We start from the raw sequence: 57,671 nt of genomic DNA on the forward strand, positions 1-57,671 counted from the left end.
TCTGGAATAAGATCACTTTTCTTATAACGAATAGCTCCCAAAACAGAATACTCCAAAATATAACATTATTGTGTTGCAAGTTTATGTACTTGTTTTAAAGGAACATTTCTCAGTGTGCGCTTGAGTCTATTTCATAAGATTGCTTGTGAAATGGTATAAAGTATCTCTTATGAATGGTATAAAATCTACACTACCGTTATTAATAAAGGTATAAGTATTTACTAAAGCTATAAGCCGGCATTATCATTCTATTTTCCAGCTTTTCATGTTGCTGACAATCTTTTCACTTGAAAGTGTAAAGGTATTTTTATTGCTTATCTTAAGAGTTTTTATGCATATACCAATATCTCTTATGACGTACAACAAGCGCTTTTAATTGATTCATCATAAATATAAAGAAAATTTGCAATAAGCAAATTACATCTTATCTTTTGTATTCAACAAAATAGCGAGTAAAGTTTTCATCTAAATCCAAGAATTTTATTTTCAATAAACCATAAATTCTTTACCACTTCTTGATTGAAGTAATGCTTTTTCTTGATAACAAGTCTTTTTTTATAAATGGAGCATTACCTTCTATCCATTTTTTATTTCAAATCTTATTTAAGGATCTAGAAATTAGGGGGTATGTTTTTTGAACTGGATATTATGAAGTTTTTTATAAAACCCATGTTCTTTTGCTAGCAATTCTTTTTGAGTACCTTGTTCAATCAGTTGTCCATTTTGTATGACCACAATTTTGTGAGCACGAGCAATCGTTGAAAGGCGATGAGCAATAATGATCGTTGTGCGTCCTTTAGTAAGGTGGTGAATGGCTTCATTAATTTGTGCTTCGGTGTGTGAATCGAGCGCACTTGTTGCTTCATCAAGAATCAGAATTTCACTATCGTGAATCATTGCTCTAGCGATAGCGAGTCGTTGTTTTTGCCCCCCTGAAAGATTACAGCCATTATCACCTATCTGTGTATCATAACCATTTGGCAAACTCATAATAAAGTCATGAGCATTTGCTGCTTTTGCTGCTTCGATAATTTCGTCATCACTAGCCCCTTCTTTTCCAAGCCCGATATTATATTTAACAGTTCCTTGAAAGAGAAAAGTATCCTGTCCTACATAGGCCATCAGGTTTCTCAGAGAGCGAAATGTTGTGTAGCGAATGTCTTGATCATTAATCAATATGCGTCCTTTTGTGGGGTCATAGAGGCGCATAATAAGGTTGATAAGGGTTGATTTTCCCGAACCGGATGGTCCCACCAATGCTGTCATTTTTCCGGCTTCTATTTCTAGGTTGATGTCTTTCAATATCATTTTGTTATTAGTGTATGCAAAAGAAACATGTTCGAAACGAATAGTTCCTTGCGTTTTATTCAGATCTTTAGCTTCTTTATGTTCTACAACTGTAAGGGGACAATCGAGTATTTCAAACATCGTACGGATATTGACCAAGCCAGATTCAATTTTAACACGTACATTTGCTAGTCTTTTTGCGGGTTCATAAGCTAAAAGTAAAGCAACAATAAAGGACATAAATTCACCTTGAACACCTGCGCGTTGGGTTGCAAGATAACCGGAAAAACAAATAATACCTGCAATGGCAACACCCGTGAGTGTTTCCATAATTGGATTGGTAATAGCTTCGAGTGTTGCAATACTGTTTGTTTGTTTTTCAACATCACAAATGGCTTTGTCCATCCGTTTTTTCATGATTTCTTCTAGTGAAAAGGCCTTGATGATTCGAATACCAACAGCCGTTTCCTGTACGATTTTGATAATTTCACCAAGTGAAAGGAGTTCTTTTTCCATCAAGCTGCGAACGCGTTTTAAAGCCATTCGAACGCCTAAAAAAGCTAGTGGTCCTACGATTAAAGTAATGGAGATTAACACAAAGTTTTGAATGAACATGACAAGCAACAGACCACTAACGGAAAGCAAATCACGTACAAAAGTTGTGATAATAGTATCAATTATATTACGTACGGCTGTCGCGTTATGAGTTACACGAACAAGAAGATCAGATGAAGTGTTATTATGATAAAAAGAGACACCTTGTTCCATAAGTCGTGCAAAAATTTTACGCTGTTGTTCAGCAATGATACTATTGCCTGCTTTGTTTAGAAAGTAAGTTTGGAAAAAAGTTGCAACTCCTTTGAGAATAAAGATAAAAGCAATGAAGCTAGAAATCAAAACAATCATAGGAAAATTTTGTGCATCAATAATCTGATTAACAACATCCCGCATAATCCATGCACTGGTTGCTGTGGTACAAGAAATGATGATCATTGAGAAGATAGCCGCACTGTACCAACGCATATGTTTACGAAAATTTTCTCGCAAAAGGCGGATAATAAGATGTTTGTCAAAAGAGGAAATTTGTTTTTTAGCCATGAAGAGTTTCTATATTCTCTCATTATTTTATGCAAGATTGAAACACTCTTAATTAAAAAGCCCCTTAATCTTTTTTACAAAAATAGCTTTTTCTTTCAAGGTTCATTACATCAATTTCACGACGGTGAGAGTGAAGAATGTAGTGCAAAGTTTCTGTAAAAGGTATAACGAAAATTCGTTGTTCATCATTATTTTTAGTTTTCAATAAAAGATACCGGTGAGTTTCACTATTGTATTTACCAATTTCCATATTGTGATAGCCTTTGGCACTTGAAATGGCTCACAAAAAACATTTCTGCTTTTTTAATAATTTTTATGTATCATCTCCATTTGTGATGTGTAAGCAAACAATTTTGCCGCATTGCATGATAAAAGAGCTTGAAATAAGAAGACCTTACAATGTTTGAGCTTTCTCATTAATATGCAAAATAACGAATTCTTCTTATAAATCGGTCAAGCATTATTAAACTTTTAAAAGGATTTATACACATTTATAAAACCTTAAAAGCACCACAAAAATTCTATGTGGTGCTTCTAAATAATACTATACACATCATTTTGATGCGTTGCATGCGAATATTATTCCAATGCAAAACTATTTAGGTGCTATCACCATCATCATTTGCCGGCCTTCAAGCTTTGGCTCCAATTCGATTTTGGCAATTTCACTTGTATCTTCTTTCACACGCTGAAGAAGCTTTAATCCAAGATCTTGGTGAGCCATCTCACGACCACGAAAACGCAAAGTAATCTTTACTTTATCACCATGATCAATAAAGCGATGAACAGCCTTGAGTTTGACTCCATAATCATGGACATCAACATTTGGGCGCATCTTAATCTCTTTGATTTCGATGACTTTTTGCTTCTTACGTGTTTCAGCAGCTTTTTTTTGGGTTTGATATTTTAATTTTCCCAAATCGATGATTTTACATACAGGTGGCTCCGCATTTGGTACAATTTCAACCAAATCAAGTCCCGCATCTGCAGCCATAGCAAGAGCTTCTTGTATCGCAACAACTCCCTGATGTTGTCCCTCATCATTGATAAGCTGAACATGAGGTACCCGAATATCCTGATTTGAACGTGGTCCGTCTTTTTGGGTAGGTGTCATTTTAAACGGTTTACGAATGGTTTATGCTCCTTAAATTTTGATTCAACTACAGTTAATTTAATATACAATTATGTACCTAAAAACAACTATAATTCGTGTTATTTTCATTATTTGATTTATTACTTTTTGGAATGATTTAGATTATAAAAGTTTTTCTCTTAATTTAAAGAAATTGTTTTATAGAGGATAAAAAATCATGGATCAAAATATTTCTTGTCAGTTTTTTTCATTTGAGAACACCGCACTTGCAGTACGCTATCGCAAGGGGCGCCAATCTCCAGGTTTGGTTTGGCTTCCTGGCTATCAATCCGATATGTTAGGAAGTAAGGCAACGTTAGTTGATCAGTTTGCTCAGAAGAATGATTTGTCTTGTTTACGTTTTGATTATTCTGGACATGGAGAATCTGAAGGTGATTTTTTTCAAGGAACAATTTCGCGTTGGGTTAAGGAAAGTTTAGCGACTTTTGAAACCTATTGTGAGGGTCCACAAATTTTGATTGGTTCCTCTATGGGGGGGTGGATTGCGCTAAGGCTTGCAATGATGCTAGCACAGAAAAATAAGAAGCTTGCTGGCATGATATTGATTGCTCCAGCACCTGATTTTACACAAACATTGGTGGAACCAAAATTAGGCCCAGAAGAATGGAAGATTTTGGAGGAGAAAGGCTATATTGAACGACCTGCAGTTGATGATACAGAGCCAATGCCCTTTACAAAAACATTGATTGAAGATGGGCGCGAAAATTGTGTTATGAAAGGATGCATTGATGTTGGATGTCCAGTCCATATTCTACAAGGGATGGAAGATGAAGATATCCCCTATCAGCATACATTGACTTTACTTGATCATTTACCTCTCCATGATGTAACATTGACACTTGTTCGTGATGCGGATCATCGCTTTTCTCGTCCACAAGATTTAGATTGCCTTGAAACAGTATTGAGATCTTTTATTAATCAGATTAATGCAAAGTAAGGGGTACATTTATTGATGAAGATAAAAATATATGAGCATTTCTAAACAGCATTTTATTTTTTCTGAGCGCTCTGTACCTGTACGGGTGCGGGAAAATAAGTATGCGCGCCGTCTTACCTTACGTATTGATGCCAGAAGTCAGGAGATTTGTGTAACAACACCACCAGCAATAAATCTCTATGCGGTTGAAAATTTTATTGAAAAGCATCGATCTTGGATTGAGGCACGTCTTGCTCATGTACAAATCTCTCATAAAAATGCTTATCTCAAAGAGGGGGCGACAATTCCCTTATTGGGTGTTTCTCATACCATAAAGCATAGAGAGGGACGTGGGGTAACAGAAATCATTACAGCAGATGCGGAGCAAGGGCCTGAAATTATTGTTTATGGTCAATTAGAATATCTCCCAAGACGCATTGCTGACGTTTTGAAAAAACAAGCGGCGCTTATTATAACGCCTTTGGTGGCACATTATGCTCATCAGGTAGAGCGTAAAGTCAAATCCATTTGTTATAAAGATACGAGAAGTCGTTGGGGCTCTTGTTCAATCGATAAGCGTCTTTCTTTTTCTTGGCGCCTTATTATGGCACCAAAAGAAGTTGTTGAGTATGTTGTTGCCCATGAAGTTGCTCATCTTGTTGAAATGAATCATGGGCCAAGATTTTGGGCTCTTTGTGAAGAGCTATGTCCTGATAGTAAAACATATCGTGCTTGGTTGAAAGAAAATGCTCCTAGACTGCATGCAATTAATTTTGATTCATATAATTTAGAGGCGTAAAAAACTTTCAAATGAAGGCAATATTTAACGGAACTTTTTGTTGAGTGTTTTGTTGAGTGTGTGCTTGCTCATGTATAATGAGGAAGCCATTGAAGCTCTCAGCACGATTGTTCTCCCCTGCTTGGTTTGCTGAGTGTCTTCAATGTTTTGCTTTATCTTTTTTGTAATTCAGCGTAATAACCCTAAGTTCCGATGACTTATAAAAAATGGGAAGGTTTTTTATGTCTGTTCTTACAGATCCACTTCAGCTATTACAGGCACTTATTCGTTGTCCTTCTGTTACACCTCATGAAGCAGGGGCTTTATCAACTTTGGAACAATTTTTGAAAAAAATGGGATTTCACGTCGATCGCCCTGTTTTTACGGATAAAAATACAGATAATGTTGAAAATCTTTATGCAAAAATGGGGAGTGAAGGACCCCATCTTATGTTTGCGGGTCATACGGATGTCGTACCGCCAGGTGCATTGGAAGATTGGACTTACCCACCTTTTGAAGCTGTTATAGATCAGGGGAAATTATATGGGCGGGGTGCTGTTGATATGAAGGGTGGTATCGCTTGTTTTATTGCGGCTCTAGCGCGAGTTCTTGAGAAACGACCCATTAAAGGAAGGGTAAGCCTTTTAATTACTGGTGACGAAGAGGGGCCTGCTGTTAATGGTACGGTAAAACTTCTCAAATGGGCAGAAAAAAAAGGCGAAAAATGGACTGCGGCTCTTGTGGGAGAACCAACAAGCGTAAAGACTGTTGGTGATATTATCAAAATTGGTCGCCGCGGATCGATTTCTGGTGTCATTACCGTGAAGGGTCGTCAAGGTCATGTTGCTTTTCCAGAGAGGGCTGCCAATCCCTTGCCTTTGGCAAGTAAGCTTATTCAAGCATTGACACAAATCGTCTTAGATAAAGGGACAGAAAATTTTCAACCCAGTAATTTAGAGCTAACAAGCATCGATACCGGTAATTTAGCGGTCAATGTTATCCCAGCGCAGACAACAGTTCATTTTAATATACGCTACAATGATCTTTGGACAAAAGAAACACTGATGAAGGAAATTGAAAAGCGTCTTGCTTTGGTGCAATCAAAAAACAATGGTGATCAATATCCCTCTTATCAGCTTGAATGGATTCCAAGTTTAGGAGATGTTTTTTTGACCAAAAATGATAAACTCATTCAAACTTTATCCAATGCTATTAAAAGTGTAACAGGGAATATACCAGAATGTTCCACTTCTGGTGGTACTTCAGATGCGCGATTTATTAAGGATTATTGCCCAGTGGTTGAATTTGGCTTACCAGGGCAAACGATGCATATGGTAGATGAGTGTGTAGCCCTTGATGCAATGGAAACACTTACTACTATTTATGAGCGTTTTATTATTGAATTTTTTGCATAAAGAAAAGGTTGCTGGTTCAAAAATACCTTTATCTTGTTGTGCCATAAGATATTGCCATTTATGGTGTGGTGATACGAGACTCGTAAAACTTAATATATTAAGTAGTCTTAGAGTAAGTAATGAATATTCTTAAGTTGGGATTCTTGCCTGTAGAGTCTTTAAGTTAAGTGAATTACATAATTGAAAAGCCAAAAGAGACCTGCTTGAAGAAGCAGAACTGTTTAGACCATATTGGATTGAAAATATTCGTTCTTTAAGGTGTAGAAAGGCGGTGCAATCATATATGGAAAACAATGAATATTATATCATCATTGTGTAGTGACAGGTTGAAGCCATGAAGACACACAAAAACATGCTGCTATTGTAAAAAGTTCGTACAACATAAATGCGCTCATTCACAGCTCATGTTTTAATATGGTTTCTGAGCTCTCACAAAAGGCACTTCTTGTTCCAATTAGACTCTCTTAGAATAAAGACTATAGGAAAAGCGCTTTAAGTTTATTTTATTTCATATATTTTGCTCTGCTTTTTTTGTCCCCAAGAACTTCCGTTGCAATATCATTACGAGATAGAAGGTGAGGTTATTTAATCAGCTTTAATATTGGTTATGATAAAGGTACACAGAAATTCTTTTGTAGCATCACGTTGACTTCTTTAGCCAAGGATTGTCCTAGTATTATTCTCAATTTTTTAATTAAATAACTTTAAAGGACGCGTATAGACACTTATAAGCATATACGCATACAAGTAAGATCATATGAGATTAACATCGTTTCACTCGCTAACAAAGCAATACCGATTCATATTTAGTATATTTGTCATTTGAGTGCATTATTTGTTTAGTAAAACTCATGATGTTGCTGTTACCTATAAATTAATACCGATCATACGGCTGCGTATCTCAAATAAATATTGGTTCAGTATTTTTTGCGATAACAGCTTTTACATGCCAGAATAGGATAAAAGCATTGTGTATATCTATTTTTTATAATCTCTGAAACAGACATACAAACATAACCTCATTGAGGGGAAATATAAAGGTATAAAGGTGAAAATCAGCGTTCTTTTTTACTTTCTCTTTTATTCAGCTTTACGGTTTTCAAAATTATCTAGAGTAATATCTTTTTAAATAATCAGAAATTGATGCATGGCTTCATGTTTATTTCTCTGGTTCTTTTAATGGTGGCACGATTTCATAAAGAAAAAATACATTATCGTATTATGCATTCACGTACTTGTTTTAAAGAAATTTTCTCAATGTTTGTCACATTTGTGCTACTACGGTGCTTATGAATGTTGTAATATAAAATCTATAATGCCTCCCCATCTTTATGTTTATGAAAAATAAAGTTAGAGCACCATACACTTTCTAGCTCAAAATATTGCAATAGCTTTTAGCACTTAAGAGTGTTCATAAGAGGCCTTTTTACTCCTTTTTTATGGTTTTTATCCACATGCTTCTCTATTTTTAAGGTGTAAGCAAATGGCGATAACTAACTTGCTATAAATAGTTTTGAAATGAGAGAATCTCACGATATTCTAATCTCACCTTTGCTGTGAAAAATGATAATTATGATTAAAATAAGTATGTTGTTATAAAAACTTTAGTTTGCGAGTTGGCTGATGATGTGATCAAGAACAATACGTCCTTTGGTTGTTGCTTTTAAGCGTTGGTTATCCACCATTTCTATCAATTCTTGGTGTTGTAAATCGATCAGTTTTTCCATTGGGATACGTTTAGGGCTTAAGGTTTCATAGCGTATAAGTTCTAAGCCTTCGCAAAGGCGTAATCCCATAAGGAGCATTTCATTTGCCTGTTGTTCAGTGGTTAAATGTTCCGTTTCAATACAGCCATGTCCTGTTGTTTCTACCAAATTAAGCCACTGTTCGGGATGCTTTTCATTTATTGTGACATAACGTTCGCGGTTTTCAAGGTGTGATGACAATGTTTTTGAACAGAAAGAGGAATGATTCGATGCGTGCTCAATGAAACGTCCATGTGCTCCTGGACCAAAGCCTGCATATTGGTGATAACGCCAATAAAGAAGATTGTGTGCTGATTCGGCACCGGGCATTGCATGGTTTGAGATTTCATAGGCAGGAAGTCCATGTAGTGCCGTTATTTCTTGAGTAAGATGATACAGATCTGCTGCTAGCTCTGATGGGGGAAGGATAAGTCTTCCTGCATCATGAAGCCGTTTAAAGGCGGTTCCTTCTTCGATCGTCAATTGATAAAGAGAAAGATGGTCCGCTGCTAAATCAATTGCTTGTACAAGTTCAGATTTCCATTGTTCAAGGGTTTGTTCGGGGCGGGCATAAATGAGATCAAAGGATAAACGTGGAAAAATTTGCCGTGCTAAAGCAATGGCACAAAGAGCTTGTTCCACATTATGGAGTCGGCCAAGTTTGCGCAATGCTTTATCATTGAGCGCTTGTATCCCTAGAGATAAGCGATTAACACCTGCCGCACGGTATCCACGAAAGCGCTCTGCTTCCACACTGGATGGATTAGCTTCTAATGTAATTTCAACTTTATCATCGACTACCCATTTTTTTGCAAGTGCTTGCAATAGGGCATCGACAGTTTGCGGCTCCATAAGGGAAGGGGTTCCTCCACCAATAAAAATACTTGTAATATGGCGTGGGCCTATTTTGTGGTATTGCGTTTCTATTTCGCGCTTAAAGGCGGTGACAAAACGTGGTTGATCAACACCATGGATGCGAACATGCGAATTAAAGTCACAATAAGGACATTTAGCTACACAAAAGGGCCAATGAATGTAAATGCCAAAAGGTTCATTCATGAGAATGCTAAAAGGTTTTCTGCCAAAAGTTTGAAAGCACGTGCGCGATGTGAAAGAGGGGGAAGATCATTACGTTTCCAGTTGTGTTTTTGCTCTGTTGACATTTCTCCAAAGGTATTTTCATATCCATCGGGTAAAAAAATAGGATCAAAACCAAAGCCTTTATCTCCCCGTGGAGGCCAAATGAACGTTCCTTCAACGCATCCACGGAAGTAATCTGCATGAGCATCAGGCCATGCAATGCAAATGACGGATATAAAACGGCATTTCCGTTGACTTTTTTCTCGTGCTCCGACTTTTTGGAGTTCATTTTCTATTTTTTTCATAGCTTTTGGAAAATTACGTGTACCATCGGTTTGAATTGCCCAATCAGCGGTATAAACGCCTGGCGCACCTTCCAATGCATCTACCTCTAAGCCTGAATCATCAGAGAGCGCAGGAAGTCCTGTTTTTTTTGCTGCTGAAAAAGCTTTAATATAAGCATTTTCTTCAAATGTTTTTCCCGTTTCTTTTGGTTCTGGCAAGCCTAGTTCTTTTGCCGATTGTATTATTAAACCGAAAGGCGTAATTAAAGTAGTGATTTCATGCAATTTTCCGGTGTTATGTGTAGCAATGACAAGTTTTTTATCTGCTATGCTTCTCATATAGATTTCTCCAAAAATGAAAGGGGAATTATTTTTGTGCTAAAAAACGGTTTAAATGCTCATACACACACATTCTGCTTGCTCTAAAGGGTGAAATTTTCTATTTACAGCGGTTTTTAATCAAGCTAGATTTTCTTGACAAGTCCCTACAGCAGACCACTTTACAGATCAATTCTTAATCTTAAATATTTCTCACACACTCTAACAAAAATATTTCCTGCGTAATTTATCAAGCATTACTCTGAAAGGTAGCATTTTACAGCTCAATAGGATAATATGTTTTTATACTACTTTAGACTATTTGACCAAACCTTGGCAAAACTTATATAAGAGATGAGGATTTTAAAAGTAGTGAAACAATTGTGATGAAGCACAAAACTATTGATAATGAACTAAAATATCTTGATGAACGTTCGCGTGATATTTTTCGCCATATTGTTGAAGCTTATCTTAATGATGGTGAACCTGTAGGATCACGTAATCTTTCGCGGCTTTTACAACAGACATTATCGCCTGCGACGATTCGCAATGTGATGAGTGATCTTGAACATCTCGGTTTGATTTATGCACCACATGTTTCTGCGGGTCGAATGCCAACACAATCAGGTTTACGCTTTTTTGTTGATGCATTTATGGAAGCGGGTGATTTGCCAAACGAAGAGCGAGAAAATATTGAAATGCAAGTCAAAGAGGCTGGTCATGCACAATCGATTGAACATTTTCTTGTTCAAGCAAGCCGAGTTCTTTCAGATCTTTCACGTGGGGCAGGGCTTGTTTTAGCAACAAAACAAGAAGGAACATTGAAACATATTGAATTTGTGCGCCTTGATAGGGAGCACGCTCTTGCCGTTTTGGTGACTCAACAAGGTGAAGTTGAAAATCGTATTGTTCATTTACCAGAAGGGGTTACCCATGCACAATTGACGGAAGCAACGAATTTTCTCAATGCCCATATTCAAGGGCGTACATTGAGTGAAGCTAAAGGGGAAATTGCCCGCTTATGCGCAGAAACAAGGGCCGCACTTGATGATTTATCACATCATCTTGTTGAAACGGGATTAGCTCTTTGGGGAGGAGAAGATGCTGATCATAAAATACACCTCATTGTTCGCGGGCGTAGCAATTTACTTGAAGATGTGAAAGCAGAAGAAGATTTAGAACGATTACGCCATTTGTTTGATGATCTTGAAACGCGTGAAAGTATGGCACAACTTCTCGATTTAACGGATGAAGGTTCTGGGGTTAGAATTTTTATTGGTTCAGAAAATAAGTTATTTTCTCTTTCTGGTTCTTCTTTAGTTGTAGCACCTTATCGTGATTCACAACAAAGAGTCATTGGTGCTTTAGGTGTTATTGGTCCTACACGGCTTAATTATGCAAGGATCGTGCCCATGGTTGATTATACAGCTCAACTTGTGTCACAGTTATTGCGTTAAAACGATGCAAGTAAGTATTTGTACTATAAAAGCTCATTGTATTATATACATCGATACCCCTTGATTTTTGTCTGTAGAATTTCGATATCGAGAATAACGAATCTTATGAAGGAATAAAATTTTTATGTCTGATGAAAAAAACAAATTTACTGACGCTTCATTTGAAAATTGTGATTTAAAAAATCCAGCTGATCGTAATACACTTAAACAGGCAGCCGATGAATTTTTAAAAACACATAAAACAGAGGAACACGAAGTCGTTGAAACAGAAAGCAATGAGGTTAGTGATCTTTTAGCGTCTTTGCAGGATGAAAATAAAGAACTGAAAGATCAGCTTTTACGTCTTGTTGCAGATATGGAAAATCTTCGACGCCGTACTATGCGAGATGTGGCGGATGCAAGAGCTTATTCCATTGCTAATTTTGCACGGGATATGTTATCGGTTTCTGACAATCTCAATCGTGCTTTGGAAGCTATTCCAGAAGGTGCACGGGAGAGTGATGCTGGTTTGAAATCATTGGCAGAAGGCGTTGAAATGACTGAACGTGCCATGATGGCAGCATTAGAACGTCATGGGGTGCAAAAAATTCATCCAGAGGGGCAAAAATTTGATCCTCACTTTCATCAAGCGATGTTTGAAATTCCCAATGCTGATGTTCCAGATAATACTGTTCAACAAGTGGTTCAGGCAGGTTATATTATCGGGGAAAGGGTACTACGTCCAGCTATAGTGGGTGTAGCTAAAGGAGGAGCAAAAGAAGCTTCTGTTGAAGCTGATTCGGCTTAAAACACATCAATAATAAATCTCCAACATAAAATGCAGTATTCCCTGCAATTACACATATATGAAGTCTTTTCTTAAAGGGTTTTTAAAGGGTGTTATAAACACCCTTTTATCTTTGAAGCGCCCAACTTCCTTTTACAATATAGGGAGCCTTATTTAAGGGAGAGGCCGATAACAATAAAACAAAATGATCAACTTCAAAAGGAGGGACAAAAAAATCATCTTGAAAAGATAGATAAGAAGAAAGATCTTTAAGATTAATATCAAATATTCGTGCAAGAGTGATATGCGGAATAAACAGTCTTTCATCAGGCTTTAACTCTAATTTATTCCGAATATATTGCATCTTTTCATGTAAAAGAGTAAGCTTTTCACAAGGTTCAATGCGAACCACAAGAGAATGAGGAGCATTTTCTGAACCAAAAACTTCAAAACCTTTTATCTGTAGCGTAAAAGAAGGAAGTTCTATAGTGTTAAAGGTATGCATAATTTCATCTGCTAAGGAGCTTTCAACTTCGCCAAAAAAAGATAAGGTGACATGAAAATTTTGCGGGTTGATCCATTGCGCTTTTGGTAAGCCATTTTGCAATGATACGAGGGCTTTTGTTGTTTGTTGAGGAATCTGAAGAGCACTAAATAGACGACCCATGATATTATCTCCTTATAATGAAAGATGCTATCCCAAGCGCAATATAGATAATAAGGGCGGGGCACGTACCACAGAAAACAAGGCAATAGTATAGAAAAAGAATGTCTAAAAAATGCTTACTATAATTATGGTCGTACAAAGCTTATTCGTTTTAAGAAAATGGTTATGATATTGATAAGAATTGCGTTTTCAGGATCTGTATCACAATGATGTGCAATGGAAGATTACTTGTGTATTATAAAGGCTACAAAGTTAGCAGAAAATAAGAAAAGTTGATAGATTTTTGATGTGCGAAATTATTTTGACATTTATCTTTAGCCTAAAATAAAGCATACTTTAATACAAGGTGAAGAGTTCTCTTTTCTGTAAAAATTTAATTATATGATTAAGTCGGGGAATAGCCATAATACGCAAAACTATTCAAATTGGTCAAATAATGTTAGGAAAGGAAGAAAAAAATCGAGCATAACAAAATTACTATAAGCTTTTACATTTATGATAATTATGCCAATCTATAATGGATATGAATATTGGTATAAAAGCGGGAAGAGAAATTAAAATTCAAAATAATGACGGAAAGTTCCTATTTTCTAAGAATTATCATCTTTGTTTATGATGAAAAAGCACTAGTTTTCCTCTCCAAAGTTGTTATTGATGAGCTTTTCAAGAGCATTAAGAGCATCTGTTGCTTCTGGTCCTGAAACACGAATGGTGAGGTTGCAACCGGATGAAGCCGCTAGCATCATAAGTCCCATAATTGATGATCCGCCAACAATTTTCCCGTCCTTTTCAACTTCAACAGTAACATTAAAATTGTCAACAGTTTGTACAAATTTTGCAGAAGCACGTGCATGCAACCCACGTTTATTACAGATATTGAAATGACGACTTATACATGGGAGGGTATCTTTGGAAAACATTGGTATTTTATTATCCGCTATAAAATCATACTTGGTACATTAATATATTTACGCCCTGCTTCTTGTGCTATTCTTAACGCGTCTGATAATGAAATATCAGGACATTTGCGAATAGAAATCAGTTTAATAAGCATGGGCAAATTAACACCCGCAATCATTTCAACGCGTCCTTTTTCAATAGCAGGAATAGCTATATTTGATGGTGTTCCACCGAACACATCTGTTAATATGATGACGCCATGATCCGTATCTGTATCGGTTACTGCGGCTATAATATCACCTCGGCGCTGATCTATATCGTCATCGGGATAAACGCATATTGTTGCGAACTTTTCTTGTACTCCAACAACATGTTCCACGGCATGTAAAAATTCGACAGCCAGCTCACCGTGCGTTACAAGCACGAGTCCAATCATTTACGCAAACTCCTGTTAACTAATAAGACCCAACCATAGTTGGTGGGAAAGACATTGTACAAGGCTTTATCTTGCTGCCAAGAAAAATTTGCAAAAAAAAGGCAAAAATTGTGATTTTTTTATCTTTAGAAAAAAATTAGACAGATTTTTGCCATATTTTTCTAAACAAAAATGCTTCAATAGCTTGACAAATGGCTGTACAATCGGCTTCACGAAGAGAGGGAAGTTTTAAAAGAGGAATGTGCAAATTTTCAAATTGAAAAGTTTTATTTGTGGAAAAACGTTCATATTCCGGACCGAGAAAAATAACACAATCGATAGTTGTGTGCTTTTCAAATTCTATCATATAAAGACCAACGCCACGAATCTCGATGCCGCCCTCTAAATTATCAGGAGTGTATCCGTGAAGCTTTCCATTTTCCGCACGCAACATTGTATAATCATCACTGATAAGCTTCGCTTCACGTTTTGACCACTCAGCGCGGTCAAGCAAAGAAAGGGTGATGGTTGATTTTCCTGATCCGGATGGACCTATAATTAACAGCCCCTTGCCGCCTAGTTGAAGGCAATTTGCGTGGAGTATTTCACATTTTGTTTTCATGTTTTTTACTTTGGATAAAAGATTTATTTAGCAAGCGGAAGCATAATAGTAAAACGTGCACCAGTTTTACACTTCCCAAGTGTAGGATCGATAATATTTTCGGCTGTAATTGTCCCATTATGAGCCTCGATGATTTGCCGACTAATAGAAAGGCCAAGTCCAGAGTTTTGTCCAAAAGCATCTTCATTTGGTCGATCTGTATAAAAACGTTCAAAAATGCGTTCAATATTTTCTGAACGAATACCTGGGCCATTATCTTCAATGGTTAAAATAAGGGTTGAAGCATGACTTTTCATAGTAATGCAAATTTTGCCACGATTCCGAGGAATAAAAGAACGCGCATTTTCAAGAAGATTTGAAATCACTTGTCCTAAACGAAGTTCATGTCCCAATACAAGATAAGCTTTTCCATGAGGACGTGGGACAATATTAAGGCTTATATCAATAGTTTGCGTATTACGATACACTTCCTGAACAGCATGAACAAGACTTTCCAAAAGCGGTGTCATATCAACAATCTCTGCGGTTTCTCGTGCAAGCTCTGCATCGAGTCGCGATGCATCAGAAATATCTGTAATCAACCGATCAAGGCGGCGCACATCATGTTGAATAATTTCCAGCAATTTTTCTTGTGCTTCTTCATTTTTAGCCAGAGGGAGCGTTTCAACAGCACTGCGTAGAGAGGTGAGAGGATTTTTTAATTCGTGGCTTACATCAGCAGCAAAGCGTTCAATGGCTTCAATACGCATATAAAGGGCATTGGTCATATCACGAATAGAAGTTGAAAGGTGACCAATTTCATCTTCACGCATTGAAAAATCAGGAATTTCTACACGCTGATTATTACCATTACGCACTCGATTAGCCGAGGCAGATAATTTACTTAATGGATGGGCAATCGTATGGGCCAAAAAGAGAGAAAGAACCAAAAGTACGCTACCTACAACGGCAAAAACTTTAAAGATAACCAGTCTTTCGCCTTTTACAATGTTATCAATATCGGAACCAGTGGTTGAAAGAAGAAGAGCTCCAACCACTGCGCGATAGCGTTGAACAGGAACGGCAACAGAAACAATTAATTGCCCTTGTCTGTTGCGTCTTTTAGCCGTAGCAAGAGATCCGTTTAATGCGCGGTACACTTCTGGATAAGCAATACCACTGGTTTTTGTTTGTTCTCTGTCAAGAGCAATACCTTTGCCATAAAATGCGCTTGAATACCATGAAGTAAGGCGATCCCACATGTTTTGTTCTGTTTTAAGTGGGGGTAAATCATAACTAAAAACTTCTCCACTAGAATAAAGAACGCGCGAATCAAGAAGGAGAGTAGCATCACGATCATAGATACGTGCTCTTGTCGTTTTAGGTGTAATAAGACGCCGTAAAAGAGGGGCAACTTGCTCAGGGTTAATAGGAAAATCCCAAGAATCGGTTGATTGAGGAGCGGGTGTAACGCTTTCACCAGTCTGTAACTCTAAGAGTTTTTGAGGGTCAATGAGGATAGAATTTGTATCTACTGTTGCAGAAGCAGCAATAGCCCCAGCAATAATTTTTCCTTGGGTACATAAACTTTTGATTTTTGCTTCAATTAAACCATCGCGAAATTGGTTAAGGTATAAAATGCCTGTAACTAAAACGGCAAGAGCAGCAATGTTTAATATAACAATGCGACGTGTGAGGCTGGAAAAAAGCAATTGTCTAAAGAGACGTTGTGTTCGAAGATGCAAACGAGCGAACATAAGAAATGGCGTTGAGGATGTACCATTAACGGTTGTTTTTTGTAAAGTTTCCAGTTGAGAATTGTCTGTCATCGATTTGATTGCCATTCAAATTTTTGCGACAAAGTAGTTTTATACCTCGTGGAAACGATAACCTACACCATAAAGTGTTTCAATCATTGCAAAATCATCATCCACTTGTTTAAACTTTTTACGCAGACGTTTAATGTGACTATCAATGGTGCGATCATCTACGTAGACTTGATCACTATAAGCAGCATCCATTAAAGCATCACGACTTTTTACAACTCCTGGTCTTTGTGCTAAGGTTTGCAGAATCAAAAATTCCGTAACGGTTAAAATAACAGGTTTATCTTTCCATGTACAGGTGTGGCGTTCTTGATCCATCACAAGATCTCCACGTTTGAGAGAAGAGGTGGAAGAAGTTCCTGTAGAAAGCGGTTGGTTACGTGCATTAGAACGGCGTAAAATAGCTTTCACGCGTTCAATAAGAAGACGTTGGGAGAAAGGTTTAGTAATAAAATCATCAGCTCCCATTTTGAGACCAAATAATTCATCAATTTCATCATCTTTAGAGGTAAGAAAAATAACTGGAAGATCAGATTTTTGACGCAAACGACGCAAAAGTTCCATCCCATCCATTCGGGGCATTTTAATATCAAAAATAGCTAAGTGTGGAGGGTGAAGTGTGAGACCCTTGAGTGCAGATGCTCCATCTGTATAGCTTTCAACCCGATATCCTTCTGTCTCAAGCGCAAAAGATAAAGATGTCAAAATATTGCGATCATCATCAACAAGTACAATCGTTTGTGTGATTGTTGGTGTATCTTTCATGGTTTCTTAGACCTTTCTATTGCTGTGGTAGCAAATTACCCACACTTATTTATATGGGAGTTCATATTTTTTTTGCAAAACAAATATGATACAAATTGTAGCAAAGTAAAAAACCTTTTGTCATTACTGTAAAATCTTGTTTTGCTTTCATAATTTATAATGTTTCTACGTCTATTAAGATCCCTTCATTTGAGAGAAAATTTTTATAAAGGCTTTTTTTATCAAGGTTTATTACAAAGTTTATTATTGTATTTGTCTCATAATTGAACAGATGTAGTTTTGATTGTTGAAGTTTAGAAAATCTGCCTATGTGTTTTAAGAGCAAAGAAAAGAATGTGGCAATATATGCACAAAAATTTGTTTCTGCTACACGAAAGGAGGTCGTAATGGGATTTTTTAATTTTATTAAAACTGTAGGGGAAAAGTTAGGTATTGGGGACCATGAACCAAAAGAAAAGGATTTTAAGAGAGCATTTGATCATTTTCAACTCGGTACAGAAAAAGTCAATATTCAAGTTGAAGACGGTAAAGCTATTTTAAGCGGTGAAGTTCCAGATAGGGAAACACTTGAAAAAGCACTGCTGGTTGTTGGCAATTCACAAGGTATCTCTTCTGTAGATGTTAATCAATTAAAGGTTATAGATACAACGCCTAGAAAAACTTCTCGCTTTTATGAGGTTAAATCTGGTGATAATCTTTGGAAAATTGCTGAAGAGGTTTATGGAAAAGGGCAAGGTAATAAAAACACATTTATTTTTGAAGCCAATAAGCCAATGCTAAAATCTCCCGATAAAATTTATCCTGGACAAGTTTTACGTATTCCTGAAATTGACCATAGTTAATTCATCAAAGGGGATAATTTTTTACTGATGGCATTAAACAAAAAATAAAGAAGCGTAAAAAATTTCACGCTTCTTCATTTTATAAAGTGTGTATTTATAATAAAAGGAGCTTAGTGAACAGGAGAGGATTTAGAAGGTGATGGTACTTTCATAGCGTTTACAGAGAAATCAACATCAATGGTTCCTGCTTTCTCAAATGTTAATTTTGCGCTAATTTTATCACCTAACTTAAATGGTTGTGAAAGCCCCATGAACATAATATGATCACCGCCAGGCTTAAGCGTGATTTCGCCATTTCCCGGAATTTCAATGCCATTGTGCATTTTTTCCATTTTCATAATATCATTAACGACAGCCATAGAGTGTATCTCTGTTGTTTTTACTCCGTTTGTGGAAATAGAAACCAAACGGTCTGGGGTATTACTGTGATTGATAATGTAGAGATAACCGCTACCAACTCTTATACCTCTAGGTGTTTCGCGTGTCCAAGGATTGAGAATTTCTATGTCGCCAAGTTTATATTGCTGAGCACCTGCTGGCAGGGTTATACCAGCAAAGAGAAGAGCACACACGATATTTATGATAACCTTTTTGTATGGATATTGTGTATGTATTATATTCTTAAAGATGAGATTTGTTATTTTCTTAATAATAGATGTCATCATTGATTTACCCTCCTTCATAAGATTCACACTTTGAATATTTTTATTTTAGCAGAGCTTTTATTTAAAATAAAAGAAAGAAATGCTAAAATGAAATTGATTTGAATATAAAAATCATAGAATTCTTGAAATTTAAAAGAAGACAGTAAGATTTACAATGACAACACACCTCTTAACGCTTCCGTGTTCATCTCATAAATAGTATTTGCAAATGGTATAAAATCTATGATGCACTACTGTTTTACTTAATGAAGATATAATACAGAACAATCATCAACCACTTTACCAATTTTTAATATTATGACAGCTCTTGGCATTTTAAAGCGTTTATACAGAGGTATTTTTATATATTTTCAAAGTTCAAAATTATACAGTTAAGAAAAAACGCTTTAGGTGAATTTAAAGCACAGATTTCAAATAGCCGCAAACAATGAGACCGTTAGAAGGAGACTTTTTGAAAGGAGATCTATAGATAATACCTTTACTGATATGAGCATTAGATATGATGACTATTTTAGTCCAAGGAAAATTTATAATATTTGTGATATAAATTATTCGCCTTTTAAAAAGCTTTTACGTGAGTATGATTTTATCAATGATGAGAAGATCAAGAGCGAGAGTGCAATCATTCTTTTATTTTTTAATTTTTATAGAAAGATATATTTTTTGAGAATTGCAAGAAAAATATTATCCTCTCAAGTCTCTCATAAATATGGTATTTATGGGTCATTAGAGTGCCTATTTTAAAATAAATTTTTTATTTTGGAGATGTTTCTCTCATTATTCTCTTGTAGCAATAAAAGCCTGTTCTTATATACGAGGCAGCAAGGCTTGTTGCGACTTGCAGTTTATCATTATTTATATTGCTTGAAGCAATATACGGGCTTTAGGTGTTATGAGGAGCTATCTTAAAAAGATGCTTTATGAAGGTTGAGGTAGCTTGCTGAATGGAGATTATAATATGGCAAAAGTAATTGGTATTGATTTGGGGACAACGAACTCTTGTGTGGCTGTTATGGATGGCAAAAACGCAAAAGTTATTGAAAACTCAGAAGGAGCGCGAACAACACCTTCCGTTGTTGCCTTTACTGATGGGGGGGAGCGGCTTGTTGGGCAGCCTGCTAAACGGCAGGCGGTGACAAATCCTGAAGGGACAGTTTTTGCAGTTAAACGTTTGATAGGGCGCCGTTTTGATGACCCTATGGTTGAAAAAGATAAAGCGCTTGTTCCTTATAAAATTGTTAAAGGTGACAATGGTGATGCATGGGTTGAAGAGGCGGGAAAGAAATATTCTCCGTCACAAATTTCAGCTATGATTTTGCAAAAGATGAAGGAAACAGCAGAATCTTATCTTGGTGAAAAAGTTGAACAAGCCGTTATTACGGTTCCTGCTTATTTTAATGATGCGCAACGTCAAGCCACGAAAGATGCAGGTAAAATTGCTGGACTTGAAGTTTTACGGATTATTAATGAGCCAACTGCTGCTGCTTTAGCTTATGGTTTGGACAAAAAAGACGGAAAGACAATAGCTGTTTACGACCTTGGTGGTGGTACATTTGATATTTCAGTCCTTGAAATTGGAGATGGCGTTTTTGAAGTTAAATCAACCAATGGGGATACGTTTTTAGGGGGTGAAGACTTTGATATGCGCTTGGTCGGTTATTTTGCAGATGAATTCAAAAAAGAGCAAGGAATTGATCTGAAAAATGATAAACTCGCTTTACAGCGCTTAAAAGAAGCGGCAGAAAAAGCAAAAATTGAGCTTTCTTCGTCACAGCAAACAGAAATCAATTTACCATTTATCACGGCAGATCAATCCGGTCCCAAGCACTTAACAATGAAATTGACTCGGGCAAAATTTGAATCTCTGGTTGATGATTTAGTGCAGCGTACCATCGAGCCTTGTAAAGCTGCGTTGAAAGATGCTGGATTAAAGGCTGGTGAAATTGACGAAGTTGTTTTAGTGGGTGGTATGACACGTATGCCCAAGATTCAGCAAGTTGTGCAGAGCTTTTTTGGCAAGGATCCCCACAAAGGCGTTAATCCTGATGAAGTGGTCGCAATGGGTGCTGCCATACAAGGAGGTGTATTGCAAGGCGATGTCAAAGATGTATTGTTGCTAGATGTAACACCTTTATCTTTGGGTATTGAAACCTTGGGTGGGGTTTTCACACGCCTTATTGAGCGCAATACCACTATCCCGACGAAAAAATCGCAAGTTTTTTCGACAGCTGATGATAACCAGAGTGCTGTGACGATTCGTGTTTTTCAAGGTGAACGGGAAATGGCAAGTGATAATAAGTTATTGGCTCAATTTGATCTTGTTGGTATTCCTCCAGCCCCACGTGGTATACCTCAAATTGAAGTTACTTTTGATATCGATGCGAATGGTATTGTTAATGTTTCAGCCAAAGATAAGGGAACAGGTAAAGAGCATCAAATTCGTATTCAGGCATCAGGTGGTTTAAGTGATGCTGATATTGAAAAAATGGTAAAGGATGCAGAAGAGCACGCGGCTGAGGATAAAAAACGCCGTGAAGGTGTTGAAGCTAGAAATCAAGCGGAGGCTCTTATTCATTCAACTGAAAAGTCGCTCAATGAATATGGCGATAAAGTATCAGCTGAAGAAAAGGGACAGATTGAAACAGCAATATCTGATTTGAAATCTGCGCTTGAAGGCAGTGATACGGAAGAAGTAACAACAAAGATGCAAAAATTAGCAGAAGTCAGTATGAAGCTTGGACAGGCTATGTACGAAGCCTCACAAGCAGCGAGCGCTGACACTGAAACAGAGGCAAAGAATGATGATGTTGTTGATGCTGATTTTGAAGAAGTTAATGATAAGAAGAAATAGTGTCAGCATATGTGTTGATTAATTGATAAACCCGGCCTTTGAAATATAAGGCTGGGCTTTATTATTTGAGATAAGTTGCAACTTTGTTGCTAAAAATATAAATTAAAAGCAATATTATCCATAAAGATGGATGACAGAAAAATTATCAGGAATACATGATGAAGGTTGACTATTATGAAATTCTTGGCGTGACTCGCGAATGTGATGATAAAAAGTTGAAATCTGCTTTTCGTAAGTTGGCAATGCAATATCATCCTGATCGCAACGCGGGGGATAAAGAGGCAGAGCGAAAATTCAAAGAAATTGGCGAAGCCTATGAAGTTCTTAAAGATCCCCAGAAGCGTGCTGCTTATGATCGATTTGGCCATGCGGCCTTTGAAAATAGCGGTGGTCAAGGGGGAGCAAATCCCTTTGGTGGTTTTGCTGCTGGTGGTGGATTTGCGGATATTTTCGAAGACTTTTTTGGTGAGATTATGGGAGGGACACACCGTAAGCGTGGTGATAGTCGCGAACGTGGCGCAGATTTGAGTTATAATATGGAAGTGACTTTAGAAGAAGCATTTTCAGGAAAAACTGCAGAAATTAATATTCCCAGTTCCGTTACGTGTGATGTTTGTGAAGGATCAGGAGCGAGAAAAGGCTCTAAGCCGCAAGTTTGTGGAACATGTCATGGATCTGGTCGTGTGCGTGCTGCACAGGGGTTCTTTTCTATTGAGCGGACATGTCCTACATGTCATGGACGTGGTGAAACTATTACGGATCCATGCCCCAAATGTCAGGGGACACGGCGTATAGAGAAAAAACGTTCATTAAGCGTAAATGTTCCAGCTGGTATTGAAGATGGAACGCGTATTCGTCTTTCTGGTGAGGGTGATGCTGGTATTCGTGGTGGCCCCAATGGTGATCTTTATATTTTCCTTTCCATTAAACCGCATGAGTTTTTTCAGCGAGAAGGAGCAGATCTTCACTGTCGCGTTCCTATTTCAATGGTAACAGCTGCTTTAGGAGGAGAGTTTGAAGTTTCCGACCTTGATGGTGTTAAAGCACGCGTTAAGATTCCAGAAGGGACACAAAATGGACGTCAATTCCGCCTTAGAGGCAAAGGTATGCCCATGTTGCGCCGTCAGCAAGCAAGGGGTGATCTTTACATCCATATCACGATTGAGACACCGCAGAAATTAACGCAAGAACAACGTGAATTGTTGCAAAAATTTGAGAAACTCTCAAATCATGAAAATTCACCGCAATCACATGGTTTTTTTTCACGTATGAAAGAATTTTTTGAAAATATTTCTGGTTAAAATTATGTGAATGTTCTCAGAATAATTAGAGAGAACTGTGGGAAAGTTATTTTCATTAAGCTTTCTATTGTCTCATTATCTTTGAAAAGCATTTTTTCTTGAAAAGAAAAGAGAGAGACAGCTAATTTAGGATAAACTCCTGCTGCTGATAGTTTTTATATTTCATGAGTTTTATGGATAAGTCTTATTTTTGAGTGTCTATGACATTTTAAAAAGGGCTTATCCATATAAGAACGCAATTGAGTGATTGATAATAAATATTGCCAGTGTCATGATAACTGCCTTTATGCATTCAGTATTTTTGGTGTTTATTTTTTCACTCAAAATTTCTTTTTAAAGGCTCTATAATAAAACTATAAAATAGGTAGCGGCTTGCCAAGAAACGCTAAATAAGCTGTTAGGCAATCCATCTTTTTCAAATAAAGTATCAACTTCTTATAACCGATTTTATTTTTGGCATTTTTCATAGTTTTAATCACTGCTTCCTTTAAAATAAGGGTTATTTTGTTCGGAATAGCTTTTACATGCCTCATCTTAGCTTTTAGCAGTAATCATGTCTTTTTAGATGCGGATTTAGTTTTGTATTTCTGATGTCATAAACAGTTTTTCCAGATAATAAAAACGCTATAATCAAGTTTATTTTGTTCCAAAGAAATTGTGGAATGAGATAATGTGTGTTGAATGCTAAAGAAGACATAACAAAACACTTTTCGATATATCTCTCTTGTGGGGAAACAGATTCGATGGAATTCACTTAATTGAATTTATTGGCATAATAAAAAGTTGGTGGGAAGATAGAGGAAGTTACCTTTAAAAAGAAAAAATAAATACAATAAAAAATAGCACAATATGCTTAGAAAACAGCACGATATATTGTTGAAATTGATTGGTGATATGGAAAGAGAAATTTACGAAATGAATCTTTTTTCATAAAATAACATAATTAAAAGAATTAAAAATTCTACAAAACATTGAATAATTCAAGCATGTATCGCTATGCAGAAAGAAAAACTTAATGACCGATCATGAAAAATGAGAAGTTTTATAAAACCTTACGAAGAGAGTAATCTAAACAATTAAATGCTTTTACGAAGATGCTTCTGAAGAGTTATCGAAATAAAGTCACAATATATGATAATTTTGCAAAGCCTTTTTTCGATTTTACGATATAAAAAGATAAATTATGATTATAAATCAACTTATTATGATTCTCCATGAGGAGCGTTCAATTGACATTTCCTCATGTTTAATGATTGAGAAAAAGTCAAATTTTTAAAACCAAAGTTATAGTTTATTGGGATAAGCTATAAAGCAGTTGAGTGATTTCTTATCTTGGGAATATGTTAATTTTATTATTATAAGAAACTTTATTTTTATCTTACAAAATCAATGGTTGTATATATTCCTATTCATTGTTAAGTATCCATAGGGATAAACTAATGAGTTGAATGTACGGCTTAGCTTCAAAATTTTGCTTTTCAATTTTATATATAAGATCATAAAATAATGACATTTTTTTACGTCTATTTTGTTTAATTTTTCGCTGTCAATTTTTAAAGGAAGTTTTTTGTATTTCATTTTGCTATTCCTTTTTCGTAATTTAGAGGAAAATTGACGATTTTCAGGGGAGGGGGTGGATAGAGTAAAGTTTGGTTTTATTGTTTTCACTTTTCCTAAATTTCATTAAGAGATGGTAAAAAGTGATGAGGAGGCTCTATTGATGGATGATGCTAAAAACGGTGATGTAGATGTTTTGGAAAAACAAGCAGCATTTTTATCGTCTGCTTTACCTTATATGCAAAAATATGAAAATGAAACGGTCGTGGTAAAATATGGCGGCCATGCTATGGGTGATCCTGCTTTGGGACGAGCATTTGCGCGTGATATTGCTCTATTAAAGCAATCGGGGATCAATCCTGTTGTTGTTCATGGTGGTGGGCCTCAAATTGCTGAAATTTTAATGAAAATGGGGATTGAATCACGATTTGAAAACGGACTACGGGTAACCGATGAGCGGATCGTTGAAGTGGTTGAAATGGTTTTAGCGGGTTCCATAAATAAAGAAATTGTTGCTCTCATCAATGCTGAGGGTGAATGGGCAATAGGATTATGCGGCAAGGATGGCAATATGGTTTTTGCCGAAAAGGCTTATAAAACTGTCATTGATCCTGATTCGCATATTGAACGTGTTTTAGATTTGGGGTTTGTTGGTGAGCCTGTTGAAGTTGACCGCACATTGCTAGATCTTTTAGCATCTTCTGAAATGATACCAGTTCTTGCTCCTGTAGCTCCAGGACGCGATGGTAAAACTTATAATATCAATGCTGATATTTTTGCTGGAGCTATTGCTGGTGCATTAGAGGCTAAACGCCTTTTATTTCTCACTGATGTTCCTGGTGTTTTGGATAAACAAGGTAAACTTTTAAAAGAATTGACAGTTTCTGAAGCTGAGAAATTTATTAAAAATGGGACAATTTCAGGAGGCATGATTCCAAAAGTAGAGACTTGCATAAAAGCCCTTCAAAATGGTGTGGAAGGTGTTGTCATTTTAAATGGTAAAACTCCTCATTCTGTTTTACTAGAGCTGTTTACCGAACAGGGAGTTGGAACGCTTATTGTTTCATAAATTGTGGGGAAAATTGGAAGAGAAAGTTTTTCATGGTGAATCTAAAACAGTTTAAATATCCTTTATTAAGTAAGCCAGAATTGGCAATATTTACTGCGACAATATTGTGGGGCATTACATTTTTAGTCATTCACATTGCGGTACGCTATAGTGGTCCTCTGTTTTTTGTTGGATTTCGTTTTATTGTTGCATCTCTTATATGTGGGGTAATTTTTTGGCGCTCTATAAAAGGTATAACTGTTTATGAAGTTTTCGCTGGGATGGCGATAGGTTTAGCCATGTTTTTTGGTTATGCTTTTCAAGCAGCTGGACTTCAAACAATTATTAGTAGTCAGTCAGCTTTTATCACAGCGCTTTATGTACCGATGGTTCCAATCTTGCAATGGATTGTTTTTAAAAAACCTCCCCGTTTAGCTTGTTGGATTGGTATTATTTTCGCTTTTATTGGGCTTGTATTTATTTCAGGACAAAAGCCGGGAAATTTTGATTTTTCAAAAGGCGAAATTTTAACTTTGTTAGGCGCTTTAGCGATTGCTGGAGAAGTCATACTCATCGGAATTTTTGCGAACAAGGTTGATAGTCGGCGTGTAACCATTATTCAGTTATTTTTTAGTGGTTTTTTTTCATTTGCTTGTATGCCTTTGATGGGTGAAAGCATCCCTGAATTTTCGTGGGTGTGGTTTAATATTGGTATAGGATTGGCATTAATGAGTGCCATCATTCAATTAGCTATGAATTGGGCACAAAAGTCTATTTCCCCTACGCGTGCGACACTCATTTACGCAGGTGAACCGGTATGGGCTGGTATTGTTGGGCGTTTGGCTGGCGAACATTTATCTCCCTTAGCTTTATTGGGCGGTTTGCTTATTCTGATTGGGATAATTGTGGCTGAATTACAACCTTCACAATGGCGTAAAAAAAATAAAGCAATTAAAAAAATTGATTAGCTATACATTTTTTTATTATGATTTTATTGCATGAGATTTTTGCTTGTAGAGTTTTCATTTTTGGAGCTTTTTTAATACTAAGATGATTAAGAAGTTCTATAAATTATTCCAGCTTTTGCATGCCAAAGTGGAGAAATAGTATGCTTCTATCTGTTTGTCAGATTTCTGAACCGGGCAGACAACCTTCATTGAGCCAAAGCATGAGGTGATATAAAGGTAAAAATTAACGCTCATCTTTAAATTCGGCTTTAACAACTTTCAAAAACATCTACGGTAATGTTTTTGAATAATGAAAATTACGCACTGTCGCACGTTATTTCTTTTGTCCTTTAATAGAGTTACGCTTCTCACGCAAAATAGAACGCCCAAAGTATCCCCATAACGTTGTACATTAAAGCGTTTTTTAAAAGATAATTTTCTCAATATACATCATATTCATTGACGGTTTGCATGAAGTATAGAAAAACCACAGAGCATCATCATTTTACTTAAAATAAAAGGCACGAGCATTTTCTTTATCTGTTCTCAATATTACGATAGCTTTTGGCATTTGAAAGAGAGAGGTATTTTTACTCATTTCTTAAACGTTTTTATCCATACACTAGCTCTGTTTTATAATGGGGGAGCAAAAAATTTATTGATTCATTATGAGAAGATTTAAAATGAGAGAAGCTCGCGATATTCAGAGCTTTAATTTAAATTGCAAAACAATAAACGATCATTATAAATCAATGCGTTATCCAATGAATCGAAGAGGATTTGTGTGTTTTATATTTAATGAAGGAAGGGAGGAGTTGTATAAAAAGGACATAAAAACTTTGTTCAATAAAGCCTATTTCTAAAGTTTTAAAAATTAAGAAGAAACTCCCTCGATATTCATGTTATCTTATATAAGATTGCTAAAAAAGAAGATTATTGCGTACAAATAAAAAAGCATTTCTTGCGAATTTATTGCAAGCCTAAATGATATACACGCCCATCATATAAATATGATAATACATTGATTTATAATTATAATATATCATTATTCACATTGAGTTAGAACCCTGAATACTGTAAAACTTTCTCACTTCAAATCATTTTCATGTTAAATCAATCCAAATCACTTTCTTACACATCACAAGTGGGTGGGGGCATGTGGGTAAAGACTGTACAAGAAAGGCATATCCCTTATAAACTTTTTCAAGTGTAAAGGATCGTCGCAATATTGGAGATTGGCAAAGTGTGTGATGGTGCTAGCTTACTACAGCATATGAGTTATCAAATAAGATGTGAAAGGATCATTTTAGCACCCTTGGATTTAATTTAGCAAACAAAAGCCTCATTTTTTAGGCTATAAAAAGTTGTGTTTTGAGAAGCTTTTTAGGTTTATATTCTTTTGATAGAAGCCGGAGCATAATTGGTCTTTGCGTTTTGTATTATTCTTTGCTAAATCGCCTTATATGACAATAGATCGTAATTATATTCGTAATTTTTCCATAGTGGCGCATATTGATCACGGCAAATCCACTTTAGCTGATCGTTTGATTCAAATAACAGGTGGGCTTGATACACGTGAGATGAAAGAACAAGTACTCGATTCCATGGATATTGAGCGTGAACGTGGAATTACTATTAAAGCACAGACGGTACGTTTACACTATAAGGCAAAGAATGGTGAAACCTATATTTTAAATCTTATGGATACACCAGGTCATGTGGATTTTGCTTATGAGGTTTCGCGTTCACTGGCAGCTTGTGAAGGTTCTCTGTTGGTGGTGGATGCAAGCCAAGGCGTAGAGGCGCAGACGTTAGCAAATGTTTATCAAGCCATTGATAATTCCCATGAGTTGGTTGTTGTTCTCAATAAAGTTGATCTTCCAGCAGCAGAACCTGAGCGTGTTAAAGAACAAATTGAAGATGTGATAGGCATTGATACATCTCAAGCAGTAGAAATATCAGCAAAAACAGGTTTGGGTGTTCCTGATGTTCTGGAGGCAATTGTTGCACAATTACCACCTCCACATACAGGCGATGTTGCAAATCCCTTGAAAGCAATGTTGGTTGATAGCTGGTATGACGCATATCTTGGTGTCATTGTTTTGGTACGGGTGATAGATGGTATTTTAAAAAAAGGCCAAACCATTCGTATGATGGGTACAGGTGCAAAATATCCAGTTGAGCGCGTTGGGGTTTTTACACCTAAAATGGTACAGGTTGATGAATTAGGACCAGGCGAGATTGGTTTTATCACTGCTTCTATCAAAGAGGTAGCAGATACACGGGTTGGGGATACGATTACTGAAGAGCGTCGTCCTTGTGAAAATGCTTTGCCTGGTTTTAAGCCGGCGCAACCGGTTGTCTTTTGTGGACTTTTTCCAATTGATGCTGCTGATTTTGATGATTTGCGTGCAGCCATGGGCAAATTACGCTTAAATGATGCGAGTTTTTCTTTTGAAATGGAAACGTCTGCGGCTTTGGGATTTGGTTTTCGCTGTGGTTTTTTGGGACTTCTGCATCTTGAAATTATTCAAGAGCGATTAGAGCGTGAGTTTAATTTGGATTTAATTGCGACAGCACCTTCAGTTGTTTATCGCATGAATATGAATGATGGTTCTGTTAAAGAGTTGCACAATCCAGCGGATATGCCTGATGTGGTTAAAATTTCTTCCATAGAAGAACCATGGATTCGAGCGACAATCATGACTCCTGATAATTATCTTGGTTCAATTTTAGAGCTATGCCAAGAGCGGCGTGGGGTACAGGTTGGTTTGTCCTATGTTGGAACCCGTGCTATGGTAACGTATGATTTACCACTGAATGAAGTTGTTTTTGATTTTTATGATCGGCTAAAATCGATTTCAAAGGGTTATGCTTCTTTTGATTATCAAATGACAGATTATGCAGAAGGTGATTTAGTTAAAATGTCTATTTTGGTGAATGGAGAGCCTATTGATGCATTATCGATGCTTGTTCACCGCACGATTGCAGAAAAGCGCGGGCGTTCAATGTGTGAAAAACTGAAAGATCTTATTCCTCAGCATATGTTTCAGATTCCAGTTCAAGCGGCTATTGGTGGTAAAGTTATAGCGCGCGAAACGATTCGTGCTTTGCGTAAAGATGTAACAGCGAAATGTTACGGGGGTGATGTTACGCGTAAGCGCAAACTTTTGGAAAAGCAAAAAGAAGGCAAAAAGCGGATGCGCCAATTTGGAAAAGTAGAAATTCCACAATCGGCATTTATTCAAGCGCTCAAAATGAACAAATAATGAAAAAAGGGGTATTTTCTCTCATTGATTGCGCTTTTGCTTTTGTCGATTGGTTCAGGTGTTTAAAGAACACTTTTAAATAGAATTGCGTCGTGCTTCATGTTCTTGTGTATTGCATAATGGTATCACTTTCTCACGTAAAACAGAATGCTTTAAACAAAATACATTTATGTTGCATATTGGCGTGCTCGTTTTCGTAAATCATCACTCAATACATCAAACTCCATTTCACAACGGGGGCTATGAAAAATATAACGTAAAATACACTGTGAATGATATAAAATCCATTTGGCATTACCGCTTTTACGCGTCAGAAAGGTGCAAAGCGCACCTATCATACTCTTTTTCAGCTCAAAATATTATGACAGTCCTTATCACTTGAGAGAATTCATTAAAGGTATTTCACTCTTTTCTTGAAGTGTTTCTTACCCACATACCAACTGCGTTTGTAACGAGCAAGGAAATGATAGTGATTGATTCACTATGAAAGGATTTGAAATGAGAGAATCCTTGTATTCGAGGTCATTATTCAAGTTAAAAAACGATGAAATATTATTATGAATTAATCTTGTGTCTAAGAACGTAAAAGATCATTAATAGATGTTTTTTCTCGTGTTTTTTGATCAACGCGTTTTACAATAACAGCACAATAAAGGTTTGGGCCTGCTTCACCATTTGGTAAAGGTTTTCCGGGGAGAGAACCTGGTACAACCACTGAATAGGCTGGTACTTCACCAATAAAAATTTCACCTGTTGTACGGTCAATAATCTTTGTTGATTTTCCAATAAAGACTCCCATTCCCAAAACAGCACCTTCACGGATAATACAGCCTTCAACAATTTCAGAGCGAGCACCGATAAAGCAATGATCTTCAATGATTGTTGGATTTGCTTGCAGTGGTTCTAAAACACCTCCAATACCAACACCGCCAGAAAGATGGACATGTTTACCAATTTGTGCACAAGAACCAACGGTGGTCCATGTATCAACCATTGTGCCCTCATCGATAAAAGCACCAAGATTGACAAAGGATGGCATCAATATAACATTGGGTGCAATGTAAGCAGAATGACGTACAATGGCTCCAGGAACGGAACGGAAATCAGCACTTTTAAAATCTGCCTCTTGCCAACCAGAGAATTTTGAAGGAACTTTATCCCACCAATGTGTCCCATTGATTCCACCAGTAATAATTTGCATAGGATTAAGCCGAAAAGAGAGTAAAACCGCTTTTTTCAACCATTGATGAACATGCCATTGTCCATTTTTTTGTCGTTCTGCAACACGGATTTCACCTTTATCAAGAAGGTTCAATGCATGTTCAACACTCTCACGTATTTCGCCTTTTGTGGTAGTATCGATAGAATCGCGATCGTCAAAAGCTTGTTCGATAATAATTTCAAGTTGTGTGATATGGGTCATGACGAGAGTTCCGTTAAACAAGTTGAAAGCTTCAAGATTTATTCTCTATGAACTACGCGAAGAAATGTGTTCAGTCAATAAAACGATGAGGAAGTAGGACAGGTGCATGAAAAAAAGCTGTAAAGAAAAAAGAAAAAGGGAGCAAGAAAACTGGACGCCACTTCTCCATACGAAGGATGCTCTACAACAGATCCATAAAGTCTCTAATTCAGCACAGGTGCGTTCGTCTACTTATCGTTTAGCCTATATCGATCAAGATTTTATGATGCGTCCAGAGCTGCGTTCACAACGTATTAGTCTTGAATTTTTAAAGCCGGAAATAACCCTTAAAGAATATGATATTCAATCAACAGTTGTTTTATTTGGTGGTGCGCGTATTCCTGAACCTGGGCAAGCAGCGTGGGCTGCAAAAAATGAAATACAAAAGAAAAATTTGCATGCTATGTCACATTATTACGATGAAGCAAGAGAGTTTGCGCGTTTGTGCTCACTCTATTCTGCTACGACACAATATCGTGAATTTGTGGTTGTTACGGGGGGCGGACCAGGAATCATGGAGGCGGGAAATCGTGGTGCTTGTGATGTTGGTGCCCCAACGATTGGCTTGAATATTATTTTACCACATGAGCAAGAGCCTAATTCGTATGTGTCGCCGCATTTATGTTTCAATTTTCATTATTTGGGGATGCGCAAAATGCATTTTTTAGTACGAGCGAAAGCCCTAGCCATTTTTCCAGGAGGATTTGGGACTCTGGATGAACTGTTTGAGACATTAACTTTAGTACAGACGGGGCGTATGAAACAGGTACCGATTTTATTGTTTGGCAAAGAATTTTGGAGCAATACTGTCAATTTTGAGTATCTGTCTGCACAAGGTACAATTTCTCCTACTGATATTAATTTTGTGAAATTTGTTAATACAGCAGCAGAAGCTTTTGAAGAAATTCGTTCTTTTTATAAATTGCCTTAACGACTTTTGAGATGCTCACTCTTGAAGGATCATTAATACTCTACTTTGGTTAAATAAAGTCCTGAGGGGGGGGCAACAACACCACAACGTTTACGATCTTTAGCATGAAGAGCTGTTTCGAGATCTTGAGCTGTCCAACGTCCAATACCCACTTCCATGAGGCTTCCTGCGAATGAACGGATTTGATGATGAAGAAAAGAACGAGCTTGTGCATAAAGGAAAATTTCTTCACCTTCTCTTTGAATATCGAGACGTTCAAGGGTGCGAATAGGGCTTTTGGCTTGGCAATGTGCTGAACGGAAAGTTGTAAAATCATGTTGTCCTACAAGCTTTTGCGCAGCTTCATGCATGGCTTCAGCATTAAGAGGCTTTGGCAACCACCATACGCGTTTGGCATTTAAAGCTGGTGGAGAGCGACGATTAAGTATTTTAAAAAGATAATGACGTTTGGTTGCGGAAAATCGTGCATCAAAGTCATCAGGGGCATTTTCTACATTTAAGATTGAAATCGCTTCTCCCTGTTTACGTAAAAGAGCATTGAGCGCGTCACGCACAGTATGGGGGGGCCAGTTTTTTATGAAATCAACATGGGCAACTTGTCCCGTAGCATGTACGCCCGCATCGGTTCTTCCTGCTGTTGTTATGGTCAATTGTTGTCCACTAAAGCAAAAAATTGCTTGTTCAAGAGCTCCTTGTATCGTGTGAAGTTTTGCTTGACGCTGCCAACCAGCATAATTTGAACCATCATATTCAAGAGTGAGTTTAAAACGTGGCATCTTAAAAAACAGCAGAAATATGAGCACCTCGCAAAAAGGTTGCGCACTCAAGAATTTTACCGCCAGATCTTTGGAGAGAGGTTATTTCTATCCGTCCTTGCCCACAATGGATAATCAAAGAATCTGGTTCTATCCGTCCAATTTCAAGAGAAGGACCTGTCGTTAAGCGACTATCAAGAATTTTTACACGTTCTTCTCGTCCACCGATATTCATGTTGCACCAGCAACTAGGAGAGGGAGAGAGCGCGCGAATATGCCTATGAATAAACTCTGCAGGTTTTGTCCAATCAATGCGGGTTTCTTCTTTCTTAATTTTGGCTGCATAGGTGATGCCTTCCTCTGATTGTGGGGTCAGTTTAAGTTGTCCTTTTTCAAGAGTTGATAAAGTCTCTACCATAAGTTCTGCGCCAATATGTGAAAGTCTGTTTGAAAGCTCAGCAGTGGTGGTGTTATCAGTAATGGGGATGGAGCGAGAAAGAGCGATAGGCCCCGTATCAAGTCCTTCATCCATTTTCATGATCATGATACCTGTTTCTTTATCACCAGCCATAATTGCTCGTTGAATAGGCGCAGCACCACGCCAACGTGGTAAGAGTGAAGCGTGGGCATTAAAACAACCAAAACGCGGTGCTTCGAGAATAGCTTTAGGTAAAAGGAGTCCATAAGCCACCACAATAGCAGCATCAACAGAAAGTGCTGCAAATTGCTCCTGTTGTTCGATTGTTTTGAGTGTTTGAGGCGTGAAGACAGGAATGGATTTTTCTTTTGCTACGGTGTGAACAGCGGAGGGGATTAATTTCAGCCCTCGACGTCCTGCTGGACGAGGGGGTTGACTATAAACAGCAACAACATCATGACCTGCATCCAATAAAGCATGTAAAATAGGAACAGCAAAATCTGGTGTTCCCATAAAACTTAATCGTAAAGCCATTACAAAACTGCTTCCTGCATGTTTTTTTCTTTTGCACGTTTTTTAAATTTTCGTATCACCATATCGCGTTTGATCTTTGAAATGTAATCAATAAAAAGGCGCCCATCTAAATGATCAATTTCATGCTGTAAGCAAGTTGCTAAGAGATCGTCTGCTTCAATTTCTGTTTGTTTTCCTTCACGGTTCTGATAGCGAACACGAAGGCGTTTAGGACGTTCAACCTCTGCAAAATAATCAGGAATAGAAAGACAGCCTTCTTTGTAAATATTACGCTCATCTGAAAGCCATAAAATTTCAGGGTTGATAATAACAAGTGGTTTTTTCTGCTCATCGTCAGAATTTCCAGAGACATCTATAACCAACATACGTAGCGGTATACCAATTTGAATAGCAGCAAGACCAACGCCCTTAGAATTATACATGGTTTCCAACATGTCATCCGCAAGTTTTTGGAGAGCTGAATCGACCTGCTCAACAGGTTTGGACACTTCCCGTAAAATCGGATCAGGTAAAGTAACTAAAGATCTCATTGGCATAAGTAGAGATTAATCAATGGTTTGTTATTGGTCAATATTGAATAACGGATTCTTGCGTTTTTTTACAATAAGAGCGTTATATTACAATTTATGTTTGATTCGTTTTTTTCCATATTCGCTGGTGATTTTTTTTCTAAACTAATGCTTTTGCTTTTATTTATACTTGTCTGTTTGGCATTTTTTATGTTGATACATTCTTATCGAAAAAAAGCATTTTTGGAAAATGAAATTGCTGAACGCGCACGTGAGGCACAAATGCAGATGGCTACCTTGCTGAAAACACAAGCTGAAATGCAAGGACGAATGCAAACGATGGCGGAAATTTTTGGTCAACGGCAGGCTGAATTGAATAAATCACTCAGTGAGCAACTCAATGGGATGACAACAAGCTTAGGCCAAACACTTCAGGTACAAACCAAATCCACTTATGAAAATTTGAATCGTTTGCAAGAGCGTTTAGCAGTGATTGATGCAGCACAAAATAATATTCAATCGCTTACGGGACAAGTTGTTCAGTTGCAGTCCATTTTAAGTAATAAGCAGACGCGTGGTACTTTCGGTCAAGGGCGGATGGAAGCAATTATTGCCGATGCCTTACCAACAAACGCTTATGCTTTTCAGGCTGTTCTTTCCAATGGAAAGCGCCCAGATTGTCTCATTCATATGCCCAATAAAGCTCCTTCTCTTGTTGTTGATGCTAAATTTCCTCTGGAAGCTTGGAATGCTATGCGTAAGGCAGAATCAGCGCAAGAGCGTCAAGAGGCAGAACGCCAATTTCGTACCGATATGGAAGTTCATATTCGTGATATTGCACAAAAATATTTGATTCCTGGAGAAACCCATGACACTGCTTTCCTTTTTGTGCCATCCGAATCGATTTTCGCAACAATTTATGAGGATTTTGAGGCATTGGTACAAAAATCCAATAGAGCCCATGTGATTATTGTTTCACCATCTTTGTTGATGCTCTCTGTCCAAGTGGTACAAACCATTATGAAAGATGCGCGGATGCGTGAACAAGCGCATTTAATTCAATCAGAAGTAGCAAAATTGATGGAAGATTTTGGACGAATGGATACGCGTGTTCGCGCACTACAGAAGCACTTTCATAAAGCAAGTGAAGATATAGAGGGAATTTTGATATCGTCTTCCAAAATCATGAAACGGGCAAATCGCATTGAAACTGTCGAATTAAAAGAAAATTACTCTGAACCAACAAAAATGACAACATTGGCTCAGTCGCAAACATTGCGTTTTGCTGATGAGGAATAAAGCAAAGCAAGCTTCTTAAATATTACAAGTTAGATCATGTTCTTTATTGATTGGTAATCATTTTTTAGTATCTCTATCTTGTTTTATTTCTTAAACGAGAGGAATAGGAATATGCGACACCTTTTGTTTTTAGGGGCACTGGTGTTTTTGCTAGAGGGATGCGCAACAACCACTCCCATCCACACAAATAATGCTTGTGCTATTTTAGCACAAAAAAATGGTTTTTTTGACAATTGGGGTAAGGTGTCTCAAAGAGCGGAAATGCGCTATGGAATTCCTATGCCTATTATTCTTGCAACCATTAAGATGGAATCGAGCTTTCGTCACAATGCACGTCCTCCACGCAAAAAACTACTTGGTTTTATTCCATGGAAGCGTCGGTCGACAGCTTATGGTTATGCTCAAGCGCTTGATAGTACATGGGCAATGTATCTTCGCTCTACAGGAAAGTCTTTTGCATGGCGTACGAATTTCGCAGATGCTGCTGATTTTGTTGCTTGGTATCATCGCCAAAGTGTTCAACGCAATGGGGTGAGGTTTGATGATGCATATAGCCTTTATTTAAATTATCATATGGGGCATGGTGCTTATGCACGTAGTGGTGGGCATGTCAGTGCTGCGCTTTCACAGACAGCACAGCGCATGGCAAGGATATCGAGGCTCTATGAACAGCAATTAAAAAGATGTGGATGGCATTAGGGAAGATTTTTGAAAATCTCAATCAGGGAATTGATGGGATAAAATTATTCGAAAGCAAAATTCCACATGATATGATAAAATAGTGTCGTTTTTCCGATCGTTCAATGAAATAAATTGTTATTTTTTAGAATAAACTCAAGCAACAGAAAGTTTTTGCAATACACAATATATTTGAAGATACTCTCGACATTTTTACCTCCTTTGTTAAAAAAATTTATAATAGAAACTATCTTCTATTTAGCGCTGGCATTTCGCATTGGGCTAAGTACTAGAGGTTATTGAAGAAAAATTTTAAAATATAATATCATTTTTTATTTTCATTATGCGTATTACTGGCTGATTATTATATGAATATTTTCTTTGTTAAGCGTATAAAATAGCAATTAAAACAAATGCAATTCGGGCATCATAAAAAGGGTAAAATATTCAATATAAAAAAACGAGAAATGCATTAAACGAAAAAACGTTATTTTGTATAAAGAGGGCGCTACAGTCTTCAAAAGAACTAGGTGTATTTAGTGTTGTATGAAATAAAACATATTCGTCCATCCAGTTCATCTTAATTGAAAGAAGTTATCTTATTGTATTGTAAAAACACTCCCGTTTATAGGATGATAAGGTATATGCAACTTTATACACAATGAATATTCAGGGTAGGGAATATTCAGAGAAAGATTTGTAACGCCTATGAAGTAACAAGTCAGTCTCCAATGTTGTGATAGCTTTTGCATTTGAGAATATTTATGAGAAGCATTTTTATTCTTTTTCTTAAATGGTTTAAGATATTGATTTATAAAGATAATATATCGTTATTCATATTAAAGTAAGAATCTCGAATGGCGTAGGGTTTTATCGTTTCAGATCTCTTGAGGTTGAATCAATAAAACCATTGGCTTGCACATAACAAGCACAATGGGTATGTGGATAAAAACTGTGAAAGAAAAGACTAAAAATATTTTTTTATGAACATACATTTTCAAATGTAAGAATTATCGGTAACATTGGGAATTAGCACATATAATGATGGCACCACTTTGCTCTCACACCTCGACCTTGTTTGTGACGTGCAAGGAAAAAAATTAATTGATTCAATATATTATTTAAGCGTTAATATACCTTAGTATTGAGCAGGTATACGCTACTCAAGGTGGGTATTTTTTAATTGGTAGAACATCTGATCAGGCTAAAAATACTCGAAAAAAGTTCTGATTCGCAATAATTGAGAAGTATATTTTAATATTTTATTCTCTACTCTTTGTTTAAGTACTTCATATCTTTTAAAAAGACACCAGTAACCAACATATTATGATATTTGTGGAAATATTGTGGTAAAGGAAATTCAGATTTTGTCCTTTAAGACAAGGCGCAGGTTAAACAGATCATTTTCTATTTCTGTGCAAAGCATAAAAAAATTATCTACTTTCATGGTTGCGACAGTAAATTTTATAATCCAACAAATGATTAAAAATGTATTATAATATCATTAAAATGCAAGGAACAGGCGCTATTGGAATGATAATAAATAGCACATAAACCTTTTAAATTGATGCACACATCTTTTATTATGATTGATTCCCTTGGTAGAACAGTTGGTCCTTTTGGTGGAGCTAAGCGGGATCGAACCGCTGACCTCTTGCATGCCATGCAAGCGCTCTCCCAGCTGAGCTATAGCCCCTATAAAAACAAATTGTCCCAAAAAGACAGTATACGATTCCAACTTTTCTAGAACGATCAAAATTGAATATCAAGAAGAATTTACATTCAATAGAAAAGATGTCCTCTTTTACTTCTTTTAAGCATCGTCATCATTAGAAACACCGCCTCCGAGAATATCAGTAACGTCATCATCTTCATCGTCACCATCATGAGACAAAAATGTATCATCATCATCACCAAGATCTACATCACTATCTTCTAAATCAGGAAGATCGTCATCTTTAGAATCCACATCATCATCTTCAAGAAGCATAAAAGCAGATTTTTCAAGTGCTGTATCAAGCTCTTCAGTATCAACTTCTTCTTCATTATTTGCTTCCGCTGCTGCAACTTCAAAGTAAGAACGCGGATAAGAAATCCCTGTATAGGGCGACACAATAGGATCGCGATTTAGATCGTAAAATTTTTTTCCTGTTTCTGGATCAACACGTTTAGTTCCAAGTTCTTGTTTTGCCATAAACCGTGCCTCTTTGATTAACTATTATTCCATTAAAAGATAAATTTTATGGTGCTTAATCGAAAAATAATACCTTTGTCAAAGATAAATACACTGTTCCACAGTGATTTTTTCATGACGTCTTTTAAAGCATGTGCTAAAGGATGCACAATTTCATAAAAGTTAGATAGAATTAAATAGAATTTCCATGCAAAAAGCAATCCCTATAACCACCTATAAATCGAGTAGTCTCTCTGGAAAAATTCAAATACCAGGAGATAAATCAATCTCTCATCGCTCTCTTATATTGGGAGGATTAGCAAGTGGTGAGACATATATTCATGGATTACTTGAAAGCGCTGATGTACTCAATACAGCTGCTGCTATGCAAGCTATGGGTGCCTGTATTATTAAAAAAGAAGACTTCTGGATCATACGAGGAACAGGGAATGGTTGCCTTTTAGCTGCACAAAAACCTTTAGACTTTGGAAACGCTGGAACAGGTGCTCGTTTGGTTATGGGAATGGTTGGTCCATATCATATGAAAACAACCTTTATTGGTGATGCTTCTCTCTCTAAACGTCCAATGGGACGTATCCTTGATCCACTGCGTCTCATGGGGGTTGAAATTGAGGCAACGCGCGACGATCACCTTCCTTTAACGCTTTATGGTCCGAAAATGGCTAATCCGATTCGTTACCGTGTTCCAATAGCTTCCTCCCAAATTAAATCAGCAATCCTGCTTGCTGGACTCAATACCGCCGGCACTACAACTGTTATTGAACCAGTTCTGACACGAGATCATACGGAAAAAATGTTAAAAGCATTCGGTGCGCAACTTGAAATAGAAAAAGATAACGAAGGTGCGCGTTTGATTCATCTTAATGGTCAACCCCATCTTACTGGACAAACGATTCATATTCCGGGTGATCCTTCTTCTGCTGCTTTTCCAATTATCGCAGCCCTTCTTATAGAAGACTCTGATATCACCATTGAAAATGTTTTGATAAATAACTCTCGAATAGGACTTATCGAAACATTGTGGGAAATGGGTGCTCAAATTGAATTTTTGAACCGACGTCAAACAGGTGGAGAGGATGTTGCTGATCTACGGATAAAATCATCGGTCCTTAGAGGCGTTACGGTGCCCAAAGAACGTGCTCCATCGATGATAGATGAATATCCTGCTTTGGCAGTAGCAGCTGCCTTTGCAGAAGGCAAAACAGTTATGCTAGGAATTGAAGAATTGCGTGTAAAAGAATCGGATCGATTGTCTGCTGTTGCTCAAGGATTAAAAATTAATTGCGTAGACTGTGAAGAAGGTCAAGATTTTCTTATTGTTTATGGAAAAGGTTCTGCCAAAGGTTTGGGGGGTGGGTATGTTGCTACACATCTTGATCATCGAATTGCTATGTGTTTTCTCATTTTTGGGCTTGTGTCAGAAAAACCTGTTACCATTGATGATAAACGAATGATCGCTACGAGCTTTCCAGAATTTATTCCTTTTATAAAACAACTTGGGGGAAAAATCGCTTGAAGCCTTTTGTTATCGCCATTGATGGACCTGCTGCCTCAGGCAAAGGAACCTTAGCACGCAAAATTGCTGCACATTATCGCCTTCGTCATCTCGATACTGGTCTTACTTATCGTAGTGTTGCTCATACGCTTTTACAACAAAATTTAGCTCTTAATGATGAAAAAAATGCTATTATTTATGCTAAAGAACTTGATTTTAATACCTTAAATCCTTCTCTTCTTTCTTCTCATGAACTTGGTGAAGCGGCTTCAAAAATAGCAATTAACCCTGCTGTACGCAAAATTCTTGTCGAAAAACAACGCAACTTTGCTAAAGTTTTGCCCGGCTGTGTGCTTGATGGGCGTGATATCGGAACGATTGTTTGTCCTGATGCCGATATCAAGTTTTATATTCTAGCCAATGTTCAAACACGCGCCAAACGCCGCTACCAAGAGATTTTAAAAAAAGGTGTTCAAGCAAATTATCATGAAATCCTAGCTCAACTTGAACAGCGCGACAGTCGCGATATAACGCGCAAACAAAGTCCACTAAAACCAGCAAAAAACGCCCACTTGCTTGATACGTCAGAATTGAGTATAGAAGCAACATTTGAAATTGCATGCAGTTTTGTTGATCCAATCATAAAAATGCATATAATTGGATAAATTCGTTAAGGTAACTTCCAGCCTAGCGCTAACTTTTTTCCTTTATTCAAGGAAAAGGCTAGGGAGTTACTCATGTTAACACTAACCTAGCGCTCATACCTTATAATACAAGGTATATATTAGGAGTTCTTATGTCACAATACAATCCCACAACAGCGGATTTTGAAGCCCTTTTAACAGAATCTTTTCAAACTAATGATCTTAATGAAGGATCTGTTGTTAAAGGTCGTGTTATTGCAATCGAAAAAGACATGGCCATTATTGATGCTGGTCTTAAAGTCGAAGGACGTATTCCTCTCAAAGAATTTGGAGCTAAAGCAAAAGATGGTTCTTTGCAAGTTGGCGATGAAGTTGAGGTTTACATTGAACGCATTGAAAATGCGATGGGTGAAGCTGTTTTATCGCGTGAAAAAGCACGGCGCGAAGAAAGTTGGGTCCGTTTGGAGGAAAAATTCAATGCTGGTGCACGCGTTGATGGAGTGATCTTTAGCCAAGTAAAAGGTGGTTTTACAGTTGATCTTGATGGTGCCGTTGCTTTCTTACCTCGCAGCCAAGTTGATATTCGTCCCATTCGTGATGTTTCACCTCTCATGCATAATTCACAGTCCTTTGAAATTTTGAAGATGGATCGTCGTCGTGGCAATATTGTGGTCTCACGCCGCACTGTTTTAGAAGAAAGTCGCGCTGAGCAACGTTCAGAAATCGTACAAAATCTTGAAGAAAACCAAATCGTTGAAGGTGTGGTGAAAAATATTACAGATTATGGTGCCTTTGTTGATCTTGGTGGGATTGATGGTCTCTTGCACGTTACAGATATGGCATGGCGGCGTGTTAATCACCCATCTGAAGTGCTCACAATTGGCCAAACGATTAAAGTGCAGATTATTCGCATTAATCAAGATACGCACCGTATTTCTCTTGGAATGAAACAGCTTGAAAGTGATCCTTGGGAAAGCATCAGTGTCCGGTATCCGATTGGTAAAAAAATTACGGGTGCTGTTACCAACATTACTGATTACGGTGGTTTTGTTGAAATTGAACCAGGAATCGAAGGGCTGATCCATGTTTCTGAAATGAGCTGGACAAAGAAAAATGTTCATCCTGGAAAAATTCTGTCTACATCACAAGAAGTAGAAGTGGTTGTTCTTGAGATTGATCCTTCTAAACGGCGTATTTCTCTTGGCTTAAAACAAACATTTGAAAATCCATGGGAAGCTTTTGCCAATAAATTTCCTGTCAATTCGCAAATTGAAGGAGAGGTTAAAAATAAAACAGAATTTGGTCTGTTTATTGGGCTTGAAGGCGATGTTGACGGTATGGTTCATTTGTCTGATCTTGATTGGAACCGTCCTGGTGAACAAGTTATTGATACTTATAATAAAGGCGATATCGTTAAGGCTGTGGTCCTTGATGTTGACATTGAAAAAGAGCGCATTTCTCTTGGAATTAAGCAGCTTTCCAGCGATAAAGTTGGAGAAGCAGCTGCTTCTGGCGAATTGCGAAAAGGTGCAGTTGTAACATGCGAAGTGATTGCTGTTAACGACAATGACATTGGTGTGAAATTGATTGACCACAACCTTGAGACAACCATTCGGCGTGCTGATCTTGCGCGTGATCGTGATGAGCAACGTCCTGAGCGTTTCGCAATTGGGCAAAAGGTTGATGCTCGCATCACAGCATTTGATAAAAAAACACGTAAAATTTCAGTATCGATTAAAGCTTTAGAAATTGCAGAGGAAAAAGAAGCTGTTGCACAATATGGTTCTACAGATTCAGGTGCTTCTCTTGGTGATATTCTGGGTGCAGCTTTGAAAAAACAAGAACAAGATTAATCATCAATCATTAAAGTTGGTTTTATTATTAAGGTCACTCATTAGGAGTGACCTTTTTATTTTATAAAAAAATTGTCTGCTTATTTTTAAATTATTGAAACAAAAATTATAAATGCTTGCAAATAAAAACAAAAAGTTTGTTTTTTGTCTAACAACGGTTCACTATTCAGATAAAATGCTTAAAATTTAAATAAAAAACAATGTAATTGAATAACAATGGGACACTATGACGTGCATAATACCTTTCATAAAGTGCTTTTTTTCTCAAAAAGAGAAAAAAGATCATTTTATTAATACGGATTTTCCTCTTCGTGCAATTTATAAGGTACAGGAAGATCTTTATAACTTAGGGCATGATATAGCTTCTGGTAAAGAAATTTTACTCCCTGAATATGAAGGAGTAGGAGATTTTCGCAAGAGATTGAATGAAAATGCTAAACTTATTCTTCATGCCTTTCATACCAGTGATTTTGCTGCTCGAAATGATGAAACCATCGCACCATCTGCTCAATGGCTCATTGATAATCATTACACCATTGATAAAACCATACAAAAGCTACGTCGTAATCTACCCAAGTCCTTCATAAAGCAACTTCCTCTTTCTACACACAAAGCCGGAATACCACGAATTTTTGCTTTAACTTGGCTTTATATTGCGCATACCGATAGCAGCTTTTCACAAGAAACACTCACTGCTATGACCAACGGATTTCAAGAAGTTTGTGCGCTCACAATTGGTGAATTGTGGGCTCTTCCTTCAGTTATGCAAATGCTGCTCATTGAAAATGTCCGTCGTCTTTCAGTACGTATCGAAAAAGCGCGACATATGCGCCATCTTGCTAGTCAAGTAGCTGATAAAATTTCTCTTGTAGAAAATAAAACAAATCTACACTCTCTTTTTACGCAGTATAAACCATTTACTGTTGATCCAACTTTTTCAGCACATTTATTCTATCGCCTGCGCAGTGCATCTGTCGATTCAACCGTAGCATTAACTTGGCTTGAAAAGCAATTGAAAAGCCAAGGCAGTAGCTTAGAGATTGCAACAGCTGATGAACATACCCGACAAGCAGCAGATGGTGTGACCATGGGAAATATTATCTGTTCTCTTAAAGCTATAGATGATGTTGATTGGACAGCATGGTTTGAAACAGTGAGTTGTGTCGATTCTATTTTGCGTAAAAATAGTGATTTTTCTGAAATTGATGCTCACTCACGCAATATTTATCGACAAGTCATTGAAAAAGTTTCTCGCTTTTCGCCTCTTAGTGAACTGGAAGTTGCACATAAAGTTGTAGAAATGGCAAATTCCACTTCTAAAGATATGCCTCATCATTCTTGTGTGGGGTGGTACCTTGTTGATGATGGTCGTGGCATATTTGAAAAGGCTTGTGGGTATATTCCGCCCTTTCTCATAAAATGGACACGCGCTTCCTGTTGCTCAAAATTGAGAGTCATCGCCGTTCCTGTCTCTCTTCTGACGCTTGCTCTTTTGCTGGTAATTTACGCCCTTTTACAGCTATCTGGCATGACACAATGGATGTCTTTTTGCTTTACTGGATTGGCGCTTTTTCCTGCTATCGATGCTGCTTTTGCTTTATTTAACACTGTTGTTTCGTGGTTTGTCCCATCAAAACAACTCATTGGTTATGAATATAAAGAAGGTATTCCAAAACATGCACGGACAATGGTTGTTGTACCTACTTTGATGACATCACGCGCTGACATTGATGAACAAGTGCGCAATCTTGAAGTGCACTATCTTTCCAATCCTAAAGGTGCCATTCATTTTGCACTCATTACAGATTGGGTGGATGCTCCATTGAGAGAAACGCAAGATGATCTTGATTTATTGCACTATGCGCAAAAGAGTATTGATAAACTCAATAGTCGTTATCATCGTGATGAACTTCCGCTTTTTTTCCTTTTACATCGCCGACGCCTTTATAATACAAGCGAAAAATGTTGGATGGGATGGGAACGAAAGCGAGGAAAACTTCATGAACTTAATCGGCTCTTAAGAGGCGATAAAAATACAAGCTTTTATCCTCCCAATCCACATCTTCCTATGGATTGCCGTTTTGTTATGACGCTAGATTGTGATACACGTCTTACTCCAGAGAGCGTCGCGAAACTTGTTGGAAAGCTTAACCATCCACTCAATTATCCCGTTTTTGATCCACAAAGTGGAAAGGTTGTAAAGGGCTATAGCATTTTACAACCACGCATTATTCCTTCTCTTACAACAGGAAAAAAAACATCAATTCTCCAACGGGTTTTTTCTATAAACCGTGGCATTGATCCTTATGTTTTTGCTGTTTCTGATACTTATCAAGATCTTTTAGGAGAAGGCACCTTTATCGGTAAAGGTCTTTATAATATTGATGCATTTGAACAAGCGCTTGATGGCAAAATTAAAGAAAATACTATTCTTAGCCATGATCTCTTAGAGGGAGGTTATGCTCGTACTGCTCTGGTAAGTAGCATAGAAGTCATTGAAGACTATCCAACCGCTTACAATATTGATGTTATGCGTTATCATCGTTGGGTCCGCGGTGATTGGCAGCTTTTGCCTTATCTTTTTCCCCACCGTCAAATAAGTTCCGTGACGCGTTGGAAAATGCAGGATAATTTACGTCGTTCTCTCACGCCACTTATGTGGTTAATCGCAGCATTTGCAGGATGGGCTTTTTTGTCTTTAAAGAGTGCAATCGTCTGGCAACTATTCTTGTTGTTTAGCTCCTTCATTTCACCCATTCTATGTGTATTAAAAACGCTTGTCTCATCCAATATAGATCATTCTTTGCGTGGACATTTTCAATTAATTTGGAACAAAATTGCTCTTACAAGCGCTGATATATTTCTTAAAACGACGTTTCTTGCTCATTCGGCGTATTTTATGACCGATGCGATTATTCGTACACTCTATCGTATGACGATTTCAAAACAGCATCTTCTTGAATGGAAAACTTCTGCCGCAACAAAATCAATACCCAATAGTTTGCGTTTCTATGTTTTTACAATGGCACCAGCATCGCTTATTGGTATTCTTACTATAGCACTCCCTCTTTTTTCTGATAGTTTTGCAAGCTTGGTTGCTTTGCCTTTTGGGATAGCATGGTTTTTTTCACCCTTCATTGCTTGGATTGTGAGTCAACCTTCAACCTTTCAAGATAGCCTTGATCTTTCTTCAAAAGATGAAAAAAAACTCCGTTCTATTGCACGGCGGACATGGCTTTATTATGCAACCTTTGTCAATGCACAAAACAACTATTTGCCTCCCGATAATTTTCAAGAAGATCCTGAACCTCTTGTTGCTCAACGTACATCGCCTACGAATATTGGGGTTTATCTCCTTTCTATTATTGCAGCACGTGATTTTGGCTGGATTGGTTTTGAAGAGACCATCACCCGTATTGAATGTACATTACGCTCTCTTACAAAAATGGAAAAGTTTCGTGGTCATCTCTATAATTGGTATGAAACGGATACACTCAGGCCTCTTTTACCTACTTATGTATCAACCGTTGATTCAGGAAATCTTGCCGGTCATTTGGTAACACTCTCTTCTGCTTTAAGTGAATGGGCTGAAAAACCGCCTCTTTTTTTCCAAAGTGATCGAGAAGGCTTATCGGATGTTCTTGCTATTCTTGAAGAAACTGTCAGAGAAATTCCAGATCATCAACCCAGTTTACGCTCTTTACGCCAAAAAATCGAAGAAAACATCACTCGTTTTCATGACTCTGTCTTCACTTTTTTAGAACAAGAAAATACGGTCCCTTCTCACATCATAGATCTTTCACTTGCAGCCCACGATATTGTGCACTTAGTCGGTGAACTTGACCACAAAATTCAAACGATAGAATCTGCTGGTGCGCTTTCTTGGGCTAAATGCCTTATCGACACCTGTAACGCTCATCATAATGATGCGACTGCTCATTGTGATACTGAAAAATTAAGTAAAAAACTAAACAGGCTGGCTATAATGGCACGGCAAATAGCCTTTGATATGAAATTTGACTTTTTAGAACAGCCTAAACGGCATCTCTTATCCATAGGATATCGTGTTCAAGAAAACAAACTCGATGAAAATTGTTATGACCTACTTGCTTCAGAAGCACGTCTTGCAAGCTTTTTTGCCATCGCAAAAGGAGATATAAAACTTAAACATTGGTTTCGTCTTGGTCGACTTCTCGTACCCATAGGTGGGAAAGGTGCACTCCTATCATGGTCTGGATCAATGTTTGAATATCTTATGCCATCTCTCGTAATGCATGAACCTTTAGGATCTCTCCTAGATCAAACAAATCGATTGATTATTCGTTGTCAAATACAATATGCCCATAAACGGGAATTGCCATGGGGTATTTCAGAAGCCGCATTTAATGCTCGCGATCATTTAATGAATTACCAATACGCTCATTTTGGTGTTCCAAACCTCGGACTCCAACGTGGTCTTTCACGCAATGCTGTCATTGCTCCCTATGCCAGCCTTCTAGCGGCACAATATGCTCCTGCTTGCGCTGTCGCTAATTTAAAACGACTCCGTGATCTTGGAGCTTTAGGAACATATGGTTATTATGACTCTGTTGATTTTACTCCAACACGTGTGAAAACAGGGGAAAAATACGCCATTGTATGCAATTATTATGCGCATCATCATGGCATGTCTATTCTTGCTCTTAACAATGTTATTTTTCAAGGGCGAATGCGTGATCGTTTTCACCGTGATCCCGTTATTGAAGCAACACAATTGCTCTTACAGGAAAGAGCGCCTCATCTCATTCCTATTATTCATACCAAAGCTGTTAATCGTATGCGCAATAAGTCTCAAGCATTTGACGCAGCCCCTTTGCGCATTATTACAAACCCGTTACTCAAACCACGAGCAACTTTACTTTTGTCTAATGGCTTTTATTCTACCATGTTAACAGCGAACGGTTCTGGTTACAGTCGTTGGCACGATTATGCGATTACGCGCTTTATTCCTGATGCAACAGAAGATCAACAAGGTACTTTATTCTTCTTACGTGATACGCATAGTGGACGGTGGTGGTCTGTTACTGGTGAGCCAACACGTGTTATTGAAGAAGACGCTGTCAGCATTTTTACAGATGAAAAGGCTGAATATACAAAAATGGTTGATGGTATTAAATCAACACTTGAATGTCTTATTACATCTGAAGGATGTGGCGAAGGGAGACGTATTCAACTGATGAATACGACAAATAAAGACCGACTCATTGAAGTGACTTCTTATGGTGAATTAGCACTTGCCACGATGGATACAGACCAAGTTCATCCTGTTTTTTCTCGTATGTTTATAGAGACAGAAATTACTGAAGAAGGTAAAACAATTTTTGCCAAAAGGCGCAAACGCTCGCCTAGTGACCCTGAAATCTATGTTGCTCATTTTGTTTCTAGTACAACAGATATTCTCCAAGAGACAGAAGCTGAAACAGATCGCTCTCTGTTTATTGGTCGGGGGCGATCCATTCATCGTCCTGCTGCATTTGACCAAAATGCTCGTTTCAGTAACAGTCAAGGTTGTGTTCTTGACCCTGTTATGTCATTGCGATGCCGTATAAAAATTCCAGCCCATGAAAAAGCAGAACTTATTTTTTGGACTTTTGCTGCTCATACAAAAGAAGCGCTAAATAATCATATTAAACATTATCGACAACCTGATATGTTTCAAAAAGAACTTTCAATGGCATGGACGCGCTCACAAGTCGCACTGTATCAGAGCGGAACCCAGCTTAAAGAAGCTATTGTCTATCAAAAATATGCAACACCACTTATTTATCCAGAAAGAACGTGGCGTCTTCCTTCTGAAATATTAGCAAAAACGCTAGGAAAACAGTCTAATCTTTGGCCCATGTCTATCTCAGGAGACAATCCACTCTGTCTTCTTAGATTAAATAACGAGGGAAATATAACTGTACTGCGCGAGCTCCTTAAAGCACATGAATATTGGCGTATGCGTGGACTCATTGTTGATTTGGTCATTCTTAATGAACAAACATTTTCTTATATACAAAGTACACAACGCGCTCTTGAGTGGGTCTGTGAATCTTATTATCACCACACGCAAAAAGCAGATGAACGCCAACATATTTTCATGCTTCGACGCGATCAAATGAGTGAACAGAGTTTTAAAACGCTTCTTGCATCAGCGCGTATCGTTCTTGATGCCCAAAATGGCTCTTTATCTGAACAACTTAAACGACTTGATGAGAATGATTTTAATCTCACAGTTCGTAAAAATTATCAAGAACCTTATGATCAATTAGACTTGCCAAGATATAACGAAGGACAGCAATTTACAACACAAACTGAACAAAATCTTTTTTCTTCCATTGGTCTTATTAGCCAACAAAAACCATCCTCTTTTCTCCCAAATGGAGAAGATCTAAGATATTGGAATGGTTACGGTGGTTTTAATCAGCACAATCATTATGTAATACGTCTTCATGGACGTACCACTACACCGCATCCGTGGATTAATGTCATTGCTAATCACAGATTTGGTTTTCATGTCTCTGCTGAAGGTGCAATTTTTACTTGGGCTAACAATAGCCGCGATTATCAACTAACTCCTTGGGCGAATGATCCAACGTCTAACCGACCAGGAGAAGCTCTTTATCTGGTTGATCGCCAGTCTTTAAAACGTTTCTCACCCGTTTCTACTGTTGAATGTGACGAAAATATTGTCTATGAGGCGTGTCATGGGTTTGGATTCTCAACTTTTAAATCAACACATTCAGAAATCGCATTAGAATTGACTCATACACTTGATCCCGAAAAACCTATTCGCTTTTCACGTCTTATCCTTACGAATGAAGGGAAAAAACCACGCAGTTTACGCCTTTATAATTATGTTGAATGGGTTTTGGGAAATGTCCGTACAAAATATGCCCCCTTTATTGTTTCCTCTTATGAGACCAGATGGGGTGCACATTTTATTCAAAATCCCTATCACATCGAGAAATCTCAACAAGTTACATTTTTATCAGCGTCCGAAATGCCAACCAGCACTACGACCAATCGCGCTGAATTTATTGGTGCAACGGGAACCGTAACACGTCCAAATGCGATCCGTAAAGCCGCTGCTCTTTCGAATACCATTGAAGCAGGATGTGATCCTTGTTCAGCATTCGCCTATGATATTGATCTTCAACCAGGGCAAACAAAAGAAATCATCTTCTATCTTGGCAGTGCTGAAAATAGGCAAGAAGCTGAAAAATTACTCAATCAAGTACGTGCAAGTGATTTTGAAATTCAGCTCACAAAACAAAAACAGCAATGGAGTGATTTTGTTTCTCCTTTCCAAGTCAAAACACCTGATGCTTCTTTTAATCTTATGGTCAACCATTGGCTTCCTTATCAAATCTACGCATGCCGCATCATGGCACGCGCAGGCTTTTACCAAGCGAGTGGTGCATTTGGTTTTCGTGACCAGTTACAAGATAGCTTGTCTTTGTTATTGCTGGAACCACAATTAGCACGTGAACAATTGTTAAATGCAGCAGCGCACCAATTTCTTGAAGGTGATGTGCAACATTGGTGGTTGCCTGACACAAATGCTGGTGTTCGTACATACATTTCTGATGATATCGTTTGGCTTGCATATGCAACAGCTCTTTATGTCACTACCACTGGTGATGACGCTTTTCTTGATACGCTCATTCCTTTTATTGAAGGTGATGTTCTCAAAAGTGGGCAACAGGATGCTTATTTTCAACCCACCCAATCCCCAAAGGTTGCAACAGTTTATGAACATTGTGTTTTAGCTTTAGACCTTGCCATTAAACGCTGCGGACCACATGGTCTCCCTCTTATTTTAGGTGGGGATTGGAATGATGGCATGAATTTGGTCGGTGTGGAAGGAAAAGGCGAAAGCATTTGGTTAGGATGGTTTCTTGGGTACACATTACAAGCATTTATCTCTTTAGCCAAAAAACGTGCTGACAATAGCCATATGCAAATATGGAGTACGTACCTTGAACATTTAACAAAATGCCTAGAGAAAAATGGTTGGGATGGTGCTTGGTATCGACGTGGTTATTTTGATGATGGAACACCTCTTGGCTCTAAAATCAATGATGAATGTCAAATTGATACCATTGCTCAATCTTGGGCTATCATTTCTCAAATGGCATCGCCTGAACGTCAAAAACAAGCAATGACATCAATGTTGGAACATCTCTATGATAAAAAAGGCGGACTCATTCGCCTTTTTTGGCCGCCTTTTGATAAAAGTACGCTCGAGCCTGGTTATATAAAAGGTTATCCTCCAGGAATTCGAGAAAATGGTGGTCAATACACGCATGGTGCCATTTGGAGTATTTTTGCGTTGGCTGAAATGGAACAAAACGATAAAGCTTATGCTTTATTTTCTATGATAAACCCAATTACCCATGGACAAGATCCTGAAATTTATCGTGTTGAACCTTATGTAATGGTCGCAGATATTTATGCTGTTGAACCACGATGTGGTCAAGGCGGTTGGACTTGGTATACAGGTTCAGCCGGTTGGTTTTATCGCGCCGCAACACAAGCTATTCTTGGAATACAGCGTCAGGGAGACCTATTGTTTTTGCAGCCACATTTACCCTCTATTTGGCCAAAATATGAAGCAACAATGAAGTTTTATGATGCCGTTTATTGCATTAAAGTAAAATGGGGACCTAAAAATATGCTCTATATTAATAGCAAAGAATATACCGAAGTTCATATAGGGATAAAGTTACAAAAAACAGGTCAGCATGAAATTATACGTATTGTCAAATCTTAAAGATTAAAGATGAAAAAAGAGAGCAGACTTTTTATTCTTGTCCAAAACTGTAGAGTTGTTATATTGCACCGCCTATATTAGCCGTGTTGGTGCATAATATTTTAGATTTTATGAAAATGAAAGAAAAAGGTTATGAATCATCCGGATATTGCTAGACGTGTTTACAATCACACTTGGAAACTTGATCCCATTATTCGGTCACTTCTTGATACGGATTTTTATAAGCTTCTAATGGTGCAGATGATTTGGGGGTTATATCCTAATGTTAATGTTACTTTTTCCCTCATAAATCGCTCTAAAACAATACGTCTTGCCGACGATATTGATGAGAGTGAATTGCGTGCCCAACTTGATCATGCTCTTAGTTTGCGCTTTACAAAAAAAGAAATGATTTGGCTTGCTGGTAATACATTTTATGGACGCAAACAAATTTTTGAACCGGATTTTCTTCAGTGGCTTGAGAATTTTCAACTTCCAGAATATGAACTCACCCGCAAAGATGGCCAATATATCCTTCATTTTCATGGACCCTGGGCCCATAGTTCCATGTGGGAAATTCCTGCCCTTGCTATTATTAGTGAATTACGTTCACGTGCTGCTCTCAAAAAACTAGATCGTTTTGCTCTTGATGTACTTTATGCGCGTGCTAAAGCAAAAATGTGGAGTAAAGTTGAACGTCTCAAAAAATTGCCTGATATTAAAATATCTGACTTTGGGACAAGGCGTCGCCATTCTTTTTTATGGCAGCGCTGGTGTGTGGAAGCATTAAAAGAAGGCATTGGTCATTCTTTTACTGGAACTTCTAATGTTCTTCTTGCCATGGATACGGATTTAGAAGCTCTTGGAACCAATGCACACGAATTGCCTATGGTTATTGCGGCTCTCAGCAACAACGATGATGAATTACGCAGAGCTCCGTATCAAGTTTTGCAAGATTGGAATCGTTATTATGGTGGAAATCTTCTCATTGTATTACCTGATACCTTTGGTACAGAAGAATTTTTACGCAATGCACCAGATTGGGTCGCTGATTGGACGGGTTTCAGACCCGATAGTGCGCCTCCTATTGAAGGTGGTGAACGTATTATTCAATGGTGGAAAGAAAAAGGAAAAGATCCACGCAAAAAACTTTTAATTTTTTCTGATGCTCTTGATGTCAATACAATTGAAAAAACCTATCATCATTTCCATGGTAAAGTGCGCATGAGTTTTGGATGGGGCACGGATCTTACCAATGATTTTACAGGCTGTGCACCTCAGGAAATCGAAACTCTTGATGCTCTTTCCCTTGTTTGTAAGGTGACCTATGCCAATGGTCGACCAGCCGTAAAACTTTCAGATAATCCTGAAAAAACGATCGGTGATTCAAAAGAAGTACAACGTTATCTCAATTTTTTTGGTAATAAAAAGCGAATTGCTAGACCTATAAAGACATAGTTTCCGGTTCTTTAAAACAAGTATATTGATCCATCATATTGTTTATAAGATTGATTTTTGTCCTACCCTAAGGACGAGGATTCTTAACCTTTGCTGGTCTGTAAACAGTTCGGCTGTTTTTGAGCAGATTCTACTTGGCCTACCACGCATACGCTTCACTTACATAAGGCGCGATAGATAAGACTTAAAAATATTTACGACGCATTAAAAAAATACTTAACGTGCCAAGGAAGTTTAGCCAAGGAGATTTTCTCATTTTAACCCTGTTAAATCAAGCACACTCATCTCCTTGCATGTATGAAGGTTTTCAAGTTCTAAGGGTTATTGTTGTAGTTTGACAGTAGGTTTTATACTAAGTGGGAAGAGGTTGGATTAAGTAGGAATACGTGGTAATTTGTTGTTTTTATGTACAATTTTGACCATTCAATGCGCGTTTTATCAAAATAGATTTTGACACCTAAAATTGCAAAAATTACCGAAAATCAGGAAAAAGTGCGTTTCCATAAGTAAAAATGAGAAAAGGCTTTCAAAACCCTTTGAGAACATCTTTAAACTCTTTGAAAAAAATAAATTGGTACAAAATCTAGTGTCAAAATATACAAAACCAGATGACAAGCTATAATTGTAGCATTAGGAATTACTAAGGCAAAATTGGAGGATGACAAATAGCATGGTGACTATTGGTGTGCATTTTGAAAGGCAAGGATGATGGTGCTCAAATAGATTTTATACATGTTACAGGAGATTTTACTTTATCCATGTATAGTCTGCTATTATGAAATGAGTAAAGCGTTGAGAAATGTTTCATTAAAAATAAATGTGTAAATAACATGATTTGGGAGACCTTTTGTTTTACGTGAGGGGCATGACTTCATTAAAAAACAGAGAATGCAATAATATTTTTATTTCGAATAAGCTTTATACAAAGACAGAGAAATTATTTATTCGCATATTATAATAAGAATGCGTGTATATATAAAACCATTTGAAAAACTCTGTTGTTTCTTATGAATTATTCTTAAGTTAATAACAGATGTAACATTAAAGATTGATATAATAGACCGGCTTCTTAACTGTATAAGTATAAAAATGATGGTGTTTAGTAAGCTTTGTATTATATCCTCATTAAGAGATATGAAAACAAACGAAATGTCTTTTAGAAAGAAATGACTATCATATCAATGACTTTTTAATGATGTATATGTAGAGATTCATACAAACATGCTTTACAAAAATAATGACTCTCTTCCATGAATGTGATTTATCATTGTTTACCAAGTGAGAACATTTTGAGTGTTCATAAAAATTATTTCACAAACATATTATTAATTAATTGCGTTCAAAAAGCTTGCTATTTCATATGCATTTTGGAAATGGAGAGCTTATATTCAAAACTTAAAAGTTCTCATAGTTTTTACAAATAAGTTGAAGCTAAAAAGAGTATCCCATAAAGCCTTTTTTATCATTAGGAAGATGGACGTGTTACAATATAAATGGCAATCAGCAATAATATAACCGCAACAAGTAAAGAAATCCACAAAGGAGGGTGTAGCATTACAAAAAAGGATAAAAATCCTCCTGTCATACTCATCATTGCAAAAACTTTAACGAATGGAGAGATTGCTTTTTTTTCTTCCCATCGCTTAATAGGGGGACCAAAAATACGATGATTATTCAACCATTGATGAAAACGTGGAGAAGAACGCGTAAAACACCATGAGGCAACCAATAAAAAAGGCACAGTTGGCATAATAGGTAATACGACACCGATAATACCTAATATAACCATCGCCCACCCTGCTATATAATAACAGATACGTAAAGGGTGCGATATCTTCAAATCTTTTTTCATTTTCTCGTACTATTTTCCTCTACGCAAAACCCTATACAAAAACATTGTATCTGTTTTTTTTCTGTTTACATGTCTGAGTGTACAATTACGCTCTATCCCTTCATGCGTAAGTGTCTTTGCTGTTATAAGTTCCTTGAAAATACCGAATAGCTTACACAATATTATAATCATTTTAAATGATTTCAAGAAATGAGAAAAAGTTTTAGAAAAAAATAAAAAGGCTGCAGAATAAATCAATGCAGCCTCTTAATTAAAATGCAGTGTTGGGGGGGAGAAAATCTACTGCATTCACCTGCTAGATATTAGGAGGAAAAATAATCTAGCACCCCAGACTCTAATTAAAATAAAAATGAGAAACAATATATAAAAATGCATGGCTGATATGCATGAATTTTAACACTTTCAAGTCTCTTGAACTGTGTTTCGACGAAAGAAAATCATCATGAAAATAGCCATAAAAATCAACGTCAAGATCAACACAATTGTGGAAGCAGAATCAGAGCCGATAAATAAGCTGAGATAAATCCCTAAAAAACCAGAAAAAGCTGCAACAAGTATCGCGATCATTAACATAAAAGAAAACCGCTTTGTGACAAGATAGGCAATTGCTCCTGGTGCTATCAGTAAAGAAATAACGAGCACGATGCCGACAGCTTTCAAAGCTGCAACAATTGTAAGAGAAATCATCGTTAGAAGGGTATAGTGGAGTAGAGATATTGGTAACCCCATTGCACGTCCTTGAACTGTGTCAAAAATATACAGCATAAAGTCGCGCCATTTTGCTGCTAAAATAAAAGTGACAACAGCAGAAATGATTGCCGTCTGCGTTATATCAAGCCAGTTAACACCCAAGAGATTACCAAATAGAATATGATTCAAATCTAAGCTACTATAAATAGACGTGGCTAAAACAAGCCCCAAACCAAACATTGAAGAAAAGACCACACCCATCACCGTGTCCTGTTTGATACGGCTATTGCTCCCTAAAAAACCCGTTAATAGTGCACACACCATTCCTGCAACAAAAGCACCGCAAGTAATCAAAGTCATTGTAATATTCTCTGGACGCATATGCTGAAACCAAGCAAATGGCAAAGAAGTTAAAAATGCGATTACCCATGGTGTTGTCATATAACCAACAACAACACCTGGAAAAACTGCATGAGAAATGGCATCGCCTAACAGCGCCCATCCTTTCAAAATAAGAAAACAGGAAAGCATCGCCATGGGAATAGAAAGAATCATGACAATAAGCATACCCTTAAGCATAAAAGAAAACTGAAATGGAAGCAGTAATTGATCAATCATGATAATATTACACCCTTTTTTGCCGCATTTATGCGTAAGCGCGCAGCAATAAACCCATGTTTAGGAGCAAAAATAAAAGCCAAAACAAATAAAGATGCTTGAAAAAGCACTACAACCCCCCCCGTTTGTGCATTCAAAAAATAACTCACATAAACACCCAAGACACTTGTGAAGGTTCCAATTACAACTGCAATAACCAAGATGTTCACGAAACGATCACTTAAAAGATAGGCCGTTGCCCCAGGTGTCACAACAAGACAAATGACTAAGAATGCTCCAACGGTTTGCATCGCAGCAACAGTACAAGCGGCAAGCAATGTGAAAAAGAGAATCTTTAAAAATTTTACGTTTAATCCAATGGCATGCGCATGCGTTTCATCAAATAATGACACAAGAAGATCTTTCCATTTCAAAAGCAATATAAGCAACGAAACAAAGCCGATAAAAGCCAATTGTAGAATATCTGTTGAACTCACTGCTAAAATATTTCCCAAAACAATCGTATCAATATTAACAGCCATTGGTTTTAATGATTTGAGAAACAACCCAAAGGCAAAAAAGGAAGAAAAAATGAGCCCAATAATGGTATCTTCTTTAAGCTTTGTCCGGTGGTTAAAAAAGAGCATTGCTGCTGCTGCAAGACCACCAGAAAAAAAAGCGCCGAGTGAAAAAGGTAACCCTAAAAGGTAAGCTCCTGCTACACCAGGAACAATCGAATGGGAAAGTGCATCACCAATCAATGACCAACCTTTTAACATCAAAAAAGCTGAAAGAAAGGCACAAACACACCCAACTAACCCAGAAACCCACATTGCATTCACCATATATTGATAGCTCAGTGGCTCAAGCAACCAAGAAATCATGCAACGTGCTCCACTCTTTCAATATCTTCACAAACGCTAGACTGCTTTCTTCCCATGAAAACATCATTTTTTTTTGTGGTTTGAAGATCAAAAATATGGTGATGCAAAGACCCTCCAAAAGTTTTCTCCAGATTTTCCTTTGTAAAGATTTTTTCTGTTAACCCAGAAGCTAAAACAGTCCCTTTTATTAAAACTGTATGATCACAAAATTCGCGAACAGAACCCAAATTGTGAGTTGAAACCAAGATCACTGCTCCTTCTTTACGGAGATCTTGTAACAAAGCAATGATTTTATCTTCTGTTGTAACGTCAACCCCTGTAAACGGCTCATCTAATAAAATAGCTTTTGCTTTCTGTGCAAGCGCGCGCGCTAGGAAAACACGCTTTTTCTGTCCACCAGAAAGTTCTCCAATTTGGCGCTTGGCAAAAGCCAACATATCAACGCGTTCTAAGGCAATACGAACGGCCTCATAATCTTGTGTACGGGCATAGCGAAAGAAATTCATATGACCGTACCGCCCCATCAATACAACATCTTCAACCAAGACAGGAAAATTCCAATCAACATCTTCACTTTGAGGAACATAAGCAATAAGATTTTTTTTCAAAGCTACATCAACGGGCAAATCAAACATACGAATTTTTCCCTTTGAGGGGCGTACAAACCCCATAATCGCTTTAAATAACGTTG

The 57,671-nt window shown here is 37.4% G+C and carries 39 protein-coding genes and 1 tRNA gene (1 of these 40 only partly in view); 19 read left to right on the forward strand and 21 right to left on the reverse strand.

Annotated elements, in window-relative coordinates; translation table 11 throughout:
* Positions 1-618: 618 nt before the first annotated feature.
* Positions 619-2,385, reverse strand: a complete 1,767-nt coding sequence (locus tag ACFIM6_RS01620) for an ABC transporter ATP-binding protein (RefSeq protein ID WP_375611377.1) — start codon at positions 2,383-2,385, stop codon at positions 619-621.
* A gap of 595 nt (positions 2,386-2,980) precedes the next feature.
* Positions 2,981-3,499 (reverse strand): translation initiation factor IF-3, encoded by a 519-nt coding sequence (gene infC, locus ACFIM6_RS01625; protein ID WP_026500140.1) that lies wholly within the window; start codon positions 3,497-3,499, stop codon positions 2,981-2,983.
* Positions 3,500-3,695: 196 nt separating this feature from the next.
* Between infC and ACFIM6_RS01630 the strand changes: the two genes are divergently transcribed.
* The 3 genes from ACFIM6_RS01630 to dapE all read left to right on the forward strand — a co-directional run bounded on the left by ACFIM6_RS01630 (position 3,696) and on the right by dapE (position 6,647).
* Positions 3,696-4,475, forward strand: coding sequence for an alpha/beta hydrolase (locus ACFIM6_RS01630; RefSeq protein ID WP_375611378.1), 780 nt, complete (start codon positions 3,696-3,698; stop codon positions 4,473-4,475).
* 31 nt (positions 4,476-4,506) lie between these two features.
* Positions 4,507-5,253, forward strand: a complete 747-nt coding sequence (locus tag ACFIM6_RS01635) for a M48 family metallopeptidase (RefSeq protein ID WP_375611379.1) — start codon at positions 4,507-4,509, stop codon at positions 5,251-5,253.
* 221 nt (positions 5,254-5,474) lie between these two features.
* Positions 5,475-6,647, forward strand: coding sequence for a succinyl-diaminopimelate desuccinylase (gene dapE / locus ACFIM6_RS01640; protein WP_375611380.1), 1,173 nt, complete (start codon positions 5,475-5,477; stop codon positions 6,645-6,647).
* Between the two features lie 1,604 nt (positions 6,648-8,251).
* Here dapE and hemW read toward each other — a convergent pair.
* A complete protein-coding gene (gene hemW / locus ACFIM6_RS01645; RefSeq protein WP_375611381.1) occupies positions 8,252-9,451 on the reverse strand; it encodes a radical SAM family heme chaperone HemW in 1,200 nt (399 codons plus the stop codon).
* The gene (gene rdgB / locus ACFIM6_RS01650) at positions 9,448-10,095 is read right to left on the reverse strand and encodes an RdgB/HAM1 family non-canonical purine NTP pyrophosphatase (protein ID WP_375611382.1); all 648 of its coding nucleotides are present in this window, start codon (positions 10,093-10,095) and stop codon (positions 9,448-9,450) included. The genes hemW and rdgB overlap by 4 nt, the downstream gene beginning before the upstream one ends.
* 365 nt (positions 10,096-10,460) lie before the next feature.
* On the opposite strand from rdgB, the gene hrcA reads away from it, so the two are divergent.
* Positions 10,461-11,531 carry a heat-inducible transcriptional repressor HrcA gene (gene hrcA, locus ACFIM6_RS01655; RefSeq protein ID WP_375611383.1) on the forward strand — a complete coding sequence of 357 codons (1,071 nt, stop codon included), beginning with the start codon at positions 10,461-10,463 and terminating at the stop codon, positions 11,529-11,531.
* Between the two features lie 124 nt (positions 11,532-11,655).
* Positions 11,656-12,318, forward strand: coding sequence for a nucleotide exchange factor GrpE (gene grpE / locus ACFIM6_RS01660; RefSeq protein WP_375611384.1), 663 nt, complete (start codon positions 11,656-11,658; stop codon positions 12,316-12,318).
* A gap of 106 nt (positions 12,319-12,424) precedes the next feature.
* Here grpE and thpR read toward each other — a convergent pair whose 3' ends face one another.
* The 6 genes from thpR to ACFIM6_RS01690 form a co-directional block, all read right to left on the reverse strand.
* On the reverse strand, positions 12,425-12,964 hold the full coding sequence (gene thpR, locus ACFIM6_RS01665; RefSeq protein WP_375611385.1) for an RNA 2',3'-cyclic phosphodiesterase: 540 nt from the start codon (positions 12,962-12,964) through the stop codon (positions 12,425-12,427).
* A 626-nt stretch (positions 12,965-13,590) separates the two neighbouring features.
* Positions 13,591-13,884: an HPr family phosphocarrier protein gene (locus ACFIM6_RS01670; protein ID WP_012754483.1), complete on the reverse strand. Its 294-nt coding sequence runs from the start codon at positions 13,882-13,884 to the stop codon at positions 13,591-13,593.
* Between the two features lie 17 nt (positions 13,885-13,901).
* A complete protein-coding gene (locus ACFIM6_RS01675; protein ID WP_375611386.1) occupies positions 13,902-14,300 on the reverse strand; it encodes a PTS sugar transporter subunit IIA in 399 nt (132 codons plus the stop codon).
* A 136-nt stretch (positions 14,301-14,436) separates the two neighbouring features.
* A complete protein-coding gene (locus tag ACFIM6_RS01680; RefSeq protein WP_375611387.1) occupies positions 14,437-14,901 on the reverse strand; it encodes an HPr kinase/phosphatase C-terminal domain-containing protein in 465 nt (154 codons plus the stop codon).
* 23 nt (positions 14,902-14,924) lie between these two features.
* Positions 14,925-16,709: a stimulus-sensing domain-containing protein gene (locus ACFIM6_RS01685; RefSeq protein WP_375611388.1), complete on the reverse strand. Its 1,785-nt coding sequence runs from the start codon at positions 16,707-16,709 to the stop codon at positions 14,925-14,927.
* Positions 16,710-16,748: 39 nt separating this feature from the next.
* Positions 16,749-17,471 carry a response regulator transcription factor gene (locus ACFIM6_RS01690; RefSeq protein ID WP_005774392.1) on the reverse strand — a complete coding sequence of 241 codons (723 nt, stop codon included), beginning with the start codon at positions 17,469-17,471 and terminating at the stop codon, positions 16,749-16,751.
* Between the two features lie 386 nt (positions 17,472-17,857).
* Between ACFIM6_RS01690 and lysM the strand changes: the two genes are divergently transcribed.
* Positions 17,858-18,313 (forward strand): peptidoglycan-binding protein LysM, encoded by a 456-nt coding sequence (lysM, locus tag ACFIM6_RS01695; protein ID WP_375611389.1) that lies wholly within the window; start codon positions 17,858-17,860, stop codon positions 18,311-18,313.
* Between the two features lie 110 nt (positions 18,314-18,423).
* Here lysM and ACFIM6_RS01700 read toward each other — a convergent pair whose 3' ends face one another.
* The gene (locus ACFIM6_RS01700) at positions 18,424-18,978 is read right to left on the reverse strand and encodes a copper chaperone PCu(A)C (RefSeq protein WP_375611390.1); all 555 of its coding nucleotides are present in this window, start codon (positions 18,976-18,978) and stop codon (positions 18,424-18,426) included.
* A gap of 958 nt (positions 18,979-19,936) precedes the next feature.
* Here ACFIM6_RS01700 and dnaK point away from each other — a divergent pair.
* The 5 genes from dnaK (at position 19,937) to lepA (ending at position 29,951) form a co-directional block, all read left to right on the forward strand.
* Positions 19,937-21,829, forward strand: a complete 1,893-nt coding sequence (gene dnaK / locus ACFIM6_RS01705; RefSeq protein WP_273790233.1) for a molecular chaperone DnaK — start codon at positions 19,937-19,939, stop codon at positions 21,827-21,829.
* Positions 21,830-21,987: 158 nt separating this feature from the next.
* Positions 21,988-23,130, forward strand: a complete 1,143-nt coding sequence (dnaJ, locus tag ACFIM6_RS01710) for a molecular chaperone DnaJ (protein ID WP_375611466.1) — start codon at positions 21,988-21,990, stop codon at positions 23,128-23,130.
* A 1,720-nt stretch (positions 23,131-24,850) separates the two neighbouring features.
* Positions 24,851-25,756: an acetylglutamate kinase gene (gene argB / locus ACFIM6_RS01715; protein ID WP_375611391.1), complete on the forward strand. Its 906-nt coding sequence runs from the start codon at positions 24,851-24,853 to the stop codon at positions 25,754-25,756.
* A gap of 32 nt (positions 25,757-25,788) precedes the next feature.
* Positions 25,789-26,703, forward strand: a complete 915-nt coding sequence (locus ACFIM6_RS01720) for a DMT family transporter (protein WP_375611392.1) — start codon at positions 25,789-25,791, stop codon at positions 26,701-26,703.
* Between the two features lie 1,442 nt (positions 26,704-28,145).
* Entirely contained in the window at positions 28,146-29,951 is a 1,806-nt protein-coding gene (gene lepA / locus ACFIM6_RS01725) for a translation elongation factor 4 (RefSeq protein WP_375611467.1), read from the forward strand.
* Positions 29,952-30,525: 574 nt separating this feature from the next.
* Here the strand turns inward: lepA and dapD are convergent.
* Positions 30,526-31,374: a 2,3,4,5-tetrahydropyridine-2,6-dicarboxylate N-succinyltransferase gene (gene dapD / locus ACFIM6_RS01730; protein WP_375611393.1), complete on the reverse strand. Its 849-nt coding sequence runs from the start codon at positions 31,372-31,374 to the stop codon at positions 30,526-30,528.
* A 106-nt stretch (positions 31,375-31,480) separates the two neighbouring features.
* Here dapD and ACFIM6_RS01735 point away from each other — a divergent pair, with 106 nt between their 5' ends.
* Positions 31,481-32,344: an LOG family protein gene (locus ACFIM6_RS01735; RefSeq protein ID WP_375611394.1), complete on the forward strand. Its 864-nt coding sequence runs from the start codon at positions 31,481-31,483 to the stop codon at positions 32,342-32,344.
* A gap of 32 nt (positions 32,345-32,376) precedes the next feature.
* Here the strand turns inward: ACFIM6_RS01735 and truA are convergent, their stop codons facing one another.
* Genes truA through def form a run of 3 tightly spaced genes read right to left on the reverse strand, consistent with a single transcriptional unit; the run spans position 32,377 to position 34,587 of the window.
* A complete protein-coding gene (truA, locus tag ACFIM6_RS01740; RefSeq protein ID WP_375611395.1) occupies positions 32,377-33,120 on the reverse strand; it encodes a tRNA pseudouridine(38-40) synthase TruA in 744 nt (247 codons plus the stop codon).
* Position 33,121: 1 nt separating this feature from the next.
* Complete coding sequence (gene fmt / locus ACFIM6_RS01745; protein ID WP_375611396.1) at positions 33,122-34,051, reverse strand: methionyl-tRNA formyltransferase; 930 nt, start codon at positions 34,049-34,051, stop codon at positions 33,122-33,124.
* Complete coding sequence (def, locus tag ACFIM6_RS01750; RefSeq protein WP_375611397.1) at positions 34,051-34,587, reverse strand: peptide deformylase; 537 nt, start codon at positions 34,585-34,587, stop codon at positions 34,051-34,053. The genes fmt and def overlap by 1 nt, the downstream gene beginning before the upstream one ends.
* A 90-nt stretch (positions 34,588-34,677) precedes the next feature.
* On the opposite strand from def, the gene ACFIM6_RS01755 reads away from it, so the two are divergent.
* The gene (locus tag ACFIM6_RS01755; protein ID WP_375611398.1) at positions 34,678-35,859 is read left to right on the forward strand and encodes a DNA recombination protein RmuC; all 1,182 of its coding nucleotides are present in this window, start codon (positions 34,678-34,680) and stop codon (positions 35,857-35,859) included.
* A 111-nt stretch (positions 35,860-35,970) separates the two neighbouring features.
* Positions 35,971-36,558, forward strand: a complete 588-nt coding sequence (locus ACFIM6_RS01760) for a hypothetical protein (protein WP_375611399.1) — start codon at positions 35,971-35,973, stop codon at positions 36,556-36,558.
* A 1,599-nt stretch (positions 36,559-38,157) separates the two neighbouring features.
* On the opposite strand, the gene ACFIM6_RS01765 is transcribed toward ACFIM6_RS01760, so the two are convergent.
* A tRNA-Ala gene (locus ACFIM6_RS01765) sits at positions 38,158-38,233 on the reverse strand.
* 117 nt (positions 38,234-38,350) lie between these two features.
* Positions 38,351-38,731, reverse strand: coding sequence for a TIGR02300 family protein (locus ACFIM6_RS01770; protein WP_375611400.1), 381 nt, complete (start codon positions 38,729-38,731; stop codon positions 38,351-38,353).
* Positions 38,732-38,918: 187 nt separating this feature from the next.
* On the opposite strand from ACFIM6_RS01770, the gene aroA reads away from it, so the two are divergent.
* From aroA to pncB, 5 genes are all read left to right on the forward strand, one after another.
* The gene (gene aroA, locus ACFIM6_RS01775; protein WP_375611401.1) at positions 38,919-40,247 is read left to right on the forward strand and encodes a 3-phosphoshikimate 1-carboxyvinyltransferase; all 1,329 of its coding nucleotides are present in this window, start codon (positions 38,919-38,921) and stop codon (positions 40,245-40,247) included.
* Complete coding sequence (gene cmk / locus ACFIM6_RS01780; RefSeq protein ID WP_375611402.1) at positions 40,244-40,891, forward strand: (d)CMP kinase; 648 nt, start codon at positions 40,244-40,246, stop codon at positions 40,889-40,891. The genes aroA and cmk overlap by 4 nt, the downstream gene beginning before the upstream one ends.
* Before the next feature lie 131 nt (positions 40,892-41,022).
* Positions 41,023-42,723 (forward strand): 30S ribosomal protein S1, encoded by a 1,701-nt coding sequence (gene rpsA / locus ACFIM6_RS01785; RefSeq protein ID WP_026500132.1) that lies wholly within the window; start codon positions 41,023-41,025, stop codon positions 42,721-42,723.
* Between the two features lie 226 nt (positions 42,724-42,949).
* A complete protein-coding gene (locus ACFIM6_RS01790; RefSeq protein ID WP_375611403.1) occupies positions 42,950-51,520 on the forward strand; it encodes a GH36-type glycosyl hydrolase domain-containing protein in 8,571 nt (2,856 codons plus the stop codon).
* Positions 51,521-51,652: 132 nt separating this feature from the next.
* Complete coding sequence (pncB, locus tag ACFIM6_RS01795) at positions 51,653-52,957, forward strand: nicotinate phosphoribosyltransferase (RefSeq protein WP_375611404.1); 1,305 nt, start codon at positions 51,653-51,655, stop codon at positions 52,955-52,957.
* Positions 52,958-54,422: 1,465 nt separating this feature from the next.
* On the opposite strand, the gene ACFIM6_RS01800 is transcribed toward pncB, so the two are convergent.
* The 4 genes from ACFIM6_RS01800 to ACFIM6_RS01815 form a co-directional block, all read right to left on the reverse strand.
* Positions 54,423-54,809 (reverse strand): YbaN family protein, encoded by a 387-nt coding sequence (locus tag ACFIM6_RS01800; RefSeq protein ID WP_375611405.1) that lies wholly within the window; start codon positions 54,807-54,809, stop codon positions 54,423-54,425.
* A gap of 402 nt (positions 54,810-55,211) precedes the next feature.
* Positions 55,212-56,117: a metal ABC transporter permease gene (locus ACFIM6_RS01805; protein WP_273790250.1), complete on the reverse strand. Its 906-nt coding sequence runs from the start codon at positions 56,115-56,117 to the stop codon at positions 55,212-55,214.
* The gene (locus ACFIM6_RS01810) at positions 56,114-56,980 is read right to left on the reverse strand and encodes a metal ABC transporter permease (protein ID WP_375611406.1); all 867 of its coding nucleotides are present in this window, start codon (positions 56,978-56,980) and stop codon (positions 56,114-56,116) included. Before ACFIM6_RS01810 ends, ACFIM6_RS01805 begins: the two co-directional genes overlap by 4 nt.
* A protein-coding gene (locus ACFIM6_RS01815; protein ID WP_375611407.1) for a manganese/iron ABC transporter ATP-binding protein crosses the window boundary here: on the reverse strand, positions 56,977-57,671 show its 3' portion. The gene runs 136 nt beyond the window's last position; the window shows 695 of its 831 coding nt (coding positions 137-831); its start codon lies off the right edge, out of view; its stop codon occupies positions 56,977-56,979. Before ACFIM6_RS01815 ends, ACFIM6_RS01810 begins: the two co-directional genes overlap by 4 nt.

It is taken from the genome of Bartonella sp. AA9NXGY, assembly GCF_042196845.1.
GTDB lineage: Bacteria > Pseudomonadota > Alphaproteobacteria > Rhizobiales > Rhizobiaceae > Bartonella.

Excerpts from the sequence above, each read along its gene's own strand:
- lepA (WP_375611467.1), top strand. The coding sequence starts at position 28,146 with ATGACAATAGATCGTAATTATATTCGTAATTTTTCCATAGTGGCGCAT.
- dnaK (WP_273790233.1), top strand. The coding sequence starts at position 19,937 with ATGGCAAAAGTAATTGGTATTGATTTGGGGACAACGAACTCTTGTGTG.
- dapD (WP_375611393.1), bottom strand. The coding sequence starts at position 31,374 with ATGACCCATATCACACAACTTGAAATTATTATCGAACAAGCTTTTGAC.
- dnaJ (WP_375611466.1), top strand. The coding sequence starts at position 21,988 with ATGAAGGTTGACTATTATGAAATTCTTGGCGTGACTCGCGAATGTGAT.
- ACFIM6_RS01675 (WP_375611386.1), bottom strand. The coding sequence starts at position 14,300 with ATGATTGGACTCGTGCTTGTAACGCACGGTGAGCTGGCTGTCGAATTT.
- hemW (WP_375611381.1), bottom strand. The coding sequence starts at position 9,451 with ATGAATGAACCTTTTGGCATTTACATTCATTGGCCCTTTTGTGTAGCT.
- ACFIM6_RS01770 (WP_375611400.1), bottom strand. The coding sequence starts at position 38,731 with ATGGCAAAACAAGAACTTGGAACTAAACGTGTTGATCCAGAAACAGGA.
- ACFIM6_RS01810 (WP_375611406.1), bottom strand. The coding sequence starts at position 56,980 with ATGATTTCTTGGTTGCTTGAGCCACTGAGCTATCAATATATGGTGAAT.
- ACFIM6_RS01755 (WP_375611398.1), top strand. The coding sequence starts at position 34,678 with ATGTTTGATTCGTTTTTTTCCATATTCGCTGGTGATTTTTTTTCTAAA.
- pncB (WP_375611404.1), top strand. The coding sequence starts at position 51,653 with ATGAATCATCCGGATATTGCTAGACGTGTTTACAATCACACTTGGAAA.
- lysM (WP_375611389.1), top strand. The coding sequence starts at position 17,858 with ATGGGATTTTTTAATTTTATTAAAACTGTAGGGGAAAAGTTAGGTATT.
- ACFIM6_RS01670 (WP_012754483.1), bottom strand. The coding sequence starts at position 13,884 with ATGTTTTCCAAAGATACCCTCCCATGTATAAGTCGTCATTTCAATATC.
- def (WP_375611397.1), bottom strand. The coding sequence starts at position 34,587 with ATGCCAATGAGATCTTTAGTTACTTTACCTGATCCGATTTTACGGGAA.
- infC (WP_026500140.1), bottom strand. The coding sequence starts at position 3,499 with ATGACACCTACCCAAAAAGACGGACCACGTTCAAATCAGGATATTCGG.
- aroA (WP_375611401.1), top strand. The coding sequence starts at position 38,919 with ATGCAAAAAGCAATCCCTATAACCACCTATAAATCGAGTAGTCTCTCT.
- ACFIM6_RS01635 (WP_375611379.1), top strand. The coding sequence starts at position 4,507 with ATGAGCATTTCTAAACAGCATTTTATTTTTTCTGAGCGCTCTGTACCT.
- fmt (WP_375611396.1), bottom strand. The coding sequence starts at position 34,051 with ATGGCTTTACGATTAAGTTTTATGGGAACACCAGATTTTGCTGTTCCT.
- argB (WP_375611391.1), top strand. The coding sequence starts at position 24,851 with ATGGATGATGCTAAAAACGGTGATGTAGATGTTTTGGAAAAACAAGCA.
- ACFIM6_RS01685 (WP_375611388.1), bottom strand. The coding sequence starts at position 16,709 with ATGACAGACAATTCTCAACTGGAAACTTTACAAAAAACAACCGTTAAT.
- ACFIM6_RS01720 (WP_375611392.1), top strand. The coding sequence starts at position 25,789 with ATGGTGAATCTAAAACAGTTTAAATATCCTTTATTAAGTAAGCCAGAA.
- ACFIM6_RS01680 (WP_375611387.1), bottom strand. The coding sequence starts at position 14,901 with ATGAAAACAAAATGTGAAATACTCCACGCAAATTGCCTTCAACTAGGC.
- ACFIM6_RS01735 (WP_375611394.1), top strand. The coding sequence starts at position 31,481 with ATGAAAAAAAGCTGTAAAGAAAAAAGAAAAAGGGAGCAAGAAAACTGG.
- ACFIM6_RS01790 (WP_375611403.1), top strand. The coding sequence starts at position 42,950 with ATGACGTGCATAATACCTTTCATAAAGTGCTTTTTTTCTCAAAAAGAG.
- rpsA (WP_026500132.1), top strand. The coding sequence starts at position 41,023 with ATGTCACAATACAATCCCACAACAGCGGATTTTGAAGCCCTTTTAACA.
- truA (WP_375611395.1), bottom strand. The coding sequence starts at position 33,120 with ATGCCACGTTTTAAACTCACTCTTGAATATGATGGTTCAAATTATGCT.
- ACFIM6_RS01630 (WP_375611378.1), top strand. The coding sequence starts at position 3,696 with ATGGATCAAAATATTTCTTGTCAGTTTTTTTCATTTGAGAACACCGCA.
- rdgB (WP_375611382.1), bottom strand. The coding sequence starts at position 10,095 with ATGAGAAGCATAGCAGATAAAAAACTTGTCATTGCTACACATAACACC.
- ACFIM6_RS01620 (WP_375611377.1), bottom strand. The coding sequence starts at position 2,385 with ATGGCTAAAAAACAAATTTCCTCTTTTGACAAACATCTTATTATCCGC.
- ACFIM6_RS01760 (WP_375611399.1), top strand. The coding sequence starts at position 35,971 with ATGCGACACCTTTTGTTTTTAGGGGCACTGGTGTTTTTGCTAGAGGGA.
- ACFIM6_RS01690 (WP_005774392.1), bottom strand. The coding sequence starts at position 17,471 with ATGAAAGATACACCAACAATCACACAAACGATTGTACTTGTTGATGAT.
- ACFIM6_RS01800 (WP_375611405.1), bottom strand. The coding sequence starts at position 54,809 with ATGAAAAAAGATTTGAAGATATCGCACCCTTTACGTATCTGTTATTAT.
- ACFIM6_RS01700 (WP_375611390.1), bottom strand. The coding sequence starts at position 18,978 with ATGATGACATCTATTATTAAGAAAATAACAAATCTCATCTTTAAGAAT.
- thpR (WP_375611385.1), bottom strand. The coding sequence starts at position 12,964 with ATGGGTCGTCTATTTAGTGCTCTTCAGATTCCTCAACAAACAACAAAA.
- grpE (WP_375611384.1), top strand. The coding sequence starts at position 11,656 with ATGTCTGATGAAAAAAACAAATTTACTGACGCTTCATTTGAAAATTGT.
- dapE (WP_375611380.1), top strand. The coding sequence starts at position 5,475 with ATGTCTGTTCTTACAGATCCACTTCAGCTATTACAGGCACTTATTCGT.
- hrcA (WP_375611383.1), top strand. The coding sequence starts at position 10,461 with ATGAAGCACAAAACTATTGATAATGAACTAAAATATCTTGATGAACGT.
- ACFIM6_RS01805 (WP_273790250.1), bottom strand. The coding sequence starts at position 56,117 with ATGATTGATCAATTACTGCTTCCATTTCAGTTTTCTTTTATGCTTAAG.